Below are 55210 nucleotides of genomic sequence, written 5' to 3' on the forward strand. Positions count from 1 at the left end.
GGTCTACCGTCTGATGCAACTGGCCCGGGCCAAGGAGCGCCTGGCGGTCTGATCGCCGCGATCCGGGCATGTCGGCCGGCGACCCCGGTAGGGCTCGAACCTACGACCTGCCGCTTAGAAGGCGGCTGCTCTATCCAGCTGAGCTACGGAGTCTGGTGCCGACCGTTGCGAAAAGCCACGAGGACCGCCGTGGGTCAAGGCGCCGGGCCGTGTTTGGGGAATCGCGGGGCCGTCTTGTCGCGCGGGGTGGATTGCGCGCATAAGGCGCCATGCGCGTGGCACGGGGCCAGAACGCCTGCGGGGCGAAGACGGGGTGGTTCGCCCTCGCCGTCCGGCTGCTCGCGGTTTGGCTCGCCCTGGTCACCGCCCTGCCGCAGGCGGGGTTCGCCGCCGACCTCCACCACCATCTGACCGGCCCGCACGCGGGTGAGGCGCAGGCGGGACACCCGCATCCGGGTCTCCGGACCATCGCTACCGATTCGGCCGCCTCGCAGGCCGCCGACCCGGGGCTCGTGACCCATCTGCATTGCGGCTGCCACAGCTTGGCCCCCGCGAGCGCGACCGCGCCGATCCTCGCGGATCCGCGTTCCCGGCCGCGCTATCGCCTCGCGGCCGTCTCCTGGCCCTCCACCGTCCCCGACCTGCATCCCCGGCCCCCGCGCGCCTGAGCGGATCCCGGTCCCGCCCCCCGCGGGAGCCCTCCCTCATGCTCCTTCCGCCGAAAGGACCCGGACCGCCCACTGGGGCGCCGGGCCGAGCAGGTCGCCATGCGCATTCTCCTTGTCCCCGCCCTCGTCGGGGCCGGCCTCCTCATGGGCGCCGCCCTCCCGTCCCTCACCGACCGCCTCCGCGATGCCCTCGCGGCGGGCGGCCTCGTCGCCGGGCCTCCGGCACACCGGGAGGCCGCGTTGTCGGCCCCGGCCGGAGGCGGCCATGCCCCGGTCCCTTCCCCCGGCGAGGCCTACGCCGGGCACCATGACGACGGGGAGGGCCACATCGTTATGTCGGCCGAGCAGATCGCCGCGCAGGACATCGCCGTGGCGTCGGCGGAGCCCGGCATCCTCGCCCGGCACATCCTCGTCCCCGGCACGATCGCGCCCGATGCCGACCGGGTGGCGCGGGTGCCCGCGCGGGTGGTCGGCACCGTTTCCGAGATGCGCAAGCGCCTCGGCGACCGGGTGAGCAAGGGCGAGGTCGTCGCCGTCCTCGACAGCCGCGAGGTGGCCGACGCCAAGAGCGAGTACCTCACTGCCCAGATCCAGGCGGACCTGCAGGGCATCAACTTCGCCCGGCAGCAGAAGCTCATCGCCTCCCAGGCGACCTCCGAGGCGATCTTCCAGAGCGCCCGCGCGGCGCATCTGGAGAACCAGCTCCGCCTCGACCTCGCCCGGCAGAAGCTCTCGGCCCTCGGCCTCGCCGCCGCCGACGTGGCGGCCGCGCAGAAGCGCGACGAGGCGAGCCCGACCACCTCGACCCTGCGCCAGTACGAACTGCGCGCGCCCGTCGAGGGGCAGATCGTGGAGCGCAAGGTCGATGTCGGCACCGCCGTCGGCAAGGAAGGCGAGCCCGCCGACCTCTATACCGTCGCGGACCTGTCGCAGGTGTGGATCGAGCTGTCGGTTCCCACCGCGATCCTCCCCGGCGTGAAGGAGGGGGCCGCCGTCGCCGTGCTGCCGGGGCGCGACGGGACCGCCCGACGGGCGGAAGGCCGGGTGATCTTCGTGAGCCCGCTCCTCAACCCCGACACGCGCGCCGCGCGGGTGGTGGTGGCCCTGCCGAACGGGGACGGCGCATGGCGGCCGGGCACCTACGTCACGGCGGAGATCGAGATCGGGCGCGATCCCGTGGCGGTGCGGGTGCCGAAGGCCGCCCTCCAGACCGTCGAGGGCAGGACGGTCGTCTTCGTGCGCACGGAGGAGGGCTTCGAGAAGCGCGAGGTGGACCTCGGGCGCGCGGACGACGAAGCGGTGGAGATCGTGTCCGGCCTCAAGGCCGGCGAGGCGATCGTGGTCGCCAACTCCTTCCTCCTCAAGGCCGAGCTCGGAAAGAGCGACGCCGGCCACGACCATTGAGGGGGCGACCATGATCGGATCGCTCCTCGACCTCTCCATCCGCCGCCGCTGGCTGGTCCTGCTGTTGAGCGGGCTGGCCGCCCTCCTCGCGGCCTTCGCCGCGACGCGGCTGCCGATCGACGCCGTGCCGGACATCACCAACAACCAGGTGCAGATCAACACCACCGCGCCCTCCCTCTCGCCGGAGGACGTGGAGCGGCAGGTGACCTACCCGGTGGAAACGGCGCTGGCCGGCATCAAGGGCCTCAGCTACACCCGCTCGCTCTCGCGCAACGGCTTCTCCCAGGTGACGGCGGTCTTCGAGGATCGCCTGGACGTGTACTTCGCCCGCCAGCAGGTGGCCGAGCGGCTGGCGCATCTCCGGCAGGATCTCCCGCCCGGAGCCGAGCCCGCGATGGGGCCGATCTCCACCGGCCTCGGCGAGATCGCCATGTGGAGCGTGCGCTATGCGAGACCCGGCGAGCGCGTGACGAGCCCGCCGGGCCAACCCGGCTGGCAGGGGGACGGCAGCTACCTCACCCCCGAGGGCCAGCGCCTGCGCAGCGCCCTGGAGCAGACCGCCTACCTCCGCACGGTGCAGGATTGGATCGTCCGGCCGCAGATCCGCACGGTGCCGGGGGTCGCGGGCGTCGACAGCATCGGCGGGTTCGAGAAGCAGTATCACGTCCAGCCGGACCCCAACCGCCTCGCCGCCCTCGACCTCTCCTTCGCCGACGTCGCCAGGGCCCTCGAAACGAACAACGCCAACCAGGGCGCCCGCTACCTCGAGGACCGGGGCGAGGGCTACGTCGTGCGCGCCGCCGGGCGCCTCGCCGGGCCCGACGAGATCGCCGAGGTGGTCGTGGCCGCCCGCGGCGGCGTGCCGGTGCGGATCGCCGACGTGGCCGAGGTGCGGATCGGCCGCGACCTGCGGACCGGCTCCGCCAGCCAGGACGGGCGCGAGGTGGTGATCGGCACCGCCCTGATGCGGATCGGCGAGAACAGCCGCACCGTCGCCGCCGCCGTGGCGGCCCGCCTCGACGAGATCCGCCGCTCCCTGCCCCCGGGCGTCGCGGTGAGCACGGTCCTCGACCGGACCCGCCTCGTGGAGGCGACGGTGCGCACCGTGGCGACGAACCTCGCGGAGGGGGCGGCGCTGGTGGTGCTGGTGCTGTTCCTGATGCTCGGCAACCTGCGGGCGGCCCTCGTCACCGCCCTCGTCATCCCCCTCGCCATGCTCCTGACGCTCGCCGGGATGGTGGAGGCGGGGATCTCGGCCAACCTCATGAGCCTGGGCGCCCTCGATTTCGGGCTGATCGTCGATGGGGCGGTCATCATCACCGAGAACGCCCTGCGCCACGTCGCGGAGCGGCAGCGGGCGCTCGGGCGGGTGCTCGGCCTCGACGAGCGGCTCGCCACGGTGCGCGCCTCGGCGGAGGAGATGATCCGCCCCTCCCTCTACGGGCAGGCGATCATCATGCTGGTCTACGTTCCGCTCCTCACCTTCACCGGGGTGGAGGGCAAGCTGTTCACGCCGATGGCGCTGACGGTGATCCTGGCGCTGGCGGCGGCCTTCCTCCTGTCGCTGACCTTCGTGCCGGCCCTCGCCGCCATCGTCCTGACCGGCCGCGTCACCGAGGCGGACGGGCCTCCCGTCCGCTTCCTCAAGGCAGCATACCGGCCGGCGCTGCGGGCGAGCCTCGCCCACCCCGGAGCGGTCGTGGCGGGGGCGCTCCTCCTCGTGGCCGGAGCGGGACTCCTCGCCTCCCGCCTCGGCACGGAGTTCGTGCCGCAACTCGACGAGAAGAGCATCGCCCTCAGCGCCACCCGCATCCCCTCGACCTCCCTCACCCAATCGCAGGCGATGCAGCTGAAGGTGGAGGGGGTGATCGGCGCCTTCCCGGAGGTGGCCGTGGTCTTCTCCAAGACCGGCACCGCCGAGGTCGCCTCGGACCCGATGCCGCCGAGCGCCTCGGACACCTTCGTGATGCTGAAACCCCAGGCGGAGTGGCCCGACCCGAACGAGACCAAGGCCGCGCTGCAAACCCGGATCGAGGCCGCGCTCGATCGATTAGCCGGCAACATGTACGAGTTCTCCCAGCCGATCCAGCTGCGCTTCAACGAGCTGCTCGCCGGCACGCGGGGCGACATCGCCGTGAAGGTCTTCGGCGAGGACTTCGTCCCGATGCGCCGGTCGGCGGAGGCGATCGCGGCGATCCTCCGGGGCATCGCGGGCGCGCAGGATGTGAAGGTGGAGCAGACCGCGGGCCTGCCCTTCCTGGAGATCCGCATCGACCGCACGGAGGCCGCCCGCTACGGCCTCGGCACGGGGGCGATCCAGGACGTGATCGGCGTCGCCATCGGCGGGCGCGCCGCGGGGGTGGTGTTCGAGGGCGACCGGCGCTTCCCCATCGTCGTGCGCCTCACCGACACCGTGCGCGAGGACCGGGAGGCGCTGGAGAACATCCCCGTGCCCCTGCCGCCGGGGCCGAACGGCCGGGCCGCCTCGGTGCCCCTGAAGCAGGTGGCGAGCTTCGCCGTGCGGGAGGGGCCGAACCAGATCAGCCGGGAGAACGGACGCCGCCGCGTCGTCGTCACCGCCAACGTCCGGGGCCGGGACATCGGCTCCGTCGTGGCGGAGGCGCAGGCGCGCGTGGCCTCGGTCGCCCTCCCGGCCGGATCCTTCGTGACCTGGGGCGGGCAGTTCGAGAACCTCGCCTCCGCGAAGGGGCGCCTCGCGATCGTGGTGCCGGCCTGCTTCGGGTTGATCTTCCTGCTCCTGTGCGGGGCGCTCGGCCGGGTGCGGGACGCCGCGCTGGTCTTCAGCGCCGTGCCCCTGGCGCTGACGGGCGGCATCCTTGCCCTGTGGCTGCGGGACATGCCGGTCTCGCTGCCCGCGGCGGTGGGGTTCATCGCCCTCTCCGGCGTCGCGGTGCTGAACGGCCTCGTGATGCTCACCGCCATCCGGCACCTCGTGGCGGAGGGCAGGCCGGTCGGCGAGGCGATCCTCGAAGGGGCGGAGACCCGCCTGCGGCCGGTGGCGATGACGGCCCTCGTCGCCTCCCTCGGCTTCGTTCCGATGGCCCTGGCCACCGGCACGGGCGCCGAGATCCAGCGGCCCCTGGCCACGGTGGTGATCGGCGGCCTGATCAGCGCGACTCTGCTGACGCTGGTGGTGCTGCCGGTGCTGTCGGCCCGGTTCGGAGGGCGCAGGCCCGCGGCCCCGTGAGGGAGGGGCCGTGTCCCCGGTGGGGCTCGCCGGAACCGGCGGCTCCGCCCCGTCGCGATGGCCCTTGCGGGTCGTCGCCCGCTTGAGCCCCCGCCCGGTGGCTGCTAGCTATCGCGGGCCCACAGGCGACGCGGCCGGATTAGCACAGCGGTAGTGCAGCGGTTTTGTAAACCGAAGGTCGGGGGTTCGATCCCCTCATCCGGCACCAGTCCCCCCGCCAACCGACGTCAATCCGTCAGGGCGGACAGCATCCGGTCGGCGCGTGCCAACCGATCCTCGTTGAGGCGCGAGGGCTTGGCGTGGATTTTCGCCAGCATGCGCGTTCGCTCGCTGCCATCCGACATCGTCGGCGTCAGGCCGAACAGCACTTGCTCGGGAATGCCGAAGCTCCCCGCCAGACGCTGGATCGTGTCGGAGGACGGCGCGGCGGCGCCCCACTCGATCTTGCTGATCATCTCGGTCGAGAGGTCCACCCGCACGGTAAGCTCCGCCTGCGTCAGGCGCTTGGCCGTCCGGTGATGGCGTCGATTCGTTCCGAACGGTCGGGCAGGTTTGTACGCCGCGCGTGCAATGATCCTGCACTTCCGCTGCGGTAAGAAGCGAAAGTCTGCCGCGTCTCGATCAGCGCCGACAGCGCCTCGGCTTCGGCCGCGTGACGTTCCCCTCGGCGAATGCTCGCCCCAGCGCGGCCGTCACCGCGGGCAGCGCGGCGCGTGGCGCATCCTCCGCCTGTCAGCGGAGCGCATCGGCATAGTCCATCGTTCACGGTCCCTCGCGGGCCGCGGTCGAGGGTCCCGGCACGACTTCCCTGTTGCCGGAATTGCCGTTCCGGCTTGATTTCCGGGGGGAGGTCATGGCTTGTGAGGGGAAGTCACTCGCGCCTCACAGGCCTCAGCTTTTCGACAGCCTCGACCTTGCCGGGTCGGGGCTGTTGTCGTTTCAGGGTCTATCTCGCGGCGACGGTCCTGATGGTAGCCGACGACTCGCCGAGGCGAGCGCGGCCGTGATTTCCCCTGTCGGCTGGGGGCGGTGGTTTAGTCAACGTCAGGGTATGTTAGGCGTGGCGGAACCGGCCAAGATGCCCGGCGGCCACCGCACGCGCTCGGATACCACATGCTCCTCGGTCTCTGGCTCGATCAGCCAATCTGGCTGATGTTCACCCTGTTGGCTCTACCGTTCGCCGGGGTCGTCGTTACCGTCTGCATTCTGACCAACCTCCGCTGGACCCGTCCAGCAGTCTTATGGGCTGGGACGGGCATAGTGCCCGCCTACTTCACCGCCATTTCAACCCTGCTAGCCCTCCTCACTGGCTTCGTGGCCAGCGATGCCTGGGAACGGCAGCGGCAAGCCGCACGCGTAGTGCAGGCGGAGCGGGTCAATGCACGCGGCGTCTATGATCTCAGCCTTGCGTCGGCCTCAGACATGAGCGGGATCCGTGCTGCTCTGTCGAGCTATCTTGATGCACTGATCAAGGACGAGTGGCCCCGAATGTCCGAGGGTGCTTACTCGAACGGGGCCGGCCAAGCGTTGAGCCATTTATTGGAGAAAGTCGCTGACCCCACGATCAGCGCAGAGGCCGGCACCGCTACCCACGCTGCCCTGCTGGGAGCCGTCATGGCCCTGCGCGCGGCGCGCGGCGAGCGCTTGGCCTTAGCTGATGCCAAGAGCGACGAAAGCAAATGGGTGACGCTGCTTGTGCTCGCTGGCCTCACCCTCGTGGCCATCGGCCTCGTTCACATCGAGCAACCGCGGGCGCAGGCCACAACCATGATCATGTTTTCCGTGGCGATGATTACAACGCTTGGAGTGATCGCGATCCACGAGCGGCCCTTCGACGGCCCGATGGCCGTCAGCGCCGCTCCGCTTCAGCAGGCCCGCAGTGTGATGTTTCCTGGCGCTCTCTGAGCCACGCACTTCTCGTCTGTCCGATGATTAGATCGAGGCGGAGTGCGACAACTGTAGTCTGGCTCGCACCTGCACGACGTGCGGGGGCGCCTCGATGTCGAGGAACGCTGCGATCTCCCCGTGGACGGCGAGCCAGCGCCCGGCGAGGCGCCGTGCCGGGCGGAAGGGGGTCTGAATCGCTGTCGGCATCACGCAGCACCTACGAGGGCGAGGATGGCGCAACCGGCGGCCGCTACGACGTTGCCGGCGCCGCGCCAGGGCAGCGGAATGGGCTCGGCCTGGAGGCCAGGGACGTCGACCTCCTCGCACCTGCTATCGGGTAGCGAAGGCTCAGCCAGCACAGCCGTTTCCCGCGCTTGGTCGACCACCGAAACGGGCGCGGTTTGAGCCTCAGCCTCGCGCGCGCCTGCGCGAGAGTAGTCCCATTACCCTTTTGCGTGCGCCGCCTGCTCGGCATGGTTTGGCATCGCGGTGGGGTGAAGTTCGGTCCCGTTGCCACCCTTCCGGTGGTCCAGCGCGGGCATGATCTTCTCGGCGGCGTCCGGCGCGGTCTGCGCGGCGTCTTCAAGGTGGGTTCTGCGGTCGAGGCCCGCGAGCGGCGGGGGTGCGGATGGCGGAGGACTGCACGGTCGCCCCCCTCAGAGCTTGGCGGCGTGGCGGGCCACGTGGGCGGCCTGCCAAGCGGCGCGGAGGTAGACCGACATGGCCTCGGCCCAGGTGCCGCCGTAGCGGTTCTGATGGTTGCGGGCGGCGTCGGCGGCGAGCGACATGATGGCTGAGCGGTTGAACTGGCCGGCGACGAAAAGCGGCGTCCTGCGGAAGCCGGCGAAGGCCGAGATGCGGTTGCGGGCGATGACGAAGCCGGGGACGACCGGGGCGCGCTGGCCGGAGAGGGCGCGGCCCCAGTAAATCGGTCGGCGGTTGGATATCGAGCGACTGCCATAACCATCAGATTGGATATGAGAGTTACCGAGTGTTGTTTGCGGTTAAGCCTGAAATGGTCATGATAGCAAAATTATTCGGTTTCGGATCAAGTCATGCTGTCGATAGGCAACCAGCTGAAGGCCGTGAGGGCACTTGCCGGAGTGGAGCAGTTGGTCCTGACGGAAGCGTCCGATGTCAGCATCGGCACGATCCGGAATATGGAAGCGTGCGGCCCTGATGTGCTCAAAAGCAGTCTGAAAACCATCTCGATGGTTCAGCGCGCCCTCGAAGCCGCTGGCATCGAGTTCACCAACGGCGGCGAGCCAGGCGTGAAGCCGCGTCGGAGGAACCCTGCATGAGGCGTTATCGGGCTGCCAATTATGTCTGACCAGGAAGGGGATCTTGTAGATCGCATCTACGAAGCTGCAGTCCTTCCTGAGCTTTGGCCTGACGTTCTTACCACTCTTGCGAATTACGGCGGAGCGGACGCAGCTGTATTATTTGCAGAAAGTCTGGATGTATCTCAGCTTGTAACAACGGCAAATTTTTCGGACACCATGCGGGATTATATATCTCAAGGCTGGTTCAATCGTACCGACAGAACAAAGCGCTTACTAGCCAAAAAACACGCAGGATTTGTCACAGATCTGGATATTTATACCACTGACGAGTTTGCTCGTGAACCAGTGTTTCAAGAATTCTTCAATCCCCGTGGTTTTGGAACGGGAGCCGCTAGCGTCATCAAGGTTCCTACTGGAGATCGGCTCATCTTCGATGTCGAGCGCTCTCTTGAGCGGGGGCCTTTCCCAGCCGATGCCGTCAGTCGATTAGATGGTATGCGACCCCACCTCGCTCGTGCCGCCATGATGGCTGCGCGCATGCGTTTGCAAACCGTTCGAGCTGCCGCTCAAGCGCTGGAGATTGTCGGGCTCGCAGCAGTGGTCTTGGGGCGAAAAGGCCGGCCCCTGGCGATGAACCGGATGTGCGAAAGGCTGCTCGGTGATCAGGTTCTTGACGGAGCCCGCTTTGCCCTCACCGATCCGGCCGCTGATGCCCTTTTATCGAACGCGCTGATCGAACTCTCCTATCGAGCGAGCGTCGCGCCGCGATCTATCCCCCTTGCCGCTCGCGGGGATCAGGTTCCTACGGTCCTACATCTGCTACCGATCCGCCGATCGGCTATCGACCTATTCGTATCAGCAGAAGCAATCGCGGTACTTACACCTTTGACGACGTCGCATGCGCCGGACTTGTCAGTCCTTGAAGGCCTCTTCGACCTAACAGCTGCCGAGGCACGCGTTGCCCGAGGAATTGTAAGCGGCAGCACGGTGGCTGACTTATCGCTGAGTTTTGGTACCTCTTCTGCGACTGTAAGATCACAATTGAAGTCTGTAATGTCGAAGACGGGCGTATCGCGGCAGGCGGAGTTAGTTAAGCTTCTTGCCGGCTCTACTCTACCGACCCCGCCGATGACAAAAACATGAAGGTTGCCCTCCGTTTCGACGTCACCTGCGTGAAAATCAATCCCGAGAACGGGGGCGGGGCCGGGATCCGGTTCCGGGAGCGGAAGGCGTGGGCGCTGAGGGCCAGATTCCGGCCCGCAAGCTCGTCACGAATGAGCGGACGAAGCTGACGGCGACCTGTCTCAATCCGGCGGCCGGGGGCCTCCTCACGGCTGGCGTCGTCGCGCCTCTCGTCGCGGCCGTGTTCGGCCTTGGCACCGGTCCGCACCTGTCGGCGTTGACGCTCGCGCTAGTGCAGTGACGCACCCACTTCGTTCATGCGAGTCTGCACTAGCTAATTGTCTTTGCATCAATTTCTCCAGTCTCGGCTGTCGCCTCCGAGTGGATCGATGCGCTAGGCATCGCGATCTTTCACGCAGCAAGCGGTTTCCGGCACCTCGCGGCCCGCACGGTCCTGAAAGGTCTCACGCCATGACGGACATTCAGATCGTCGCCTTCATCGTCTCATTGCCGCTCGCTACTGTACCAGCCCGGCCGCCGACAGGATCTCCCGCCGGGTCGCAAGGCCGATCAGCTCCTCGTCGGTCAACTCGGAATCGCCGATCCTCCACGTCTTAAGATCGTCCCCGGAAGAGCGCACCGGCCAGCAGAGGGCGAGCAGGTCTTCGGCGGCGTCCCGCGCGGCCATGGCGCTGTCACGGTCGGTGGCGTCCATTCCCGGGAGACAGGGCGCTCGCGCCGCAGACCGTCTTGTACGTCCGCAAAATGGAAGCCGCATGCGTCTCAGATCGTGTTCTGCGCAACTATCCCTGCGTTTGACGATAAAGATCCCGATTTGATCCGGGTAAATTTGGCAATTGTACACAAAGCCGTGAGAAGATACGATATCTGGCAAATTATTATTGTCGGAAGGTTGAATATGATCTTGAGCAAGATCATCGAGGGAGTCGATCTTTTACCGCAGGTCGTACACAGTGATCCGCGCGGAAATCTTATTTCATTTGAAGAATTTGGTAATGTACCTTTTTATCCAAAGCGCGTATTTGTAATCACTGTCGATCATTCAGGGCCTGATCGCGGTGGTCACGCAAATTCCTGCGACGAATTAATCAGCGTCGTCAGTGGTGCGGTTACTGTCGAAGTCGATAATGGCTACCATCGTCGGTCAGTACGGCTAGAAAGCAACAACGAGGCACTATGGATTAGAGCAGGAATACTTATCGTACTCAAGGAGTTTGCACCTCGTACCGCGTTACTCGTCTGCGCCTCTGAGCGCTACGAGGACACCCGCCATTTTGACCGTCCGCAGACGAGCGTGGCACGAATCCTGTGCTCGGCATGATTCCGCAGGCGGCGCCGCCCCTGCGCATTGCCCGTTTTCGAAACGAGATCGACGCAGCGGTTGCCCGCGTCCTCTCCGGCTCCTCCTACATTCTGGGGGAGGCGGTTGACGCTTTCGAAACAGCCTTCGCGGCGGCAGCGGGGGCCAAGTTCTGCATCGGCGTGGCCTCTGGCACGGATGCGTTGGCGCTGGCTCTGCGGGCACTGGAAATTGGGCCAGGCGACGAGGTGTTATTGCCCTCGATGACATTCGCCGGCACCGCTCAGGCGATCCTGCATTGCGGCGCGAGCCCGATCTTCGTGGAGGTCGATCCGGTCACCCGCTGCATCGACCCCGCAGCGACAGAGTTTGCCATCGGGCCTCGCACCGCTGCTATCGTACCCGTTCACCTGTTCGGCCACCCGGCCGACATGCCAGCGCTGATGGCGCTAGCCGCGAAGCACCGTCTGGCGGTCGTGGAGGATTGCGCACAGAGCCACGGCGCGACCCTCGACGGCAAGGCGCTCGGCAGCTTCGGCCACGCCGCAGCCTATTCCTTCTATCCGACCAAGAACCTCGGCGGAGTCGGCGATGGCGGGGCGGTGGTGACCGCCGACCCAGGTCTGGCCACGCGTCTGCGCAGCCTGCGCCACTACGGCTTCGCACCAGGCGAGAGAGTGAGCGGACAGGTCGGCTTCAATTCCCGTCTTGATGAGATCCAGGCGGCGATCCTTCTCGCGCTGCTGCCGCATCTCGGCGAGGGCAATTTAGCCCGGCGGGCAAGCGCCGCCCGCTACCGGACCCTGCTCGCTGACACGGATGTCGGCCTGCCCCCGGAGGGCGAGGGCAGCGTCTATCATCAGTTCGCGGTGACCGTGTCCGATCGGGAGGGGCTCAGACACCGGCTCGAGGCGGCGGGGATCGGTACGGCGGTACATTACGCACCAGGCTTGCACCGCCATCCCGCCTTCACTGAGGGTGCCCGTACGCCCCTACCAGTGACAGATGCGCTGGCCGACAGTCTCCTCAGTCTGCCGATACAGCCTGAGGTCACTACGGGTTACGAGGAGCGCGTCGCGGCGGCAATCCGGGAGTGCCTTCGTTGCGCGGCGTGATCCTCTACGGGATCGGCTCATCCATCGTCGTCGATGTCGAAGAGAGCGTGTACCGGGCGAATCTGCCCCTGGTTGCCGGCATCGCCAACCATCCGGGGCCGGCCCACCTCCTGGGAGAGGCACGGATCCTGACACCTGCGGAGGTGTCCCCTGAGGAGCGAAGCCTGCCGTTTCTCGTGCCTCTCTTCACGCCGGGCCACCGGCAGGCGGCCGCCGAAGAGGCCGCGCGACACGGTCTCAGCCGACCGTTCACCTTGATCGATCCCAGCATCGCCGCACCGCGCCATCTGGAACTGGGGGCGGGTTCCTACATCAATGCCGGCTGCAGCCTCGGCTCGGGGAGTGTGTTCGGCGTCTTCGCCTTCATCAATCGCGGGGCGAGCCTCGGCCACCATGTCCGAGGCGGCAACTACGTGTCGGTTGGACCCGGCGCCGTGCTGGCAGGCCATGTCGGCCTCGGCACCGGTGCGTTCATCGGCGCGGGAGCGACGATCCTGCCCGAGGTGTCCATCGGCGCGAACGCCGTAGTCGGCGCAGGCTCAGTCGTCACGAAGGACGTGCCGGAAGGGTGCCTTGCCATCGGCAACCCAGCCAGGATCGTCCGTCGGGGGATCGGCGGCTATAGGGGCATCGCCGTTCGATGACGCGCCCCATCGTCCATCTCTACACCGTGTGCTGGGATGAAGCCGACATGCTCGGTTTCTTTTTCCGGCACTACGACGCCTGGGTGGACCGATACGTCATCTACGACGACGGCTCGACGGACGGTTCCCGCGAGATCCTCCGCGCCCACCCAAAGGTCGAACTGCGCGACTTCCCCCGCAGCGATGCGGACTCTTTCGTCCTGTCTCACCGCACGATCCAGAACGAAGCCTGGAAGGAAAGCCGCCACAAAGCCGATTGGATCGTCGTCACGGCGATCGATGAGCATCTGCACGTCCCCGGCCGCGTCATGGCGGATTATCTGTTCGAGCAAGCCGACCGAGGCGTCACCCTGATCCCGGCACTCGGTTTCGACCTGAACCATGCAGAGATGCCCGACGATGCCGGGCTGCTCGTGGAGCGCGTCACACGTGGGCGTCCGCGACTCGCCTTCAACAAGCTCAGCATCTTCAAACCGGAAGCCTTACGGGAGACCGGCTTCGGGCCGGGGCGCCACGCGGCAGTACCCGAGGGCGACCTCGTACTGCCCCCATCCGACTCCCTTCTTCTCTGGCACTACAAACACCTTGGCTTCGAGCGGAACGCGGTGCGGGAGGCGAACCAGGCGGGGCGGCTCGGTCGCACCGATCGCGAACAGGGTTTCGGCCAGCATTACCTTTGGGGACGCGAGCGCTTACGCACTTTCTGGGATGAGATGGAGCGCGAGAGCGCCGGCCTTATTGGGGCCGAGGCGGAGAGCCTCGCCATCCGTCCGTTTTGGTGGGAGGAGCAGCGTCTGCGCCGGGCGGATGCCGCGTCGCTGCCGACCCTTGTTCACGCAACGCCGTCAGCGGCGCCCACCGTCTCGGTCTTGGTGAAGTGCTACCAGCACGCCCCCTATGTCCGGCAGACGATCGAAAGCGTGCTGGCACAGTCGTTCCAGGATTTTGAGATCGTCGTCACGGACGACGGCTCGACGGACGGTACCGCGGACGTCATCCGCAGCTTCAACGATCCGCGCATCCGCCTCGAGTGCTGGCCGGACAATCGCGGTATCTCCACGGCGATGAACGCCGCGATCGCTCGGGCACGAGGGCGCTATCTTGCGATCCTCAACTCCGACGACTGGGCGCTGCCGGGACGCCTGCGGCGGCAGGTCGGCTTCCTCGAAACCCATCCTGAAGTTTCCCTTGTCTTCGGCGTCCCCCGAATGGTGGATGAGCAGGGGCTCCCGACGACGGGCTTCAACGATTTTACGCTGCCGCTCCGCTTCGAGAGCTTTTCCCGCCGGGAATGGCTGCGGTACTTCTTTCATCACGGCAACGTCCTCAACGCGCCGAGCGCAATGATCCGCCGTGAGGCTTATGCAGCAGCGGGTCAGTACGACCCGCGTCTTGCCAATCTTCAGGACTTCGACATGTGGATCCGGATGCTGGTGGCGGGCCACCAGATCCACGTGCTGCCGGATGCATTCACGGCTTTCCGCATCCGTGCCAACCACGCCAACGCCAGCGCCCCGACCGCGGAGGTCATGCTACGCTCAACCTTCGAACACAGCCGGGTTCTGAGGCGCTTTGCCGAGATTGACGAGGCTCTGTTCACCGAGGTCTTCGATACCGAGAGGGAGTGGGTGCTGGATGAGCAGATCGCTTTGCGTGTCGCGGACATTGCCCGGCGCCACGAAGCGATCACGCACCGAAACTTCGCCCTCGAAACACTCTACGAACACGCGCAAACATCCGAACAGTTCAACCGTCTGCGGGATTGGAGCGGACGGGTCGATGCCCTTAACACCCAGGCCGTTTGGAAGCGCGACTCCATGATCGGCGAGATGGATGCAGCATTAAGCCAACGAGATCGCATCATTGCCGAAGAGAAGGCAGTCATTGCCGCACTTCGGCACGAAGAAAGGCGGCTTCTGAGTGAGATCGAAGCCCAAGGTAAGACGCTCGCGGCAACGCAAGAAACAGTTGCCTGGATGAAGTCGCGGCTGACGTGGCGGATGACCGTACCGCTGCGCTTGATCACGAAAAGGCTGCGACGGATTCGAGATCGCTTCCATAGGTAGAGATTTCGCCATCAGCGTCGTGCCGGCAGCTCATTTTCCAATCGCCACTGGAGTTCGAGCTCTGCTTGCTCGCGGATCGTCTTGCTCAGAAGACCCAAGGCCTGCTTTCGCTTCCGCCTCTCCGTCGTGTGTCCAAGGAGGGACGTTCGGTCGGCGGCCGCTTTCGGATGGTGTCGAGAGTGGGATCCGCCTGTGCCATTGCCGCATCGATCGCCATTTCGCTCCTACCGCTCCAGCATGGCTCCTTTTCTAGCTCTGCGGTAACTCGGCCGCAGGTCAGAGAACGTCGCCCCCTCCCCCGCTCCATCCCGTTGTCGCCGGTTGGCGGGGCGCACTGGAGACCTTGTCTCCGCACGCCGCGCCGTCTGCCCCAAGTGAAGTGGGCGGCGACGCGGGAGAGTGCTCTGGCCTTCTGCGACCAGTTCGAGGCCGAGGTGTGTTTCGGCGTGCAACTGTGGCCCAGGCGTTGGCAGATCCGGCGGATCGGGACACCCGCCTCGGCAAGCGCGCGGATGGCCGCGCCCGCCTCCTCCCACCGCAGGCATCCCTCGTACTGGATGCGCTCAGCTGCAGTGAGCAACGCCGGATCGATCGTGGCGGCGCCGACGACCTCTCGAGACTGTCGCATCGATCTGCGCACGGCATCGAGGAAGCCAAGTCCGGCCTTCTCCATGAGGTGCCACCGGTCGGCGAACGGGATGGCCTCGCCATATCCGCCCCCGCGATCGCGGGCGACGATCCGGATCGAGCCGTTCATCTTCGCCCATGTCTGAGCGGTGGCCTGCTCGCGGTCGGGCAGGAGCGCTACGACGCGGCGGCGTTCGAGATCGCAGACGAGGGTGCCGATCGGTGCCGACATCGCGGTAATCGACGACGAATCCAGCAGGTACGAGGCTCGACGGCCTGAAGCAGGGGCGCAGGCTGCGGCTCCATCCTGGATGTCCGCAACCTCGACGCAGCCGGCATCAGCGAGAGTGAGTCAGAGCCAAAGTTGCACGCCGTTTGACAGGAATCGGCGACGATGTGGATCGCCTATGGGCCTGGAGCCCTCGTGCCCGCACCGGGTGTCGTCCTCTACGTCTACGACCACATCGTCCGGCCAAGCCGCATTCCCCGCGAGGAGATCGAGGCCCTGGCCGCCGCGATGGAGCGGTCCCGCCCCGACGACCCCGATGATGGGGCCTTCGTCGAGGAGCAGGCCGCGCGGTTCCGCAGCGACCCCTATGCCAGGGTCGCTGGCGCCGGGTGCGGGAGACGCTCCGGGCGCGCCGGTTTCAGCGCCCGTAGACGTCCTCGATGCGGATGATGTCGTCCTCGCCCGTGTAGGAGCCGACCTGCACCTCGATGAGCTCCAGCGGGATCTTGCCGGGGTTCGTCAGGCGGTGCACGCAGCCGATCGGCAGGTAGATCGCCTCGTTCTCGTGGACGAGGCTCACCGCGTCGTCCACCGTCACCTCGGCCGTGCCGCGCACCACCACCCAATGCTCCGCCCGGTGATAGTGCTTCTGCAGGGAGAGCCGCGCGCCGGGCTTCACCGTGATGCGCTTCACCTGGAAGCGGGCGCCGATGTCGATGCGCTGGTAGTTGCCCCAGGGGCGGTACATCAGCCGGTGGGCGTCGGCTTCCGGCTCGCCCTTGGCGCGCAGGCCCTCCACGAGGGTCTTCACCTCGCCGCCGCGCTCGCGGCTCGTGACCAGCACCGCGTCGGAGGTGGCCACCACCACCACGTCGTCGAGGCCGACCACGGTGGTCAGCAACTCGCCCTCGCTGTGGACGAGGCTGTTGCGGGTGCCGTGGAGCGCGACGCGGCCACGGGTGGCGTTGCCGTCCGCGTCCTGCGGCGAGACCTCCCACAGGGCGCCCCAGGTGCCGATGTCCGACCACGGGAAGGAGACCGGCAGCACGGCCGCGCGGGAGGTGCGCTCCATGACGGCGTAATCGACGGAGGTCTTGGGCGCCCGCGCGAAGGCCTCGGCGTCGAGGCGGAGGAAGTCGAGGTCGCGGGCGGCGGCCTCGTAGGCGGCCTGCGCCGCCTCCAGTACCTGCGGTGCGTGGGTGCGCATCTCGTCGAGCATCACGTCTGCGCGGAACATGAAGTAGCCGCTGTTCCACAGGGCGCCCTCACTGATCAGGCCGGCGGCGCGGGCGGCGTCGGGCTTCTCCAGGAAGCGCTGGACCACCCGGGCGCCCGCCTGCCCCGCCTCGCCGGGCAGGGCCTCGCCCGGCTGGATGTAACCGTAGGCGGTGGCCGGGCTCGTCGGCACGAGACCGAGGGTCATGATGTGGCCGGCCTTCGCGCCGGGGCGGCAGTTGCGGAGCGCCGTGAGGAAGGCGGCGTCGTCGCCCACGAGATGGTCGGCGGCGAGGATCAGCACCAGCGCGTCCGGCTTCTGCGCGGCGGCGTGGAGCGCCGCGACCGTGACGGCGGCGGCCGAATCCTGCCGGGACGGCTCGAGCAGGATGTCGGCGGACAACCGCGCCTGGGCGAGCTGCTCGGCCACGATGAAGCGGGCATCGTTGGCCGTGAGGATGGCGGGGCGGGCGAACAGGCCCGTGTCCGTCACGCGGGCGGCGGTGGCCTGGAAGGAGGAGCGGTGGGCTTCGGCCAGCGGAATGAACTGCTTCGGGAAGCTCTCGCGCGAGGCGGGCCACAGCCGGGTGCCCGAGCCGCCGCACAGGATGACCGGATGAATGAGATCCGTGGTTTCACCCGACATCGGCCCGCTCCTGCGCTCGAACAATGATTCCAGGGCGGCGCGCAGACCCTCGAAGTCTTACGACGATCCGCCGAGTATAGTGCCCTGTACCAAACGCGACCGCGTTTGGCGCGGGAAATCCAGTCTTAACCTAACCACCCCGGTTCGCCGGTTCGGGTGGATCGGCTCCGCCCCGGCCCGGCCCGTCGCGGCGGGCCGGTTGTAGCCGGTTGTTGCGCCGCAGCAAAGTGCGGACGGCAACCCGGCTCCGCCTGCGGCCCCCGGGCACAGCCGCGCCGGAGATCCTGCAACCGGCGTCGGGAGGGGAAGACGGCATCGGCGGCGGCACCGGTCAGCAACCGTTCAGCCGCAATGCCTAAGCTGTAAGGCCAAGATTGAAGTATTTCTACTTTGTTTCTTGTTACATTTCCGAAATATTACACGGTCAAGCAGGTTAATATCACCTGAATATACAATTCAGAGGTGATTTAATCCCCTGCCTTTATCCAGCCCCACATCAGGCGATGGGGGGTGTCTCGGCTTGGTCGCGCCTTGAGGGCGCGCCGGACATCGCCCCGCGGATCGCCCCTTCAGGCTCGAGACAGGCGATGGCTCACGACGACCGGACAGATGACGGAACGCCCGCCCGGCGGGCGGGGTCCGGCCCTGGCCGTCCACCCCGCCGACCGTCGCGGCGTCCCATCGACGCCACGGCCCGTGCCCGGATCGGCCAGGAGCTTCAGCGCCATTACGGCCATGTACTGGCCCTGCCGATCCCCGACCACTTTCGCGCCCTGCTGGATGATCTGGCAGAGGGCGCCGACCGGGAGACCTCGCGATGATGCAGCCTCTCGCCCCGACCGGCAGCCCCGTCGGCACGCCCCCGGGCGCCGATGCGGAGATGCGCGACCTCCTGCTCGGCGCCATCCCGGCGCTCAGGGCCTTCGCCTTCTCGCTGACCTACGACCTCGACCGTTCGGACGACCTCGTGCAGGACACCCTCGTGCGCGCCTGGACCAAGGCGGCGAGCTTCCGCCGGGGGACGAACCTGACGGCGTGGCTGTTCACGATCCTGCGCAACCTGTTCTACTCGGAGCAGCGCAAGCGCAAGCGTGAGGTGGAGGACGCGGAAGGCGCCCATGCGGCGCGCCTCGCCTCCCTGCCCGAGCAGGAGGTGCGGATGGAGATGGCGCAGTTCCAGGATGCCCTGAACCTCCTGCCGCACAGCCAGCGCGAGGCGCTGATCCTCGTCGGCGCCCAGAGCTTCACTTACGAGGAGGCGGCCGAGATCTGCGGCGTGGCCGTGGGCACCATCAAGAGCCGGGTGAGCCGTGCCCGGGTGCGCCTCATCGAGGCCCTCGGCATGGCGGGGACGGACGATATCGGTGCGGACGGGGCGACCCGGGCCGCCCTGGAGGAGTCCTGACCCCTCCCCGGCTCCGTCACTTCACGGCGCGGACGATCTCGCGGAACTGCGGATGCTCGGCGCTGCCGAGCCATTCGAACAGGACCATCTCGGTGGTGACGATGTCGGCGCCCTGGGCCGCGAGGCGCCGGAGCGCCGCGTCGCGGTTTTCGGTCCGCCGTGAACCGACCGCATCCTGCACCACGCGGACCCGGCGGCCGGCCGCGAGGAGGCCGAGCGCCGTCTGAAGGACGCAGATATGCGCCTCGCAGCCTGCGAGGATCACGTCCGCCTGCGCGGGCACCCGGTCGAGGAAGCCCGGCGTGCGGGTGACGTCGAACGCCATCTTCGCCATCGCCTCGCGTCCCGCCAGCTCCGGGACGGTGCCGCCGAGTCCGGCCGGGTTCTGCTCGGTGAGCAGGACCGGCACGCCGAGCTTCTCCGCACCCTCGACGAGATGCCTGGCGTTGGCGAGCACGCCGTCCACCTCCGCGATCACCGGCACGAGCCGGGCCTGGAGGTCGATCACGACGAGCAGGGAGCGGGCGGGATCGATGGCAGGGAGCATGGAGCGGGCGTCGTCCAGAAGGGGTTGCTCGCCCAAGTGGAGGGCGGGGCGATGGGGACAAGGGCCCTGCCCGCGGCGCTTGCGGCGACGAAGGGGCCGGGGCGGATGGCCGTCAGTAACGCGCGAAGAACTCCGCCAGCGTTCTCCGGTCCTGCGTGACGGTGAGGCCGAGCGCCAGGAGGATCCTTGCCTTCTGCGGCGTCAGGGTGTCCGCGCTGAGGATGCCCTCGTCCCGCAGTCTCGTGGTGAGGGGGACGAGACCGCTGCCCGCGCGGGTGGACATCACCACCGCGACACCGGAGGCGGCCGCCGCCGTGATGGCCTCCGCCTCGGCCGGCGGCAGCATCCCCGGCGCCAGGGCCGCGCAGACGATGCCCTCCGCGCCGGCGGCCTGGAAGGCCCGCACGGCGGTGCCGTCCGCATCGGCATACGCGTAGGCGATATCGACCCGCGGCAGGCCCGCGAGGGACCGGATGTCGAAGGGGGTCCCGGGCGCGTGGGCGCGCTCGGTGCGGCGGTAGTAATGCACGCGGTCGCCGTCCACATGGCCGAGGATGCCGAAATCCGGCGTGCGGAAGGTCTGCAGCCGGGTGACCGAGGTCTTGGTGACGTCCCGCGCTGCCTGGATCTCATCGTTGAGCACCACGAGAACCCCCCTGCCCCGGGATTCCGGCGCGGCGGCGGTGCGGACGGCTGCCACGAGGTTGAGGGCGGCATCGGACGAGAGGGCGCTCATCGGGCGCTGCGAGCCGACCAGCACCACCGGCACCGGGACGGTGAGGGTCAGGCTCAGGGCGTAGGCGGTCTCTTCCAGGGTTGCCGTGCCGTGGCCGATGACGATGCCAGCGCATTCGGGATGGGCGGCCACGGTCTCCTCGCAGAGGCGCACGAGATCGCGCCACTCGGCGAAGCCGATGGCCGGGCTCGGCACCGCCCGGAACGGCACCGGCAGCACTTCGGCGACCCGCGCCAACTCCGGCACGGCCGCGACGATGGCCTGGGCATCCAGGCGCCGGTCGGTGGCGGAGTAATCGAGGATGTCGAGGCTGTCCCGGCCGAGGGAGGAGATCGTCCCACCCGTGCCGATGAAAGCCACCGTCGGCTTGGCCGCCATGGTTGTCCCCTTTGCTCGTTCTGCTCGCGCGGGAGAAGGCGCCGCCCCGCCGCCTTCCTCCTGGGCGTCATCCTCAGTCTCCGGCGGGAGCGAGAGTGATCGCCCCTCCCCGCTTGCGGGGACCGTTGCGAAATTCCCCCAATCCTCAACCTCATTCCGAGGTGCCCGCCTCGGGGGGCCTCGAAGGAGGCCTCCAGCACGCTCCGCGACCCCTGGAGGCCTCCTTCGAGGCTGCTCCGCAGCACCTCAGGATGAGGGGGAGGGCGGGAGCGGGGGCGATGATCGCGTCTCGCAACGGATCCCCGCCCCCACGAACCGGTCAGACCACGAGGTTCACGATCCGGCCGGGCACCACGATCACCTTGCGCGGCGCCTTGCCCTCCAGAACCCTCTGGACTGCTTCAAGGGCCAGGGTCGCCGCCTCGACGGCCTTGGCGTCGGCATCGCGGGGCACGGTGACGTCCGCCCGCTTCTTGCCGTTGATCTGCACCGGCAGGGTGATCTCGTCCTCCACCAGCAGGGCGGCCTCCGCCTCGGGCCACTCCGCAGCGGCGACGAGGCCGGTCCGGCCAAGCGCCGTCCAGCATTCCTCCGCGAGGTGCGGCATCATCGGCGCGATGAGCTGCACGAGGATGCCCGCCGCCTCCTGGGCCGCCGTCGGCGAGACGGCGCCGCGCAGGGCGTCGTCGAGGGCGTTGGCCAGCGTGTAGATGTGGGCGACGCAGCGGTTGAAGCGCAGGCGCTCGACATCCTCCCCCACCGCCGCAAGCGCCCGGTGGGCGGCCTTGCGCAGCGCGAGATCGGCGGCCCCGTCGCCGGTGGCCGCGCCCGCCGCGTTCACGAGGCGCCAGACGCGCTGGACGAACCGGGCCGCGCCCTGCACGCCCTCCTCCGTCCAGATCACGTCGCGCTCGGGCGGGGAGTCGGAGAGCATGAACCAGCGGGCGGTGTCGGCGCCGTAGCTGGCGATGATGTCGTCGGGGTCCACGACGTTCTTCTTGGACTTCGACATCTTCTCGATCGATCCGATGGTGACCGGACCGTGGGTTTTCACGTGAAACGCCTGCCGCTCGCCGCCCTCCGTGGTGAGACGGACATCGGCCGGCGGGACCCAGGCGCCCGCCTCGTCCTTGTAGGTCTCGTGGACCACCATGCCCTGGGTGAACAGCCCGGCGAAGGGCTCCGACACGCCGGACCAGCCGGTTTCGCGCATCGCCCGGGTGAAGAACCGCGCGTAGAGCAGGTGCAGGATCGCGTGCTCGATGCCGCCGATATACTGGTCCACCGGCAGCCAGCGGTTCACGGTCTCCGGGTCTGTCGGCCGGTCTTGAAGCCACGGCGCCGTGAAGCGGGCGAAGTACCACGAGGAATCCACGAAGGTGTCCATCGTATCGGTCTCGCGCCGGGCGGCGGCCCCGCAGCGCGGACACGGCACCTGCCGCCACGCGGCATCGCGCTCCAGCGGGTTGCCTGGCTGATCGAAGGAGACCTCCTCCGGCAGCTTCACCGGGAGGTCCTCCACTGGCACCGGCACAGGGCCGCAGCTCTCGCAATGGATGATCGGGATCGGGCAGCCCCAGTAGCGCTGGCGCGAGACGCCCCAGTCGCGCAGGCGGAACTGCACCTTGCGGCTGGCGGCCCCCTCCCCTTCCAGGCGGCTCGCCACGGCCTCGAAGGCCGCGTCGGTGGTCATCCCGTCGAGGAAGCGCGAATGGATCATCCGCCCGTCACCGTCATAGGCGGTGTCGGTGATGACGAAGCTCTCCGGGTCCTGCCCCTCCGGACAGACGACGGGCGTGTTGCCCAGCCCGTACTTGTTCGCGAAATCGAGGTCGCGCTGGTCGTGGGCCGGGCAGCCGAACACCGCGCCCGTGCCGTACTCCATGAGCACGAAGTTCGCGACGTAGACCGGCAACTCCCAGGACGGGTCCAGGGGGTGGCGGACCTTGAGGCCCGTGTCGAAGCCGAGCTTCTCCGCCGTATCGATGGCGGCCTGGGCCGTGCCGATGCGCTGGCACTCCGCGATGAAGCCCTGCAACGCCTCATTGCCCCCAGCCAGCGCCGCGGCGATCGGATGGTCGGCGGCGATGGCAAGGAACCGGGCGCCGAACAGCGTGTCGGGCCGGGTGGTGTAGACCGTCACGCCGTCTCCGTAGCCGGCAACAGGCTGCGTCAGGCCGAACCGGACCTCCAGGCCCTCGGACCGGCCGATCCAGTTCTTCTGCATCAGCCGGACCTTCTCCGGCCAGCGGTCGAGCCCGTCGAGGGCCTTCAACAGGTCCTCCGCGAAATGCGTGATGCGGAAGAACCACTGGGTCAGCTCGCGCTGCTCCACCAGGGCGCCGGAGCGCCATCCGCGCCCGTCGATCACCTGCTCGTTGGCGAGCACGGTGTGGTCCACCGGGTCCCAGTTCACCTTCGCGGTGCGCCGGGCCACGAGGCCCTTCTCCAAGAAATCGAGGAACATGCGCTGCTGGTGCTTGTAGTAGGCCGGGTCGCAGGTCGCGATCTCCCGGCTCCAGTCGAGGGACAGGCCCATCGACTGCAACTGCCCGCGCATCGTCGCGATGTTCTCGTAGGTCCAGGCGCGCGGGTTGACCTTGCGCTCCATGGCGGCGTTCTCGGCGGGCAGGCCGAAGGCGTCCCAGCCCATCGGGTGCAGCACGTTGAAGCCCTTGGCGCGCTTGTAGCGGGCCACCACGTCGCCCATCGCGTAGTTGCGGACGTGACCCATGTGGATGCGCCCCGACGGGTAGGGGAACATCTCCAGCACGTAGTATTTCGGGCGCTGGTCGGCGTTGTCGGTCTCGAAGATCTTCGCCTCGGACCACGCCGCCTGCCAGCGCGGCTCGGCATCCTTGGCGTTGTAGCGTTCGAGCGGGGTGGGTGCGTCGGTCATCGGGCGGGGATCTGTCGCGGGTGCATGGTTCTCTTGCGGCGGGAGTAGCATATCCGGGAGGCGGCGGGTCAACGGGCCTTGCATGGCGCCCCTTGCATGGCGGCTGCGTCCATGCTTGCCCCCGTCGACGACGAGACCGAGGAGACCCCACGATGCCCGCTCCCCTGCCCGGACCGCCCCCCCGCGCCGACACGGGCCACATCCCGCCCGTGGGCGAGGCCGATGTCGCCGCCGGTCTCGCGGAGGTGCGCGAGGGCGTCGCCCGCGCCGCCCGCGACAGCGAGCGCGACCCGGCCGACGTCCACCTCATCGCGATCTCGAAGACGGTTCCGGCCGAGGGTATCCTCCCCGCGCTGGAGGCGGGGCAGCGCCTGTTCGGCGAGAATTACGTGCAGGAATCGGTCGCCAAATGGCCGGCCCTGAAGGAGCGGTACCCGGATGTGGAACTGCACCTCGTCGGCCCGCTGCAATCGAACAAGGCCCGCGAGGCGGTGGCCTTGTTCGACGTAATTCATTCCCTCGACCGGCTCTCGCTCGCCGCCGCCCTCGCCAAGGAGATCGCCCGCACCGGGCGGGAGCCGAAGCTGCTCATCCAGGTCAACACCGGCGACGAGGCGCAGAAGAGCGGCATCCCCGTGGACCAGCTCGATACCCTGCTCACCGAGTGCCGGGACACCCATGGGCTCGCGATCCACGGCCTCATGTGCATCCCGCCCGTCGAGGACCCGCCCTCGGCCCATTTCGCCCTGCTCGCGAAGCTCGCCCGCGAGCGTAACCTGCCGATCCTGTCGATGGGCATGAGCGCCGATTACCCGGCGGCGATCCAAGTGGGCGCCACCCATGTCCGCGTCGGCACCGCGATCTTCGGGCAGCGGCTGAAGAAGGGGTAGGCCGCACCGTCATTGCGAACGCAGTGACGCAATCCAGGGATGCGCCCCCCTTCACGGCGTCCCGCGACCCTGGATTGCTTCGCGTTGCTCGCAATGACGGGAAGGGTGTCGCCATCGCGCGCGGATCAATCGATCACCAGCCGGTACCCCACGCCGCGCACCGTCTGCAGGAAGGTCGGGTTGGCCGGATCGACCTCGAGCTTGCGGCGCAGGCGGTTGATCTGCACGTCGATCGCCCGCTCGGCGGCGGCGCCGCTGTCCCCGGCGAGCTGCTCGCGCTCCACCCCGGCGCCGGCGGCCTGGGAGAGGATGGTGAGGATCTCCCGCTCCCGCTCGGTGATGCGGATCACCTCCCCGTCCCGGCGCAGCTCCCCCCGGTCCGGCCGATACGCGAAGGGACCGAACGCCACGGGCGCGGCATCCGCCTCCCGGGCGCGCACGGGGCCGCGGTTGATGATGTTGTTGAGCCGGAGCGTCAGCTCGCGGGGGTCGAAGGGCTTGGGCAGGTAGTCGTCGGCGCCGATCTCCAGCCCCATCACCCGGTCGTTGGTGTTGGACCGGGCTGTGAGCATCAGGATCGGGACCTTCGAGGTCTCGCGGACGCTGCGGGCGTAATCGAAGCCGTTCTCGCCCGGCATCATCACGTCGAGCACCATGGCGTCGAAGACCAGGGCCTGCGCCCGCGCCCGCGCCTCGGCGGCGCTGGCGGCGGCGGTCACGCGGAAGCCCTGCTCCACGAGGTAGCGCGCCAGCAACTCGCGCAGGCGCCGGTCGTCGTCGACCACGAGGATGTGGGGCGCCTCGTCGGGCAGGTCGGCCGCCTCCGGCCGGGCGGAGGCCGACGTCATGCGCCCTCCCCGCCCGCCGGGCGCGGGGTGCGCCGGGCCATCAGGCGGCGGACGGCGGGGCGATCCTCGGGCTCGATCATCGCCATCAGGAAATCCTCCGGTGAGGCCGTCGCGTCCGGCGAGGCGAGGGCACGGGCGAGCCGCCGGGCCTGGACGCGGGTGAGGTCGGCGGCGAGCGCCGCGCCCGATTCGGTGCAGGACAGGAGCCGCTGGCGCCGGTCGCTCGTGCCCGGCCGCTGCACGACGTAACCCTGTCCGATCAGGTCCTTGAGCACCCGGTTCAGGCTCTGCTTGGTGATGCGCAGGATATCGAGCAATTCGGCGATGGTCAGGCCGGGATAGCGATCCACGAAATGGAGCACCCGGTGATGCGCCCGGCCGAAGCCGTAATCGGCCAAGATCCGGTCCGGATCGCCGACGAAGTCGCGGTAGGCGAAGAACAGCAGCTCGATCAGGTCGTCCCCGCCGGGCGCGGGTGGCCGGGCGACGCCCGTGTCCTTGGCGCGTCCGGCCCGTGTCGGAAGGGATGGCTCGTCGCGCGAGGTTATCGGTCTCACGGCGCGGCCGCTCCCCGAACGGGCGATAGGTCAGTGCCCGTGACGTGTCTCAGCGCAGCAAGGGTCCGTCAAGCCTGGCGGGTGAATGGGATGGGATCCTTGGCATGGCTTTCGAGGCAGAGGGCGCCGAGGCGCCCTCTGGTTCCCCCTAGAACAGCCCGTCGATCTGCCCGTTTGCGTCGAGGCGGATCGTGTCGGCCGCCGGGACCTTGGGCAGGCCCGGCATGGTCATGATCTCCCCGCAGATCGCCACGACGAAGCCGGCACCCGCCGAGAGCCGCACGTCGCGCACCGCCACCGTGTGGCCCTCCGGCGCGCCGATCAGCGCCGGATCGGTGGAGAAGGAGTACTGCGTCTTGGCCATGCAGATCGGCAGGTGGCCGTAGCCCTCCTTCTCGAAGGAGGCGAGCTTCTGCGCCGCCTTCGATTCGATCTGCACGTCCGCCGCACCGTAGAGCTTCGTGGCGATGGCGCGGATCTTGTCCGAGAGCTTGGTCTCCGTCTCGTAGGTGTAGCGGATCGCCTGCGCGCCGCCCTCGGAGAGCTTCACCACGGCGTGGGCGAGCTCCTCGGCCCCGGCGCCGCCATCGGCCCAGTGCTTGCAGGTGATGGCCTCCACGCCGAGCTTCTCGCTGCAGAGCGCCTTCAGCTTGGCGTGCTCGGCATCCGTGTCGGCGTAGAAGTGGTTCACCGCCACCACGACCGGCAGGCCGAAGTTGCGCACGTTCGTCACGTGCCGGGCGAGGTTGGCGAAACCCTTCTCCAGGGCCTCGACGTTCTCGGAGCCGAGATCCTTCTTGTTGACGCCGCCATGCATCTTGAGGGCGCGCACGGTGGCGACGATCACCACCGCCGAGGGGCTGATGCCCGCCTGCCGGCACTTGATGTCCAAGAATTTCTCCGCCCCGAGGTCGGCGCCGAATCCCGCCTCCGTCACCGTGAAGTCGGCGAGCCGCAGGCCCGCGCGGGTGGCGATGACCGAGTTGCAGCCGTGGGCGATGTTGGCGAAGGGGCCGCCGTGGATGAGGGCCGGGTTGCCCTCCAGCGTCTGCACGAGGTTCGGCTGCAGCGCGTCCTTCAGGAGCACCGTCATGGCGCCCGTGGCCTTCACATCCTTGAGGGTGACGAGCTTGCGGTCGCGGGTCTCGGCGATGACGATCTTGCCGAGGCGCTCCTCCAGATCCTCCAGGTTCTTCGCGAGGCAGAACACCGCCATCACCTCGGAGGCGACGGTGATGTCGAACCCGTCCTCGCGGGGGAAGCCGTTGGCGACGCCGCCGAGCGACTGGGTGATGGCGCGCAAGGCCCGGTCGTTCATGTCGACGACGCGGCGCCAGAAGATGCGGCGCACGTCGATGTTGAGCTCGTTCGCCCAGTAGACGTGGTTGTCGATCAGGGCCGCCGCGAGGCTGTGCGCGGAGGTGATGGCGTGGAAGTCGCCGGTGAAGTGCAGGTTGATCTGCTCCATCGGCACGACCTGCGCCTTGCCGCCGCCCGCCGCGCCGCCCTTCATGCCGAAGCACGGGCCGAGCGAGGGCTCGCGCAGGCAGATCATGGTCTTCTGGCCGATGCGGTTCAGGGCGTCGCCGAGGCCGACAGTCGTGGTGGTCTTGCCCTCGCCCGCGGGCGTCGGGGAGATCGCGGTGACGAGGACGAGCTTGCCCTCGGGGCGGCCTTCCAGCCCGGCGATGAAGCCGTGGTCGAGCTTGGCGATGTGCTTGCCGTAATTGTGCAGCGCCTCGTCCGGGATGCCGAGCTTCTCGGCCACCTGCGCGATCGGCTTCAGGGTCGCCGCGCGGGCGATCTCGATATCGGACGGCATGCCTTTCCCTCCCAATCAGCCGCACTCGGGCTCCCGCCGCGCGGGGCCGGCCGCTCAGAGGGCGGCTCTATGCGATCGTGGCCGGTAATGTGAGGCAAAGCGCCGGGAAATGCGCGCCGATTTTTCTCAAGCGGCCGACAAAAAGGACTTGTCGCCGGTGGGGCGGGCCTCTCCGTCTTTGCGAGCGTAAGCGAAGCAATCCAGGGATGCGCTACCCTCGGAAACGGCCCGCTGCCCTGGATTGCTTCGCTCGCAAGGACGCTGAGGGGTCTGAGCCGCATGATCTGTCCGGCCAAGGCCCTCGGGGCGAGGTCGAGCAAGTGCCGCCACGACCCCGCCGGGAGGGGGAAGGGCTAGCCTCCCGACTTCTTGGCCTTGTCCGCCGCCCCCGGAGCCTCGTGGGGCTGCGGGGCGCCCTTCGGCAGCTCCGGGTTGTCCGGGTTGTGGGGCGCCGCCACCGGCGCGGGCGGGTTCTCCGCGGTGGCCGTCGGCTTCTCGGTATCGGGCAGGCCGTTCTTGAGCTTGTCGTTGATGCGGGCGAGGTCGTCCGGCTCGGGGTTCAGGTCCTTGGCGTGCTGCCACTGGAACTTGCCCTCGAGGCGGCGGCCGTCGCGCCAGTAGGCGTCGCCGAGGTGGTCGTTGATGGTCGGATCGCCCGGCTTCAGTTCGACGGCCTTCTCCAACTCGCGCACCGCGTCGTCCCAGCGGCCGAGGCGGTAATAGGCCCAGCCCAGGCTGTCGACGATCATGCCGTCGCGCGGCGAGGCGTCCGCCGCCTGCTTCAGCATCTTGAAGGCCTCGTCGATGTTCATGTTCTGATCGACCCAGGAATAGCCCAGGTAGTTCAGAACCTGCGCCCGGGCGGCGGGCTGGCCCTCCGGCACCAGGGAGAGGGCCTTCTTCAGGTCGGCCTCGGCCTTGGGCCACTGCTTGGCGCGCTCGAAGGCGACGCCGCGGAAGTAGAAAGTGGTCCAGTAGTTGGTGAGGGGCCTGTCGCCGATCAGGTCGATGGCGCGGGTGTAGGTGGCGGCCGCCTCGGCGTATTGCTTGCGCGAGCGCTGCACGTTCCCCAGCGCAGTGATGAGGTCGATGTCGTTCGGGTGGGCCTTCATCGCGGCGTCGAGCTGGGCGACGGCCTCGTCGCTCTTGCCCATCTGCTCGAGGTTGAGCCCGATCTGGATGTCGGAATTCAGCTTCAGAGGCGAATCGGCCGGGATCTGCGCATAGGCCTCGTTGGCCCGCTCCGGCTGCTTCATCCGGTCGAGGGTGTCGGCCAGCGTCAGGCGGGCGAGGGCATGGTCCGGGGCGAGGTAGAGGGCGAGCCGGAGGTAGATCACCGCCGGGAGTTCGTCACCCTGCGTCGAGCCGGCGGAGCCGAGGCCGTAGAGCACCTCGGCGGCGCCCTCCTGGGCGTTGGCGACGAGCTTGCCCAGCGGCTTGCCCGCCTTCAGCTTCTCCAGGGCGTCGCGCACCAGCGGATGGCGGGGCGAGAGGCGATCGAACTCGGTATAGGCCTGGATCGCGAGGTCGGTGCGGCCCATGCTCGCCTCCTGGCGGGCGTAGGCATCGACGATCCGCAGGGTGTTGCGGTCGGCGTCGTAGGCGGCGCGCAGGCGTGCCTCGGCCTCGTTGTTGTCGCCGATCACGGCGGCGATGAGGCCGGCATGGTAGTCCCGGAACGTGTTGTAGTAGCGCTCGCCCTTCAGCTTGGCGACGGTCTCCAGCGCGCGCTTGCCGTCACCCGCGCCGGCATAGGACCAGGCGGTGAGCAGCGTGGCGGTCAGGTCCGTGGCGGCGCCGCGCCCGCTGCGGGAGAAGTTCTGCCGGGCTTGCGCCCACTGGCCCGCCTTGATCTGCCGCACCCCGAGGGAGAGGTTGGCGAGCCCGTTCGTCGGGTCGCGGGCCACGAGCTTCTCGGCAGTGCGGAAGGCGTCGGTCAGCGCGCCGTCGGCCAGCAGCGAGATGAAGGCCCGCTCCACCAGCTCGGCGTTGCGCGGGTCCGCCCGCACCGCCTCGCGGTAGAAGGTGGCCGCCGCCGTCGTGTCGCGGGCGGCGCCGGCGATGTAGGCGGAGAGGAAGTTGCCCTCGAGGGATTCGGCGGGCTCGTAGTCCCGGGCCGAGGACGAGGCGGAATCCTTGGGCTGCGCGGCCAGCGCCCCGGGAATCATCCCGGCGGCGAGCAGCAGGGCGAGCGCCGAAGCGTTCCGGCGGGCGCGAGATGTCGTCATGAACCGATCCGGCTCCTGGGCGCCGAACCCTTGAGGCAAGGGCCGGGCGCCTGAAAATGCTGGGCGACGGGCCCGGGCGAAAGGCGCCCGGGAGACTGAACCCATCCCGCCACCGCCGCAAGGCGAAAGGATGGCGCGGGGTTCACGGGCCCGTGCGGGCGTCCGTCAGACCAGCATGTCGATGGTGCGCTGGGCCATCTCGTCGGCGGCCCGCGCGACCCTGGCGTTCAGGGCGAAGTTCGTCTGGGCGTCGAGCACGTCGAGGACGCTCGACGACAGGTCGACGGTGGCGGCGGGCGGCAGGGCGTTGCCGCCCGCGTCGCCGGTGATGGCGGGGTTCGTCGAGGGGGTGGAGGCCCCCAGCGACGCGATCTGCTGGGCGGCCCTGTCCAGCTGGCGGGAGGCCGCCTGCATGCCGCCGGTGGCGATCGAGAAGGCTTCGAACATGGTCACCTCGCAAGGAGGCGAGGATCGGCGCGAGGCATGAAGATCGGGCGGAAACGATCGCTCGCATTTGAGCGATCGTCTCGCCGCCGCCCGCCGACGGCCTCACATGTTCGGGTAGTTCGGCCCGCCCGGCCCCTCGGGCGTCACCCAGTCGATGTTCTGGTTCGGGTCCTTGATGTCGCAGGTCTTGCAGTGGACGCAGTTCTGCGCGTTGATCTGGAAGCGCACGCCGTCCGAGGCGGCGGCATCCTCCACCCATTCGTAGACGCCGGCCGGGCAATACCGGTTGGAGGGGCCGCCGAACACGTCGTGCTCGGAGCGCTTCTGCAACTCCATGTCCCGCACCTTGAGGTGGGGCGGCTGATCCTCCTCGTGGTTGGTGTTCGAGAGGTAGACCGAGGAGAGCCGGTCGAAGGTCAGCTTGCCGTCCGGCTTCGGGTAGGTGATCGGCGTCACCTCCGAGAGGGGCTTGAGGCAGGCATGGTCCGGCTTGCCGTGGCCGAGCGTGCCGAAGGGCGAGGTGCCGAGGATGCTCGTCGCCCACATGTCGATCCCGCCGAGGCCGACGCCGACGAGCGTGCCGTACTTGGACCAGAGCGGCTTCACGTTGCGCACGGGCTTGAGGTCGTGCCCGATGGGGCTGTCGCGCCAGCCCTGGTCGTAGGCCGTCAGCTCGTCGCCCTGGCGGCCCGCCTTGAGGGCGTCCGCGATGGCGTCGGCGGCCTGCATGCCCGACAGCACCGCGTTGTGCGAGCCCTTGATGCGGGGCACGTTCACGAAGCCCGCCGAGCAGCCCACGAGGCAGCCGCCGGGGAACACCAGCTTCGGCACCGATTGCCAACCGCCCTCCATGATCGCCCGCGCGCCGTAGCCGATGCGCTTGGCGCCCTCGAAGGTCTCCGCGATCATCGGGTGGGTCTTGAAGCGCTGGAACTCCTCGAACGGCGACAGGGTCGGGTTCTCGTAGTTCAGGTGCGTGACGAAGCCGACCGAGAGCAGGTGGTCGTCGAAGTGGTAGAGCCACGAGCCGCCGCCCGCCTTGTTCGGCAGGGGCCAGCCCATCGTGTGCCGGACGAGGCCGGGCTCGAACTTGTTCGGCGCGAGCTGCCACAGCTCCTTCACGCCGAGCCCGTACTTGAAGTGGTCGCTGTGGGCGTTGAGGCCGTAGCGCGCGATGAGCCCCTTCGTCAGGTTGCCCCGGGCGCCCTCCCCGAACACCGTGTACTTGCCGCGCAGCTCCATGCCACGGGTGTAGTCGTCGCGCGGCTCGCCCGCCTTGCCGATGCCGAGGTCGCCCGTGGCGATGCCGACCACGGCGCCCGCCTCGTCGAACAGCACCTCGGCGGCCGGGAAGCCCGGATAGATCTCGACGCCGAGCGCCTCGGCCTGCGCGCCGAGATATTTGCACACGTTCGACAGCGAGCCGACGAAATTGCCGTGGTTCGACATCAGCTTGGGGAAGAACAGGTTCGGCAGGGTGATGCCGCTGTTCTTGGTGAGCATCATGAACTCGTCGCGCTCGACGGCGGTCTTGAGCGGGCGCTCGGGATCGGTGCGCCACTCCGGCAGCAGGGCATCGAGGCCGATCGGGTCGATGACCGCGCCGGACAGGATGTGGGCGCCGACCTCGGAGCCCTTCTCCACCACGACGACGCTGATCTCCTCGCCGATCTCGGCGGCGCGCTGCTTCAGGCGGATCGCGGCGGAGAGGCCCGCCGGACCGGCGCCGACCACCACCACGTCGAAATCCATGCTTTCCCGCTCGGGCAGCGCCATCCTCACCACTCCTGTTCGTCGTTGTCGGCTTTGGCTGCCGTCTGAACCGATTCCAAGTTAGAAACGCAAGCTGGCACGACCACGGGTGCACCGCGCCTGGGAAGACGGCGGCGAGCTTACATCCCTCTGAACGAACGGCAGAACGAGAACGTTGTCCACAGGTTGCCGAAACCCCATCTGGTTGTGATGCCGAGCCCCGCCGACGGACAGGCCGATCTGATCGCCTATCTCGACTTCCACACGGAGGCCGGGGTCGATGTCGCGCTCGACGAGCAGCCCCACGACCGCTTCACCGAGGCGGACGCCCCGGAGCCCGCTCCCCGCGCCAGGGCAGCGCCCGCCCGCCGGGCCCCCGTCCGGGAGGCGGCGCACTCCTCTCCCCCGCCTCCCCCGCCGGACACCCCGAGGGCACCGCCACGGGCGACCTTCGGCCGCGCCGCCGCGGCCGAGCCCGAGGCGGCGGCGGGCGATGCCCGGGAGCATGCCCGGAACGCCGCGAGCCTGGAGGAACTGGAGACGATCCTCGCCGGGTTCGAGTCCTGCCCGCTGAAGTTCACCGCCAAGAACCTCGTGTTCGGGGACGGCAATCCGCAGGCGCGGGTGATGTTCCTCGGCGAGGCCCCGGGTGCCGACGAGGACCGGATCGGCAAGCCCTTCATGGGGCGTTCGGGCCAGCTCCTCGACAAGATGATGGCGGCCATCGGCCTCGACCGGACCTCGGCCTACATCGCCAACGTCGTCCCCTGGCGCCCGCCGGGCAACCGCAACCCGACCCCCCAGGAGGTCGCCATGTGCCGCCCCTTCGTGGAGCGGCAGATCGAACTCGTGGATCCGGAGCTGATCGTCTGCCTCGGCGCGCCGGCGACGCAGACGCTCACCGGCACCAAGGACGGCATCCTGAAGACCCGCGGGCGGTTCTTCTCCTACGCCCTCCCCGGCCGGGAGGCGCGCCTCCTCGCGACCCTCCATCCGGCCTTCCTGCTGCGGCAGCCGCTCCAGAAGCGCCTCGCTTGGCGGGATTTCCGGTCCTTGCGCGTGGCGCTCGACGGGAAAGCTTGACGGTTTCCTCGGAACCGGGTCTCCCCTCCCGCCATTAGACCAAGCCGGATGCGGCCGGTGCGGCACGGATGGCAGGATCATGCGCTGGGAAGATCTACGCAGCTCCGACAATGTCGAGGATCGGCGCGGTGAGGGCGGCGGCGGTGGCGGCGGAATGGGCTTTCCCGGCGGCGGCGCCGGGGGCCTCGGTATCGGCGCGATCGTCGTCATCCTGATCATCAGCTACTTCACCGGCATCAACCCGGCGATCCTGATGGGCGGCGCCGAGCAGATCGGCCGGGGCGGCGGGCAGCGCCAGGAGCAGGTCGATCCCCAGACCCAGGCCAAGCGGCGGCAGGCCCCCACCGACGAGAACGGGCGCTTCGCCTCCAAGATCCTTGGCAACACCGAGGACGTGTGGAGCCAGATCCTGCCCCAGCAGACCGGCAAGCAGTACACGCCCACCACCCTGGTGCTCTACAGCGGCGGCACCCGCTCCGGCTGCGGCTCGGCCCAGTCGGCGATGGGGCCGTTCTACTGCCCCCTCGACAAGAAGGTTTACCTCGATACCGGCTTCTTCAAGGAGATGGCCCAGAAGTTCGGCGTGAAGGGCGACTTCGCCTACGCCTACGTCATCGCCCACGAGGTCGGCCACCACGTGCAGGACGTGCTCGGCATCCTCGGCAAGGTCCAGGCCCGCCAGCAGCAGGCTTCCAGCAAGAACGAGGCGAACGCCCTCTCGGTCCGCATCGAGCTGATGGCCGATTGCCTCGCGGGCGTCTGGGCCAAGAACTCGAACGACAAGTACGCCGAGCTGGAGCAGGGCGACATCGACGAGGCCCTCAACGCCGCCGCCCAGATCGGCGACGACGCCCTACAGCAGCGCTCGCGCGGCTACGTGGTGCCGGATTCCTTCACCCACGGCTCCTCGGCCCAGCGGCAGCGCTGGTTCATGGCCGGCTACAAGAGCGGCCAGACCAAGTCGTGCGACACGTTCCGCACGGCGAACAATTGAGGGTGACGAACCCGTCCCCGGCGGGACGATCCTTCCGGGAGTCGACAACCTCCACCACCATCCCGGGGCCGCGGAGCGGTGCCCGGGATCCGGACGTGCCGACACCGCCGACAATCGCGGCCGTCGGCGCCCCTGGATTCCGGGCTCGTCGGCGGCGCCCCGGCTCGACGGCGGGAGGCCTGAGCCTTCGCGTGTCATAGAGCGGGACGGCCGTCCCTACGCCCTCTTGCTCAGCCGCGTGGCGTTGGCCTGCACCTTCCGGCGGTAATTGCGGATCACTTTCCCGTTCGAGGCGCCGGAGGCGACGAGCATCATCGCCTCGCCCGCCGCGAAGACCTTCTCCGTGACCATGCGCTGCGCCTCCATCTGCGCCGCGGGGCCGCCCATCGACAGCATCGTCAGGCGCTGCAGGATCACGCCCTGCGCTTCCATCGCGAGCAGGGACATGTCCATGCTCATCGTCCACCAGCCGAACAGCATCGTCATCCTCGTGTTGCGCAGGCCCGTGCTGCGCGGGGCAACCCGCCCCGTGTCCCCGGTGCGACGCCGCGCTGCCATGCTCGCCGAGCTTTGCGCTGGGGCCGTCCATGCCGTACTGCGCGGGAGACCCGCCGGACAGCCGCCCGCACCATGATACGCCTCGACAAGATAACAAAGCAGAACGGCAAGCAGCTCGTCTTCATCGAGGCGAGCGCCGCCCTCCAGCGCGGCGAGAAGATCGGCCTCGTGGGGCCGAACGGCGCCGGCAAGACCACCCTGTTCCGCATGATCACCGGCGAGGAGCAGCCCGACGAGGGGCAGGTCCAGTCCGAGCGCGGGGTCACCATCGGCTATTTCAGCCAGGATGTCGGCGAGATGAAGGGCCGCAGCGTCGTCGCGGAGGTGATGGACGGGGCGGGGCCGGTGAGCGAGGTCGCGGCTGAGCTGAACGAGTTGGGCGCGGCGCTGGCCGACCCGGACCGCGCCGACGAGATGGATGCCCTGGTCGAGCGTTACGGTGAGGTCCAGGCCCGGTTCGAGGAACTCGACGGCTACGCCTTGGAGGGGAGGGCGCGGGAGACGCTCGACGGGCTCGGCTTCAGCCAGGAGATGATGGAGGGGGATGTCGGCGCCCTCTCCGGCGGCTGGAAGATGCGCGTGGCGCTCGCCCGCATCCTCCTGATGCGCCCCGACGCGATGCTCCTCGACGAGCCTTCGAACCACCTCGACATCGAGAGCCTGATCTGGCTCGAGAACTTCCTGCGCGGCTATGACGGCGCCCTGCTCATGACCTCCCACGATCGGGAGTTCATGAACCGCGTCGTCGGCAAGATCATCGAGATCGACGGCGGCAGCCTCACCACCTATTCCGGCGATTACGCCTTCTACGCGCAGCAGCGCCTCCAGAACGAGGCGCAGCGGCAGGCGCAGTACGAGCGCCAGCAGGCCATGCTCGCCAAGGAGATCCAGTTCATCGAGCGGTTCAAGGCCCGCGCCTCCCACGCGGCGCAGGTGCAGAGCCGGGTGAAGAAGCTCGACAAGATCGAGCGCGTGGAGCCGCCCCGCCGCCGCCAGTCGGTGGCCTTCGATTTCCAGCCGCCCCCGCGCTCGGGCGACGACGTGGTGATGATGAAGGGCGTGGCCAAGCGCTACGGCAGCCGGGCCATCTACGACGGGCTCGACTTCTCCATCCGCCGCAAGGAGCGGTGGTGCGTGATGGGCGTGAACGGCGCGGGCAAGTCGACGCTCCTGAAGCTCGTGACCGGCACCACGGCGCCGGATTCCGGCTCCGTGACGGTCGGCGGCAGCGTGAAGCTCGGCTACTTCGCTCAGCACGCCATGGACCTGCTCGACGGTGAGCGCACGGTGTTCGAGACCCTGGAGGATGCCTTCCCGCAGGCGGGGCAGGGGTCGCTGCGCACGCTCGCGGGCTGCTTCGGCTTCTCCGGCGACGACATCGAGAAGCGCTGCCGCGTGCTCTCCGGCGGCGAGAAGGCGCGCCTCGTCCTCGCCCTGATGCTCTACGACCCGCCGAACTTCCTCGTCCTCGACGAGCCCACCAACCACCTCGACATCGGCACCAAGGAGATGCTGGTGGAGGCGCTCGCCTCCTTCGAGGGGACGATGCTCTTCGTCTCCCACGACCGGCACTTCCTGGCGGCCCTGTCGAACCGGGTGCTGGAGATCACCCCCGAGGGCGCGCACCAGTACGGCGGCGGCTACACGGAATACGTGGCCAGCACCGGCCGGGAGGCGCCGGGCCTGCGCAGCTGAGGGAGGGGACGCGGTGGCGCAGGGCCTGACGCGGGACATCGCGGAGCGCTTCGCGGGCATCGCGCTCAGCCACGTCACCCGCGAATACCCGCACAAGCCGGGCATCGTCTTCGCCGGGCCGGACGACCTGCGCGCGCCCTCGGCGATGCACCCGGTCTTCCACGGCAGCTTCGATTGGCATTCCTGCGTCCACGGCTACTGGCTGCTCGCCCGGCTCCTGCGGCTGTATCCCGGCCTCGGCCGGGCGGGGGAGATCCGTGCCCTGTTCGACCGGCAGTTGGTGCCGGAGAAGGTGGCCGGCGAATGCGCCACCATCGACGCGCCGGCCGCGCGGGGCTTCGAGCGTCCCTATGGCTGGGCGTGGCTCCTGACGTTGGCCGCCGAACTGCGCGGTGCCGAACAGGCGCGTTGGGGCGGGGCCCTGGCACCGCTGACGGAGCGGATCGCCACGCGCTTCGCGGACTTCCTGCCGATTGCCCCCTACCCCGTGCGGGTCGGCACGCACTTCAACACCGCCTTCGCCCTGCGACTCGCCGCCGACCACGCCGAGGGCGCGTTCCTCGACCTGCTGCGGGAGAGGGCGCTCGCTTGGTACGGCACGGATGCCGACTGTCCGGCCTGGGGCGAGCCGGGCGGCGACGACTTCCTGTCGCCCACCCTGATCGAGGCGGAGGCCCTGCGTCGCCTGCTGCCGCCCGACCGGTTCCGGCCCTGGTTCGACCGCTTCCTGCCCCGGCTCACCGAGGGGCGGCCCGCGAGCCTGTTCACCCCTGCCCTCGCCACCGACCGCAGCGACGGCAAGATCGCCCATCTCGACGGGCTGAACCTCAGCCGGGCGTGGTGCTTCCGGGCGCTCTCCCGCGCCTTGCCGGCGGACGATGCCCGCCGGACGGCGATGGACGAGGCCGCCGACCGCCATCTCGCGGCGGCGATGCCGCACCTGACGGGCGACTACATGGGCGAGCACTGGCTCGCCAGCTTCGCGCTTCTGGCCCTGGAGGCCTGACGGGGCAGGGGACCTCCTGTCCCCTTCGCGCGCTTGGCCTCGACTCGATTGCGCACTAGCTTGTTCCCGAGCGAACCACGGGAGAGCGACCCATGAGACACCCTGCTCGGCTGATCGCGGCAAGCCTAATGGCCCTTGCCGCCGGTGGCGGTTCGGGTTTCGCGCAGGGCGGCCATGACGGCCACGGCGCCGTCACCCTGCCGGATGCGGCCGCCGCGACCTACCAGAAGGGACCGCCGAACCTGCCGAAGGGCACGCAGATCAGCCTCGTCTCGGGCGACCCGTCCAAGCCCGGTCCCTTCGTCCTGCGGGTGAAGTTCCCGGCCGACACGGTGATCGCGCCCCACACCCATTCCGAGGCCGAGACGCTGACGATCCTCTCGGGGTCGATCTACCATGAGCACGGCAGGACCATCGACAAGGCGGCGGGCAAGGAGCTGCGCGCGGGCGGCTTCGTCTACCTGCCCAAGGACATGCCGCACTCGCTCTGGACCACGGACCAGCCCGTGGAGTTGCAGGTCAACGGCTCCGGTCCCTTCGGCCTGAACTACATCAACCCCGCCGACGACCCGAGCAAGGCCGCGAACTAGCATCCGAGCCGACGTCGATCGGCTTGAGCCACACCCGTCGATAGCTCCCTCGACGTCTGTGCGAACGCCGTGAAGCAATCCGGGGATGCGCATCGTTCGAAAGCGTCCCGCCACCCTGGATTGCTTCGCTGTCGCTCGCAAAGACGGAGATGCGGGAGCGAACTCGGCCCTGTCCGGCTCCGGCCGGCTCGCGAGCCCCGTCATTGCGAACGTAGTGAAGCAATCCAGGGCTGCGCATCGTTCGGAAGCGTCCCGCTCTTGGATTGCTTCGCTGTCGCTCGCAAAGACGGAGATGCTTGAGCCGAACTCGGGCGGGTCCGGTTCTGGCCGGCTTGCGGGCCTCCGTCATTGCGAACGCCGTGAAGCAATCCGGGGATGCGCATCGTTCGGAAGCGTCCCGCCACCCTGGATTGCTTCGCTCGCCAGGACGGGAGGAGATCACGGATCGGTCGAGGTGCCTCCTCACTTCCCGATACAGAAGCCGGCAAACAAACGGTCCAGAATATCCTCGACACCCACATGGCCGCCGATTTCGCCGAGCGCACGGACGGCGAGCCGCAGGTCCTCGGCCACGAGTTCCGGGGGACCGCCACCGAGCAGGCGGTCCAGATGGCCGAGGCAGCGCTCCAGGGCGTCCCGGTGGCGCGCGCGGGTGATGAGGGCATCGCCCTGGCCGAGCCCGCCCTCCACGCGGGCGCGCAGGGCATCGATCAGGGCGGACAGGCCCTGGCCCGTCCGCGCCGACACGGCGAGGCCGGAGGGCGCGCCGGTCAGCAGGTCCGCCTTGGTCCATACCGGCAGGGCAGGGGTCTCGCCGGTCTCGGGCGGCGTGCCCCCCGGCGGCACGAGCGCCAGCACGAGGTCCGCCTGCGCGATGCGGGCGCGGCTGCGGCGGATGCCCTCCGCCTCCACCGCCTCGTCCGTCTCCCGCAGGCCCGCCGTATCGACCAGCACCACCGGGAGGCCATCGAGATCGAGGCGGACCTCGATGGCGTCGCGCGTCGTGCCCGGTCTGTCGGAGACGATGGCCGCGTCGCGCTGCGCGAGGGCGTTGAGCAGGGTGGATTTGCCGGCATTCGGCGCGCCCGCCAGCACCACCCAGAAGCCGTCGCGCAGGCGTTCGCCCCGGCGCCCGTCCGCCAACGCAGCCGCGATGGCCGCGCGCAGGGCTTTGACCCGGCCGGTCAGGGCGGCATCGAGGCCCTCGTCGTCGACGTCGCCCTCGTCGGAGAAGTCGAGGGCGGCCTCGGCCCCGGCGAGGCAGGCGATAGCCTCGTCCCGCCACGCTGCCACTTGGCGGCTCAGCACGCCGTCGAGCTGCCGCAGGGCCTGGCGGCGCTGGCCCTCGGTCTCGGCGTCGATGAGGTCCGCAACGCCCTCGGCTTCCGCGAGGTCCATCCGGCCGTTCAGGACCGCCCGGCGGGTGAACTCCCCGGGCCGGGCCAGCCGGCAACCGGGGATTCGCCCGAGGGCCGCCAGAACGCCGGCCCGCACGGCGCTTCCGCCATGGAGGTGCAACTCCGCCATGTCCTCGCCGCTGTAGGTCGCCGGGCCTGGAAAGAACGCGACGAGGGCCTTGTCGAGAACCGTGCCGTCCGCCGGATCGCGCAGGGTGCGCAGCGACAGCCGCCGCGCGGGGGGAGGGGCACCGCCGAGGGCCATGAGCGCCGCCCCGGCCTGCGGACCGCTGACGCGGATCACCGCCACCGCCGCCCGGCCGAACCCGGTCGCCGGGGCGAAGAGCGTCTCGGCGGCGGCCTCGCCCATGTCCCGTCTCCCCTCCGTGCCGTGAGTTCCGGCGCGCTCCCTACCATGCCCCTCGCCCCGCAACAGCCGCAAAGCCGGATCACGGAAGGGGCTTCTGCCCGTGGAGACGGATGCCATGGCGTCGTACACCCGCCGCGCGGTCTGGACCGGCCTGCTGGCCGCCACCGCCGTCCCTGTCCCTGCCCTGAGCGATGACGAGGCCGGGGCGCGCTTCAAGGCCATCGAGGCCGGCACCGGAGGCCGGCTCGGGGTGAGCGTGGCGGGGGAGGGCTTCACCCCCCTCCTGTGGCGAGCGGATGAACGGTTCGCATTCTGCAGCACGTTCAAGGTCCTGGCGGCGGCGGCCGTCCTCGCCCGAATCGATGCCGGCGCGGTGCGGCTCGATCAGGCGCTGCCGCTCCGCGAGGCGGATCTCTTGAGCTACGCGCCGGTCTGCCGGAAGGCGTTCACCGAAGGCCGCGGAAGCCTGACCGTTGCCGAAGCCTGCGAGGCGGCGATCGTCTGGAGCGACAACACCGCGGCCAATCTCCAGTTCGCCCTTCTGGGCGGACCGGAGGCTCTGACGCGATGGGTGCGCGGCATCGGCGACACGGTGACCCGGTTCGACCGGACGGAAATGGATCTCAATACGGCCATCCCGGGCGATCCCCGGGACACGACCTTCCCCACCGCGATGCGCGAGACCCTGCGTAGGGTTCTCCTCGGGACGGTGCTGACGCCGGAGTCGCGGGGGCGGCTGGAGGCATGGATGGTCGGAGGCCAAACGGGTTTCAAGCGTCTCCGGGCGGGCCTTCCCGCCGCCTGGACCGTCGGCGACAAGACAGGCACCGGCGGCGGCGACACCGGCACCTACAACGACGTGGCGATCATCCGCCCGCCGGACAGGGCTCCCCTCATCGCCACGGTTTTCCTCACCCGTGCGACGGCGACCCCGGAGGTCTGCGACGCCGCCCACGCCGAGATCGGGCGGTTGATCGCGGCCCGCATCCCGCGGTAGGCCGCGGCCGCGTTGCCGGAGCAGGCGGCCGTCCCTAGGATCGCGCCATGGCTCCGAAGACGACCCGCGCGACCCAGGCCCTCGACAGGCTGGGCCTGCGCTACACCCTCCACAGCTACGACTACGACGGCGATGCGCCCCGGATCGGCCTCCAGGCTGCCGAGGCGCTGGGCGTGCCGCCCTCCCGGGTGCTGAAGACGCTGATGGCCGCCGTCGATGGGCGCACCGTGTGCCTGCTCCTGGCCTCGGATCGGGAGGCCGCGATGAAGCGGGTGGCGGCGGCCTTCGGCGGCAAGTCCGCAGCGATGCTGAAGCCCGCCGACGCCGAGCGCCTGACGGGCTATCATGTCGGCGGCATCAGTCCGCTCGGCCAGAAACGGGCCTTCGCCACCGCGATCGATGCGGGATCGCTTACGGTGCCGGAGGCCGAGATCCACATCAACGGGGGAGGGCGCGGCCTCCAGATTCGCCTCACGGAGCACGATCTCGTCGTGGCGCTCGGCCCGCAGGTCGTGGCGCTGAGCTGAGCTTGCGGCCCGCACTTAAGCCTTCGTTTACCCTGTCGCCGGCACCGTGCCGGGTCTTTAGGTGACGGGTGGAGCGGGCGGTGCGGTCGAGCGTGCGGATGGCGCTGCCCCTGATGCTGCTCGCCGGTGCGGCGGTCGCGGCGGACCTGTTCGAGCCCGGCCCCTCCGCCTTTTCCTACGGTGCCCCCCCTCCCGGCGCGTTCCCGCCCGAGGCGCCCCCCGCGCCCCGCTACTTCCCGCGGGGAGACGGCAGCGACTCCGAGCCGGGCGTGGTGTCCCTGCCGCGGCGGATCGTGGCGCGCTGCCAGCCGCGTCGCGCACCGGTGCCGACCAACGCGCCGGACGATCCGAGCTATGTCGGCTCCCCCTACGGTTTGGGCAAGCCGAGCTATTACGGCTTCACGCCGCCGACCGGCATCGACGATCCCTACGGCCGGTCCCTCCTGCCCTACTGCCGCTGAGCGAAACGCCGCTTGGAGCCGCCCCGCCGAGGGCCTAGATCGTGCGCCGAACCTCCACGGGCCACGGCGGCGACGATGACAGCGAACCCCCTCCCTCTCTCGGATCTCGCGACCCTCCGCGCGACCGTCGCCGCGTGGCGGGCGGAGGGCGAGCAGGTGGCCCTGGTGCCGACCATGGGCGCTCTGCATGAGGGGCACCTGAGGCTGGTGGCGGAGGCCCGCCGGCGCGCCCGGCGCGTGGTCGTCAGCATCTTCGTCAACCCGACGCAGTTCGGCCCGACGGAGGACTTCTCCCGCTACCCACGGGACGTGACGGCCGACCTCGCGGCGCTGGCGGGCGCGGGGGCGGACGCCGCCTGGACGCCGGACGTGGCCACGATGTATCCGCCGGGCTTCGCCACACGCATTGAGGTTTCGGGGCTGACGGAGGGGCTCTGCGGGCCGTTGCGGCCGGGGCACTTCTCCGGCGTCGCCACCGTGGTGACCAAGCTCCTGAACCAAGTGCAGCCTCACATTGCGCTGTTCGGCGAGAAAGACTTCCAGCAGCTGCGGGTCATTCAGCGGACGGTGGCCGACCTCGATCTCCCCGTCGTCATCGAGGGCGTTCCGACCATCCGCGAGGCGGACGGCTTGGCCCTGTCCTCCCGCAACCGCTACCTCTCCGCCGACGAGCGACGCGTGGCACCCGCGCTCCACGAAGCGCTGAGCGGCATCGCGAAGGCGGCGCGCACCGGGGCGCCGGTGGCGCCGCTCGTGGCGGACGGCGCGGCGCGACTCGCGGCAGCCGGCTTCACGGTGCAGTACCTGGCGGTGTGCGATGCGGAGACCCTGGCTGCCGTCGAGACGGTGACCGCCCCGGCCCGCGTCCTCGTGGCGGCCTATCTCGGCCGGACACGCCTCATCGACAACGTCGCGGTCTGATCTCAGCCCGCCCGGCGGAGGACGGAGCGGAAGGGCCGCCGTTCCGGCGTCGGATCGTCCTGCGGCGGCGGCGGCTCGTCGGGGGAGGGGTCGCTCAGGATCTCCCCCCGCACCGGCCGCGCCGGAGCGAAGGCCGTTCCCTGCGCATAGGGGATGTTCAGGTCGATGAGATCGGGCACGTCCGCCTCGTTGCCGACCTCGGTCACCACGAAGCGGATTCGCGCCCGGGCCAGGGCGGGAGCGAGGTCCTCGACGGCGATGTCGCTCAGGCGGGAGAGGGGGGTCGTGGGCCGGAGCAGCAGGGCGGCGGGCACCTTCACCTGACCGATGCTGTTGGCGGCGAGTTCCCCCGCATCGAAACGCAGGTCGTCCGGCCGGTCGAGGCAGAAGCCGATCCGGCCCCGCAGGGCGGCGAGGAGGCCGAGCTGCCCGGCATCGAGGCCGCGCCAGCTTTCCTGCGGCAGGGCGATCTCCAGCCCGGCAAGGGCCTGATCGTCTCCGGCGATCCGCGCGATGTCCTTCAGGAAGCCCGGCTCGAACAGGGACAGGGGCGACAGGGCGTAGGTGACGCGCGCATCGCTGCCCCGCCGCCCGAGATGGCGCACGATCGTGCCCGCCCGGTGCAGCATACGGCGGTCGAGTTCGGTGGTGCGGCCATGCCGTTCGAGGGCGGGGAGGAAGTGCTCCGGCTCCAGGGTCAGGTCCTCGATCCGCAGCCGCGCCAGGGCCTCGTAGGCGACGACCTTCCGCTGCGGCAGGGACACGACAGGCTGGAGGTAGACCTCCACCCGCCCCGCCTCGAAGGCGGCGAGGATCGCTCCCTCTCCTGGGCCCACCGGATGGGAGGCAGGGCGCGGCGGGATCGGACGCGGGGGAATTCGCGCGGGGGGCAGGGGCTGCGGCTCGTGCTGTGCCTGGAGGTCCGCAAAGGCCGGGGACGGCTCCACCGGCGGCGCGATGAGGGGCGCGCGGGCGACGGTGGCGGCGGCGATGGGGGGGCGCGGCGCGGGCGCCGGCAGGATCGCCGTTCGCGCCTCGGCGGCGACGACCTGCGCGCGCAGCCCGGCGATTTCGCTGTCCTGGCTGCGCACCACGCCGCTCAGGTCCCGCACGATGCCGCTCAGAAGGCCGATCTCGACGGTCAGCTCCTGGATGTCGGAGTGGAGTCCGTCGGTGGCGGGCGCGGCCGGTCCGGCCTGTTTCGCCTCCTCGAGCGCGAGGAGGCGCTGGGACAGGATCCCGACTTCCTGGGAGAGCTTGTCGCAGCGCTTACCGACCCGCGACAGGCGGAACTGTGCGATCCCTGCGACGGCGAGGGCCATCGCGCCTGTGCCCAGGGCGCTCCACATCGGCGCGATGACGGCCAGGGGCGCGAGGGTGACGACCCCGAGCAGCGAGAGGCTCCACAGCCCTGCAGTGCGGCCGGAGGCCCGCGCCATCGTCGTCTTCATCCGCCACGAGGGGCGCCCCGTGTCCGTCGAGCGGCACGCCCCGGGGCAGATCACCGAGAAGTTGTTGCCGAGGGCAGCGGGGGCGGCAAGCCCCGGAAGGTCACAGCGCTGGACTTTCTCGCGAAACTGGGGCGATCACGGTGGCACGGCTCCGGCCGCGGGCGCCGACGCGGGTGTTTTCACGTGAAACACGCGGTTGCGACATCCCCGTGGCCGCATCCAGTCGCCGTAGGGTCATTGTCAGACAGCGCACACAGCAACGGCGTTGCGAAGACCAAGCGCAAGGCCGCGAAAGGTCCGAACCGGATTTCTCACGCTCGGGTCATATACATCCCGATCAACAGGAAGGTGAAGCCAGCCAATCCGAAGGCGCCTTCCTTCCGATGGGTGGTATCGACGAAATGAGCCACCGCGCCGGACGCACAACACAGTGCCCCCAAACCGATCGCCACGGAAGACATCGCCGTTTCTCCTTGGATGGCTGTGGTTTCGGCGTGAAAGCGGGAGGGCCATCTTCCCGCCGGGTGCCGCCGCCACATTCATGACTGAATTGTTAAGCGGCAAAACAATTCTCCGCAAGCGTTCGGGCGAAATCGAACATCATCATTTAAAATACATCTTGGATCGGCGCTGGAATGTTCAGTACATCGGCGATCTGCCGTTACGGACGGCAGCGGCTGACCGCGAACTAAGCAGGCATCGCGCCGGAGCCGGGCGAATCACATCGCCAGCGTCCCGCCTTCGTTGACCGCGACGGGCCCCGCCGCGTAAGCACGGACATGCCCGAATCCCGATCCGACTGCTTCGACGTCATCGTCGTCGGCGGCGGCCATGCCGGCGTCGAGGCGGCGGCCGCCGCCGCGCGGTGTGGTGCCCGCACCGCGCTCATCACCCACGATCCGGCGACCATCGGCGCCATGTCGTGCAACCCCGCCATCGGCGGGTTGGGGAAGGGGCATCTCGTCCGGGAGGTCGATGCCCTCGATGGGTTGATGGGCCGCGTGGCGGATGCCGCCGGCATTCAGTTCCGCCTGCTCAACCGGCGCAAGGGGCCCGCCGTGCGCGGCCCGCGCACCCAGGCGGATCGCGGCCTCTACGCCGCCGCCATGCAGCGCGCCATCGCGGACACGGCAAACCTCACCGTCGTCGCGGGCGCCTGCGAGGACCTGCGGTGGGACGCAGGGGGGCGGGTCGCGGGCATCGTGCTCGCGGACGGGAGGGCGCTCACCGCCGCCGCGGTGGTGCTGACCACCGGAACCTTCCTGCGCGGTCTCATCCATATCGGCGAGACCCGCGTTCCGGCCGGGCGTGTCGGCGAGGCTCCCGCCATCGGCCTCGCCCAGAGCCTCGACCGTCTCGGCCTCCGCCTCGGCCGCCTCAAGACCGGCACGCCACCCCGGCTCGCCCGGGACAGCATCGCCTGGGGGCGGCTGGAGATGCAGGCGGCCGACGAAGATCCCGTTCCCTTCTCGACCCTCACCGAGCGGATCACCACGCCGCAGATCGCCTGCGGCATCACGCGAACGACGCAGGCCGTCCACGATCTGATCCGGGAGAATCTGCACCGGTCCCCGATGTATTCCGGCGGCATCGCCAGCCGGGGACCGCGCTATTGCCCCTCCATCGAGGACAAAGTGGTCCGCTTCGGGGACCGGGAAGGGCATCAGATCTTCCTCGAACCCGAGGGCCTCGACGATCCGGTGGTCTATCCCAACGGCATCTCCACGGCCCTGCCGGAGGAGGTGCAGCACCGGATCGTGCGCGCGATCCCAGGGTTGGAGGCGGCGCGCATCCTCCGGCCCGGCTATGCCATCGAGTACGATTACGTCGACCCCCGGGAACTCGATGCCGGTCTCCAGGTGAAGCGTCAGCCAGGGCTGTTCCTGGCTGGGCAGATCAATGGGACGACCGGCTACGAGGAGGCGGCGGGGCAGGGGCTCGTGGCGGGCCTCAATGCCGCGCGGCTGGCCGCCGGGCAGCCCATCGCGACCTTCGACCGGGCGGAATCCTACCTCGGCGTGATGATCGACGATCTCATCACCCACGGGGTGAGCGAGCCCTACCGGATGTTCACCTCGCGCTCGGAGTATCGCCTCAGCCTGCGCGTGGACAATGCCGACGAGCGGCTCACGGGGAAGGGTCTCGCCCTCGGTGTCGTCGGTGCCCGGCGGGCGGACCACTTCGCGCGCAGCCAGCGCGACCTGTCCGAGGTCCGCGCCCGCCTCGATGCGCTCAGCCTCACTCCGAGCCAAGCCGCTGCCCACGGCATCGCCCTGAATCGCGACGGCATCCGCCGGAGCGCGTTCCAGCTCCTGTCCTATTCCGACATCGACTGGCAGCGCCTGTCGGCCGTCTGGCCCGAACTGGCCGCGATCCCCCCGCGCCTCGCTGACCGGTTGCAGACGGACGCCACCTACGCGGTCTATCTCGACCGGCAGCAGGCTGACATCGCGGCCTTCCGCCGGGACGAGGCGGTGCGCCTGCCCGAGGGGCTCGATTACGCGGGGATCAGCGGGCTGTCGAACGAGATGCGCGCGAAGCTCGAAACCGTCCGCCCTGGCACCCTGGGACAGGCCGCGCGAATCGAGGGCGTCACGCCCGCCGCGCTGACCCTTCTGGCCGCCCATGCGAAGCGGGGCGAGCGGCCGGCGCGGGTCGCCCCGTGAGCGATCCCGATCGCGACCGCGTGCTCGCCGCTTTCGATGTTTCACGTGAAACACGCGCGGCCCTCGACCTCTACGTCGAACAGCTCCGACGCTGGCAGACGGTAAAAAACCTCGTCGGCCCCTCGACGTTGAAAGAGGTCTGGAGCCGCCATGTGGCGGACGCCCTGCAATTGCTGTCCCTGGCGCCGGAGGCGAAACGCTGGGTCGATCTGGGCTCGGGCGCCGGCATCCCCGGTCTCATCCTCGCGATCGCCGGCCGGGAGCGCGGGATCCGGGTCACGCTCGTGGAGAGCAACAGCCGCAAATGCGCGTTCCTCAACGAGGCCGCCCGCCTGACCGGTGCCCCGGCCGAGATCCGCAACGCGCGGATCGAAACCGTGATGGCAGGGCTCGGCGGGAGCGACGTGGTCTGCGCCCGCGCCCTCGCCTCCCTCGATCAGCTCCTCGCGTGGTCGGCGCCACTGTTGAATTCCGGCACCATCGGCCTGTTTCCGAAGGGCAGGGACGTCCAGGCGGAATTGACCCAAGCGGCCGCACGGTGGACATTCACCCACGATCTCGTGCCGAGTCGCACCGACTCCGAAGCCCGGATCGTCCGGGTTACGGCCCTCACCGAACCGAGTCAGCGATGAGCGACGCGATGCCCGGCGACGCCTCCGAGCGTTCCGAGACCGGAATTCCGGCACGACCCTTGAGGATCCTCGCCCTGGCGAACCAGAAGGGCGGCGTCGGCAAGACCACCACCGCGATCAATCTCGGCACGGCGCTCGCCGCCATCGGCGAGGACGTGCTGGTGATCGACCTCGATCCCCAGGGCAATGCCTCGACGGGCCTCGGCATCGACCGGGCGCGGCGCCAGATCTCGACCTACGACCTGATGGCGGGCGAAGCGAGCCTCGCGCAGACGGTGATTCCCACCGCCGTCCCCCGCCTGTCGATCGCGCCCTCCACCATGGACCTCCTGGGCCTCGAAATGGAGATGGCGACGGCGCCTGACCGCGCCCATCGCCTCCGCACAGCCCTCAAAAGCCTCGGCCAATCGGAGAGCCTGAAGCGGATCAGCTACGTGCTGATCGATTGCCCGCCTTCGCTGAACCTCTTGACCATCAACGCCCTGGCCGCCGCGGACGCGGTGCTGGTGCCGCTGCAATGTGAGTTCTTCGCCCTCGAAGGGTTGAGCCAATTGCTGCGCACGGTGGAGCAGGTTCGCGGCGCCCTGAACCCGCGCCTCTCCATCCAGGGCGTCGTGCTCACGATGTTCGACCCGCGCAACAACCTCTCGAACCAAGTGGTGGCGGATGTGCGTGGCTTCATGGGCGACAAGGTCTACGAGACCATGATCCCACGGAACGTGCGTGTGTCCGAAGCGCCCTCGCACGGCAAGCCGGCCCTGCTGTACGATCTGAAATGCGCCGGCAGCCAAGCCTATCTCCGCCTCGCCTCCGAGGTGATCCAGCGGGAAGGCCGCATGCCGGCGGCGGCGTAAGCGATCGCGGCGCGACCGCTCCAAAGTTCGAGGACAGGTGAGACGATGGCGGAGGAGGTCGCAAGGCCCCGGCTGGGGCGCGGACTCGCGGCCCTGATCGGCGATTTCGGGGATGCGTCCAAGACGCCGCCGAAGCACGAGGGTCAGCGCAAGGTCGCTGTCGAGTTCCTGCGCCCGAACCCGCGCAATCCGCGCCGCCATTTCGGCGAGGAGGAGTTGGCGGAACTCGCGGGCTCCATCAAGGCGCGGGGCCTGATCCAGCCCATCGTCGTGCGGCCGCTGCCGGACGTGCCGGGCGCCTTCGAGATCGTCGCGGGCGAGCGCCGCTGGCGGGCGGCCCAGCGCGCGGGGCTCGATGAGGTGCCCGTGGTGGTCGTGGAGATCGACGACCGCGCCTCGCTGGAATTCGCGATCCTCGAGAACGTCCAGCGGTCGGACCTCAACCCGATCGAGGAGGCCTCGGGCTACGAGCGCCTGATGCGCGACTTCTCTTACACCCAGCGGGAGCTGGCCGAGATCCTGGGCAAGAGCCGCAGCCATCTCGCCAACACCCTGCGGCTGCTCAACCTGCCGGCGGCGGTGCAGGATCGCCTCAGCGCGGGCGAGATCACCGCCGGTCATGCCCGCGCGCTCCTCGCCCTGCGTGATCCAGAGGGCGTGGCCCGCCGCATCGTGGCCGAGGGCCTGTCGGTCCGCGAGGTCGAGGCGCTGGCCGCCGCCGAGGCCGAGCCCACCGAGACCCCACGCCCCGGCCGCCCGCGTCTCTCGGCGGAGCGCCCCGCGCCCGTCCGCGCCCTGGAGCACCGGCTGCACCAAGCCCTCGGCCTTAACGTCAGCTACCGCCCCAAGGACGACGAGTCCGGCGAAATCCGGCTGCGCTACGCGACGCAGGCGGAGTTGCAGGGCCTTCTGGACAAGTTGAGAGTCCCGAAGGACTGAGTCCTTCGGTGGCATCCAGGGGGTAAATTTCGGGGGTCTTGCCGGGCGCTGCCCCGCACCCGCCGGAGGGCACGGCCCTCTGGAACCCCGTTCAGCGCCGCCGTCGGCCGGCCTCGGCGATCCGCAGCAGGGCGGCGGAGGCGAGGGCGTCCGCAAGCTGCGGCTCGGCCCGGCGGCAGGCAAGCACGGCCTGCTGCAGGATGTCGATGGCCTGCCGCAGGCGCCCGGGACCCCAGGTTCCCAACTGGCCCTCGATGCTCGCCTTCCGCTTGAAGTGCAGGCCGCGCCAGAGGGCGGCGGTGGCCGAGGGTGACTTGTCGGGATTGTCGAGGCGCAGGGCCAGCAGGGCGGTGGCGTGGCGCAGCGCCGAGCCGAGCACCACGCCCGCGTCGAGCCCCTCCAGCCGGAAGCGGCGGGAATCCCGCTCGACGGTCTCGACCCGTCCGTCGAAGGCCGCATCGATGAGCGTGTTGAGGACGCTGGCCGCCACATCGCTGACGACGGCCTCCACGTCCTCCAGGGTCACGCTGCCCTTGCCCTTGGCGTAGAGCGCGAGTTTCTCGATCTCCATGAGGCTCGCCCGGCGGTCGCCACCGAGGCTGCGCGCCAGGGTTTCGCGGGCGTCGCGCTCGATCCGCAGGCCGTGGTCTCGCAGGGTCCGGTCGATGAGGTCGCCGAGCGCCCGCTCGTCGTCGGGATAGCAGGGGATGGCCAGCGCCCGCGGGGATTTCTCGCAGAGCGCGCGCAGGAGGTTGCCCTTCGCGAGGTCCCCGGCCTCGATGACGATCCGCGTGTCCGTGACGGAAATGCCCAACACGGCCTCGACGGCGGGGGCGAGGTTGCGGCTGCCGGGCCGCACCCAGATCGCCCGCTTGCCGCCGAACAGGCCGAGCGTCCCGGCCTCGTCGCAGAGCCGTCCGGGCTCGGAGGCGACGGTATCGCCGTCGATCCGCACCAGGGCGAAGGGATCGTCGGCATCGGGAATGAAGCCCTCGGCCAGGGCCTTCGCGCGTTCGGAGACGAGGCCCGTATCGGGGCCGAAGACGAGGATCACGGGGGTCCGCGGGTCGGGCCCGCGCCGGATCAGGCCCTCGACCTCGCCGGCCTTGACGGCCGTCACCGGTTTCTCACGGCATAATCCTCACGGCTTGGCCGCCAGCACCGAGGCGATGCGGGTCTTGATTTGGTCCGCGAGGGTGTCTGCGAGGCGGATCTCGGCGTCGCGCGCCGCCCGCTGGCTCGCGAAGCGCTGGATGGAGCGGTCGTAGGTGGCGGTGGAGGTGGCCACGCCCTCGGCGATCACCCGCGTGCCGCCGAGATCCTCCAGGCTGTAGCGGATGCTGCCGACGATGGTGCCGGCCTCCGCGCGGCCGGTGGTTGAGGACACGATCGGGGTCTGCACCGTCTCCGAGCCGGAGAGCTTCAGCCGGTACTGCTTGGGCACCCGCTGGCCCGATCCATCGAGGTCGAAGACCAGTTCACTGCGCAGGTAATGCCCCATGCGCTCCTGGCCCTGGGCCATCACGATCTCATCCACCTGCACGGAGGCGAGCAACGCCTGGATCGATTCGCCCGAGGCGGTCGGCCCATAGAGGGGCCGGAAACAGGCGGACAGGCTCAGGCTCAAGGCCGCCGCGCAGGCGAGCCGCGCCGCCCGAGCCGCCACCGATCCGACCTCACGCCGCCTCACCTCACGCCGCATCACGCCGTCCCGCCCCGCTTGTCCGCCGGTTCTAGCGCGGACAGGCCGGTCCGCGCCACGATTCTCGATGCCAGCGGTTACGATTCCTCTGCGGCAAGAGTAGGGTCGCCGGGATAACGGGGATGAGTCACCACCGGTAGATCAGGCTGCCGATCACCGTGGCGGGGGCGCCGCGATAGCAGAAGCCCGCTTGGCACGTCGCATAGTCGCGATTGAAGACGTTGAATGCGTTCACCTGGGCACGGAAGCCCTTGTACTTCGGGTCCAAAGCCGCGAAGTCGTAGGCGACCAGGGCATCGAACAACGTCACGGTCGGGTTGCGTACCGTGTTCTCGTCGTCGGCGAAGCTCGTGCCGGCATAGCGGACACCGCCGCCGATCTGCAGGCCGGACAGCCAGGAGCCGGCTGGGAACTGATAGGTGCCGAAGGCCGAGATAGTGTTGCCGGGGATACCCGACAGGGCATTCCCGTCGATCGGCGCCTGCGTCACGAAGGAGGTCTGTCGCAGGAATCGGACGTCGAGATGGGTGAAGGCCAGGGTGACGTTCGTGCCCGGAGCGAAATTCGCCGTCATTTCGGCCTCGAAGCCCTTGGACTCGATGGAACCGGTGGCGACTTGGTTGGCGAAGTTGTTGGGATCCTGCCGCAGGATACTCGACTGCACGATGTCGAAGCCGGAGAAGGAGCCCGTGATGTTGGTGTTCGGGATCGCCACTTTCACGCCGGCTTCGATCTGATCGCCGGTGGCGGCCTTGAACGGCCTTCCGTTCGCGTCGGTGCCGAGTTGCGGCGAGAAGGTCGTCGCATAGCTGGCATAGGGCACGAAATCCGGCGTGAGCAGGTAGTTGAGTCCGAGCCGGTAGGAGAAGGCGCTGTCGTTTTGGGTCGAGCCCGTGACCGGCCCGGAATTGGCGAAGCTCGTGGTGCTCTGGGAGACCCAATCGTGGCGCCCGGTGAGGGTCAGCACGAAGCGCTCCCACTTCGCCTGCTCCTGGAGGTAGACGCCGATCTGATCCTGCGACTGGGTGGCGCCGGAGTCGAGGGCGGGGCGGGGAATGAAAGTGCGGTAGCGGAAGCGGGTGAAATCGCTGACGCCGGTCAGATCGAGATCCGGCACGGTGGGAAAGCCGAATCGGCGTGTCCAGTCATAGTGGATGTAGTCCACACCGCCGACCACCGTGTGGGCGACGGGCCCGGTGCGGAAGTGTCCTTCGAGCTGGTTGTCGAGGGCGACAGATTGCAGGCTCTCGCGAAAGAATCCGCCGGAGCGCTGCGCCGTGAGGCCGACGACATTGTCGATCTGCGTATACGGGAAATCGCCATCGACGCCGTAGAAACGGAAGTTCTGACGGAAGATCAGATCGGGTGTGAACTTGTGCTCGAAAGCGTAGCCGATCCGATACTGTTGCTGGGTGAAGGCGTTGAAGCCGGGATCGCCCTGGTACAGGCGTGTCACGCGGAAGTTCGGAGCATTGTAGAACGCGGCCGTGCCCGGCAGGCGCGAGTTCTGGAACTCGGTGAGGATGGTCAGCGTCGTATCGGCCGAAGGCTTCCAGGTGAAGGCCGGGGCGATGTTCACCCGATCGTCGGAAGCTCCGGGAAGGAAGGTATCGGATTGGCGGACGACGCCGGTCATCCGGTAGGCCATCGTGCCGTTCGATCCCTCCACCGGACCGCCGAAATCGAAATTCCCTTGGAAACGATTGTAGTTGCCTGCCTGGAACCAGACCTCGCCGAAGGGTGCGAAGACGGGTCGTTTCGTCGTGATGTCAACGATGCCGCCGGGGGAACCGAGGCCGTAGAGCCCGGAGGCCGGGCCACGCAGGATCGTGAGGGCCTCCGTTCCATAGGGCTCAATCCGCGGGACCGCCAAGCCGACCGCCGATTGCCGCAGGCCGTCGCGGAAGATGCCGTCGTAGGTCGCTGAAAAACCGCGGATGTAGAAGGCATCGAAGCGCGGGTCGAAGCCGAAGACGTTCGTGGAGGTGCCCGGCACATAGGCGAGCGCTTGGTTCACATCCTGAACGTTGCGATCGTTCAGTTGCTCGCGGGTGACCACCGTTACCGATTGCGGCGTCTCGATCAGCGGCGTGTTGGTCTTCGTCGCGGTGGGACTGACGCGGGCGGTGTAACCCGTCACGCCGGAGGGGCCTCCGCCGCCGCCGCTCGTTGCGGAGCTGTTCTGCGAAGTCGCCACGCCCGCGCCCGTCACCGTCCCCTGGGGGCCGGCGCGGACCGCTTCGACCGCGATCTCGTCGAGGCGGACCTGCTGGTCCTGCGCGCGGGCTTCCCCGGAGGCGAGGGAGCCGGAGAGGGCTGTCGCCGCCAACAGGGCGGAGAGGATCGGGGAGCGGTGGAGCATGGCGGATTCCGGACAAGCGCCGAAACGCGGCGCTCGCCCCCAATCGCCCGGGGCAGGGCCCCCGATCAATCCCAAAAAGTGTTATAAATCACACGGTTAAAACGGTTCAAATCTGAAACTGTTCAAATTTAAAACTCGATCGGCGGCTCCTTCAGCGCCTCGGACTCGCGCGCGCAGAGGGCACGGTCCGGCGCGGTGCCACCGCCAGCGAGGGCGGCGCGCAACTCGGCGCGGGCCTTGTCCATGTCGTTGCGGAAGGTGGAATCGCCCAGGAGCGCCGCGAAGACGGCGGCGCCGTTGGTCCGCCCCGCCATCACGTCGCTCGGGTAATGCACGCCGCAGACGATCCGGCTCTCGCCGTAGGTGCGCCCCCGGGCGAGGATGTCGGTGGTCTTCTCGGGGACGAGGGCGGCCATGATCAGGGCGTAGGCCCAGCCCTGCGTGGCATGGCCGGACGGATAGCTGAAGCTGTCGGTCAGCGTCTGGGTTCGCTGCACGCAGATCGGCGCCTCGTTGCCGACGAAGGGGCGCAGGCGCCGGTAATGCACCTTGGGGATGCGGGTCGCGCGGGCGAGATCGAGGCGGGCGCGATCGAGCAGGTTCAGGGTCGCCGGCACGCGCGCCTGATCGAGCCTCGTGCCAAGGACGCAGGCGAAGTTCTCGAGGACGGCGAGGCTGCCCTCGGACACGTCGTTGGCGGCGAGGTTCCACCGGGCGCTGCCCTTCAGGGACCGCGTGGCGTTGAAGGCCGCGTGGTCGGCGTTGTCGAGGGGCGAATGATGGGCCGGGGGCGGGGATAGGATCCGCAGCGGATCGGGGGCGTCGGCCTCGGACAGATAGGGCTTCACCTCCGGCTTGCCGGGCTTGACCGGGTCGGTGCCGAGGGAGGGGGCAGCCGGTGGCACAGCCTGCTCCGCCGCCGAAGCTGAGCGACCTGCTGCCGGCATATTAGCCAGCAAAACCAGGGCTAGGGGAAGGGCCGTCGAGAGAGAAGGGCGGCGCATCTCAAGTCCTCGCGGTGCGATAGCGTCGGGCTATTGCCTCAAAAGAGACGGACGAATCGCAGGGCGGCTCAATCCCTGCCTTTCGCGGGGCCGTAAGTCCATACGGATGCGGTGGATCGGCGGTGGAGCCGCGCTGTCCTGAAACACGGCGGGCGCGTCAGGCGGCCCGGATCGCCGCCGCGACGGCGGCGGGTTCCTCCTCGTGCGCGCTCAGGGCGCCGGGAATGGAGACGGCGGTGACGAGGCCGCTCGCGGCGAGGGCGTCCATCTCGGCGCCCGAGCGCCGGGGCGCGCCGGCCGGGCGCAGCACCAGCACCGGCGGCAGCCCCGGCCCGAACAGTCCCAAAAACTCCTCCCGGCTGCGGACGGGGTCGAGCCCGCCGGTCACGAAGGCGGCGGTGCCGAAGCGGCCGTTCCGCTGGCGGGTGATCGCGTGCTTGGCGCGCACGAGCTCGGGCGTCACCCTCTCGCGGTCGGCATAGACGTGGGCGCGCATCATCCGCCCGATGACCGGCGGGCTGATGTTCAGCCGGTAAAGGGCCTCCCCGAGCACGGGCGCCTCCACGGCGGCGCGGATGCGGGGAAACCACGGGGCCTTGCCCGGCATGGCGGTGGGCAGGGGACCCCGCCAGGTCGGCGCCACGAGGACGAGGCGGCCGAACGCCTGCGGATGGCGCCGGGCGGCGGCGACGAGATAGCCCGCCCCGTGCCCCGCCGCGATGCCGAGCGCGTAGGGGCCCGGCGCGGCGGCCAGCAGCGCGTCGAGGAAGGCGTGGAAGGTCGCGGGCATCAGGGGAACGCGCTCCCGACGCCGCGCGCCGAAGCCCGGCCAGTCGGGCACGAGGCAGCGGTGGTCGCGGGCGAGCTCCCGCGCGAGCGGCCCTGCCTCCTCCCGCGAGGAGATGGTCGAGAGGGCGGGCAGGATCAGCGCCCCGGGGCCTTGGCCCGAGACGTCGCAGGGAATGGCGAGCCGGTGCCCGGCGACCGTCAGGTCGAGGGTGAGGCCGGGCTCGCGGCCCCCGTTCTCCCGCGCGCCGCTCACGTGCGCAGGAGGTCG

The 55210-nt window shown here is 69.3% G+C and carries 52 protein-coding genes, 2 tRNA genes and 1 pseudogene (2 of these 55 only partly in view); 29 read left to right on the plus strand and 26 right to left on the minus strand.

Annotated elements, in window-relative coordinates:
• A protein-coding gene (locus MFF06_RS02090) for a hypothetical protein (protein WP_238201353.1) crosses the window boundary here: on the plus strand, positions 1-52 show its 3' portion. Its footprint begins 140 nt before the window's first position; the window shows 52 of its 192 coding nt (coding positions 141-192); the start codon falls outside the window, past its left edge; its stop codon occupies positions 50-52.
• 27 nt (positions 53-79) lie between these two features.
• Here MFF06_RS02090 and MFF06_RS02095 read toward each other — a convergent pair.
• A tRNA-Arg gene (locus tag MFF06_RS02095) sits at positions 80-153 on the minus strand.
• Between the two features lie 116 nt (positions 154-269).
• Between MFF06_RS02095 and MFF06_RS02100 the strand changes: the two genes are divergently transcribed.
• The 4 genes from MFF06_RS02100 (at position 270) to MFF06_RS02115 (ending at position 5488) form a co-directional block, all read left to right on the plus strand.
• A complete protein-coding gene (locus tag MFF06_RS02100; RefSeq protein WP_238201354.1) occupies positions 270-668 on the plus strand; it encodes a hypothetical protein in 399 nt (132 codons plus the stop codon).
• 99 nt (positions 669-767) lie between these two features.
• Entirely contained in the window at positions 768-2072 is a 1305-nt protein-coding gene (locus MFF06_RS02105; RefSeq protein ID WP_238201355.1) for an efflux RND transporter periplasmic adaptor subunit, read from the plus strand.
• A gap of 10 nt (positions 2073-2082) precedes the next feature.
• Positions 2083-5280, plus strand: coding sequence for an efflux RND transporter permease subunit (locus tag MFF06_RS02110; protein WP_238201356.1), 3198 nt, complete (start codon positions 2083-2085; stop codon positions 5278-5280).
• Positions 5281-5413: 133 nt separating this feature from the next.
• A tRNA-Thr gene (locus MFF06_RS02115) sits at positions 5414-5488 on the plus strand.
• 19 nt (positions 5489-5507) lie between these two features.
• On the opposite strand, the gene MFF06_RS02120 is transcribed toward MFF06_RS02115, so the two are convergent.
• Positions 5508-5855, minus strand: a complete 348-nt coding sequence (locus MFF06_RS02120; RefSeq protein ID WP_306421642.1) for a helix-turn-helix domain-containing protein — start codon at positions 5853-5855, stop codon at positions 5508-5510.
• 538 nt (positions 5856-6393) lie between these two features.
• On the opposite strand from MFF06_RS02120, the gene MFF06_RS02125 reads away from it, so the two are divergent.
• The gene (locus MFF06_RS02125; protein WP_238201358.1) at positions 6394-7185 is read left to right on the plus strand and encodes a bestrophin-like domain; all 792 of its coding nucleotides are present in this window, start codon (positions 6394-6396) and stop codon (positions 7183-7185) included.
• Positions 7186-7212: 27 nt separating this feature from the next.
• Here the strand turns inward: MFF06_RS02125 and MFF06_RS02130 are convergent, their stop codons facing one another.
• The gene (locus tag MFF06_RS02130; RefSeq protein ID WP_238201359.1) at positions 7213-7374 is read right to left on the minus strand and encodes a hypothetical protein; all 162 of its coding nucleotides are present in this window, start codon (positions 7372-7374) and stop codon (positions 7213-7215) included.
• Between the two features lie 449 nt (positions 7375-7823).
• The gene (locus tag MFF06_RS22625; RefSeq protein WP_283207233.1) at positions 7824-7955 is read right to left on the minus strand and encodes a hypothetical protein; all 132 of its coding nucleotides are present in this window, start codon (positions 7953-7955) and stop codon (positions 7824-7826) included.
• 267 nt (positions 7956-8222) lie between these two features.
• On the opposite strand from MFF06_RS22625, the gene MFF06_RS02135 reads away from it, so the two are divergent.
• From MFF06_RS02135 to MFF06_RS02145, 3 genes are all read left to right on the plus strand, one after another.
• The gene (locus tag MFF06_RS02135; RefSeq protein ID WP_238201360.1) at positions 8223-8468 is read left to right on the plus strand and encodes a hypothetical protein; all 246 of its coding nucleotides are present in this window, start codon (positions 8223-8225) and stop codon (positions 8466-8468) included.
• A gap of 21 nt (positions 8469-8489) precedes the next feature.
• Entirely contained in the window at positions 8490-9593 is a 1104-nt protein-coding gene (locus tag MFF06_RS02140) for a helix-turn-helix transcriptional regulator (protein ID WP_238201361.1), read from the plus strand.
• A gap of 88 nt (positions 9594-9681) precedes the next feature.
• The gene (locus MFF06_RS02145; RefSeq protein WP_238201362.1) at positions 9682-9873 is read left to right on the plus strand and encodes a hypothetical protein; all 192 of its coding nucleotides are present in this window, start codon (positions 9682-9684) and stop codon (positions 9871-9873) included.
• 216 nt (positions 9874-10089) lie between these two features.
• On the opposite strand, the gene MFF06_RS02150 is transcribed toward MFF06_RS02145, so the two are convergent.
• Positions 10090-10287: a hypothetical protein gene (locus tag MFF06_RS02150; RefSeq protein ID WP_238201363.1), complete on the minus strand. Its 198-nt coding sequence runs from the start codon at positions 10285-10287 to the stop codon at positions 10090-10092.
• Between the two features lie 210 nt (positions 10288-10497).
• Between MFF06_RS02150 and MFF06_RS02155 the strand changes: the two genes are divergently transcribed.
• Genes MFF06_RS02155 through MFF06_RS02170 form a run of 4 tightly spaced genes read left to right on the plus strand, consistent with a single transcriptional unit; the run spans position 10498 to position 14718 of the window.
• Entirely contained in the window at positions 10498-10914 is a 417-nt protein-coding gene (locus tag MFF06_RS02155) for a sugar 3,4-ketoisomerase (protein WP_238201364.1), read from the plus strand.
• On the plus strand, positions 10911-12008 hold the full coding sequence (locus tag MFF06_RS02160; RefSeq protein ID WP_238201365.1) for a DegT/DnrJ/EryC1/StrS family aminotransferase: 1098 nt from the start codon (positions 10911-10913) through the stop codon (positions 12006-12008). The genes MFF06_RS02155 and MFF06_RS02160 overlap by 4 nt, the downstream gene beginning before the upstream one ends.
• The gene (locus MFF06_RS02165; protein ID WP_238201421.1) at positions 12005-12652 is read left to right on the plus strand and encodes a DapH/DapD/GlmU-related protein; all 648 of its coding nucleotides are present in this window, start codon (positions 12005-12007) and stop codon (positions 12650-12652) included. The genes MFF06_RS02160 and MFF06_RS02165 overlap by 4 nt, the downstream gene beginning before the upstream one ends.
• Positions 12649-14718, plus strand: coding sequence for a glycosyltransferase family 2 protein (locus MFF06_RS02170; RefSeq protein WP_238201366.1), 2070 nt, complete (start codon positions 12649-12651; stop codon positions 14716-14718). Before MFF06_RS02165 ends, MFF06_RS02170 begins: the two co-directional genes overlap by 4 nt.
• A gap of 451 nt (positions 14719-15169) precedes the next feature.
• Here the strand turns inward: MFF06_RS02170 and MFF06_RS02175 are convergent.
• Together MFF06_RS02175 and MFF06_RS02180 are read right to left on the minus strand one after the other, a co-directional pair.
• A pseudogene (locus MFF06_RS02175) lies at positions 15170-15562 on the minus strand (ISL3 family transposase); the annotation flags it as partial.
• Positions 15563-15992: 430 nt separating this feature from the next.
• Complete coding sequence (locus MFF06_RS02180) at positions 15993-17435, minus strand: mannose-1-phosphate guanylyltransferase/mannose-6-phosphate isomerase (protein ID WP_238201367.1); 1443 nt, start codon at positions 17433-17435, stop codon at positions 15993-15995.
• A 587-nt stretch (positions 17436-18022) separates the two neighbouring features.
• Between MFF06_RS02180 and MFF06_RS02185 the strand changes: the two genes are divergently transcribed.
• A complete protein-coding gene (locus tag MFF06_RS02185) occupies positions 18023-18256 on the plus strand; it encodes a NepR family anti-sigma factor (protein ID WP_238201368.1) in 234 nt (77 codons plus the stop codon).
• Positions 18253-18840 (plus strand): sigma-70 family RNA polymerase sigma factor, encoded by a 588-nt coding sequence (locus tag MFF06_RS02190; protein ID WP_238201369.1) that lies wholly within the window; start codon positions 18253-18255, stop codon positions 18838-18840. The genes MFF06_RS02185 and MFF06_RS02190 overlap by 4 nt, the downstream gene beginning before the upstream one ends.
• Before the next feature lie 16 nt (positions 18841-18856).
• Here MFF06_RS02190 and MFF06_RS02195 read toward each other — a convergent pair whose 3' ends face one another.
• The 3 genes from MFF06_RS02195 to leuS all read right to left on the minus strand — a co-directional run bounded on the left by MFF06_RS02195 (position 18857) and on the right by leuS (position 23400).
• Positions 18857-19387, minus strand: coding sequence for an isochorismatase family protein (locus MFF06_RS02195; protein WP_238201370.1), 531 nt, complete (start codon positions 19385-19387; stop codon positions 18857-18859).
• A 112-nt stretch (positions 19388-19499) separates the two neighbouring features.
• Positions 19500-20501, minus strand: coding sequence for an asparaginase (locus tag MFF06_RS02200; protein WP_238201371.1), 1002 nt, complete (start codon positions 20499-20501; stop codon positions 19500-19502).
• Positions 20502-20820: 319 nt separating this feature from the next.
• Complete coding sequence (gene leuS, locus MFF06_RS02205) at positions 20821-23400, minus strand: leucine--tRNA ligase (protein WP_238201372.1); 2580 nt, start codon at positions 23398-23400, stop codon at positions 20821-20823.
• Positions 23401-23552: 152 nt separating this feature from the next.
• On the opposite strand from leuS, the gene MFF06_RS02210 reads away from it, so the two are divergent.
• Positions 23553-24290, plus strand: coding sequence for a YggS family pyridoxal phosphate-dependent enzyme (locus MFF06_RS02210; protein WP_238201373.1), 738 nt, complete (start codon positions 23553-23555; stop codon positions 24288-24290).
• A gap of 125 nt (positions 24291-24415) precedes the next feature.
• On the opposite strand, the gene MFF06_RS02215 is transcribed toward MFF06_RS02210, so the two are convergent.
• The 6 genes from MFF06_RS02215 to MFF06_RS02240 all read right to left on the minus strand — a co-directional run bounded on the left by MFF06_RS02215 (position 24416) and on the right by MFF06_RS02240 (position 31968).
• Positions 24416-25138, minus strand: coding sequence for a response regulator (locus tag MFF06_RS02215; RefSeq protein ID WP_238201374.1), 723 nt, complete (start codon positions 25136-25138; stop codon positions 24416-24418).
• Positions 25135-25593, minus strand: a complete 459-nt coding sequence (locus tag MFF06_RS02220) for a MarR family winged helix-turn-helix transcriptional regulator (RefSeq protein WP_238201422.1) — start codon at positions 25591-25593, stop codon at positions 25135-25137. The genes MFF06_RS02215 and MFF06_RS02220 overlap by 4 nt, the downstream gene beginning before the upstream one ends.
• A gap of 250 nt (positions 25594-25843) precedes the next feature.
• Positions 25844-27517: a formate--tetrahydrofolate ligase gene (locus MFF06_RS02225; protein WP_238201375.1), complete on the minus strand. Its 1674-nt coding sequence runs from the start codon at positions 27515-27517 to the stop codon at positions 25844-25846.
• A 353-nt stretch (positions 27518-27870) separates the two neighbouring features.
• The gene (locus MFF06_RS02230; protein WP_238201376.1) at positions 27871-29745 is read right to left on the minus strand and encodes a tetratricopeptide repeat protein; all 1875 of its coding nucleotides are present in this window, start codon (positions 29743-29745) and stop codon (positions 27871-27873) included.
• Positions 29746-29910: 165 nt separating this feature from the next.
• Positions 29911-30192 (minus strand): flagellar protein, encoded by a 282-nt coding sequence (locus MFF06_RS02235; RefSeq protein WP_238201377.1) that lies wholly within the window; start codon positions 30190-30192, stop codon positions 29911-29913.
• A 102-nt stretch (positions 30193-30294) separates the two neighbouring features.
• Positions 30295-31968 (minus strand): electron transfer flavoprotein-ubiquinone oxidoreductase, encoded by a 1674-nt coding sequence (locus MFF06_RS02240; protein WP_238201378.1) that lies wholly within the window; start codon positions 31966-31968, stop codon positions 30295-30297.
• Between the two features lie 186 nt (positions 31969-32154).
• On the opposite strand from MFF06_RS02240, the gene MFF06_RS02245 reads away from it, so the two are divergent.
• Positions 32155-33027, plus strand: coding sequence for a uracil-DNA glycosylase (locus tag MFF06_RS02245; protein ID WP_238201379.1), 873 nt, complete (start codon positions 32155-32157; stop codon positions 33025-33027).
• 79 nt (positions 33028-33106) lie between these two features.
• Positions 33107-34021 (plus strand): KPN_02809 family neutral zinc metallopeptidase, encoded by a 915-nt coding sequence (ypfJ, locus tag MFF06_RS02250; RefSeq protein ID WP_238201380.1) that lies wholly within the window; start codon positions 33107-33109, stop codon positions 34019-34021.
• A gap of 216 nt (positions 34022-34237) precedes the next feature.
• Here the strand turns inward: ypfJ and MFF06_RS02255 are convergent, their stop codons facing one another.
• On the minus strand, positions 34238-34501 hold the full coding sequence (locus MFF06_RS02255; protein WP_238201423.1) for a hypothetical protein: 264 nt from the start codon (positions 34499-34501) through the stop codon (positions 34238-34240).
• Between the two features lie 150 nt (positions 34502-34651).
• Here MFF06_RS02255 and MFF06_RS02260 point away from each other — a divergent pair, with 150 nt between their 5' ends.
• The 3 genes from MFF06_RS02260 to MFF06_RS02270 all read left to right on the plus strand — a co-directional run bounded on the left by MFF06_RS02260 (position 34652) and on the right by MFF06_RS02270 (position 37870).
• Positions 34652-36274 (plus strand): ABC-F family ATP-binding cassette domain-containing protein, encoded by a 1623-nt coding sequence (locus tag MFF06_RS02260; protein WP_238201381.1) that lies wholly within the window; start codon positions 34652-34654, stop codon positions 36272-36274.
• A gap of 13 nt (positions 36275-36287) precedes the next feature.
• Positions 36288-37280: a DUF2891 domain-containing protein gene (locus MFF06_RS02265; protein WP_238201382.1), complete on the plus strand. Its 993-nt coding sequence runs from the start codon at positions 36288-36290 to the stop codon at positions 37278-37280.
• A gap of 92 nt (positions 37281-37372) precedes the next feature.
• Positions 37373-37870, plus strand: coding sequence for a cupin domain-containing protein (locus tag MFF06_RS02270; RefSeq protein ID WP_238201383.1), 498 nt, complete (start codon positions 37373-37375; stop codon positions 37868-37870).
• 462 nt (positions 37871-38332) lie between these two features.
• Here the strand turns inward: MFF06_RS02270 and mnmE are convergent, their stop codons facing one another.
• Positions 38333-39637 (minus strand): tRNA uridine-5-carboxymethylaminomethyl(34) synthesis GTPase MnmE, encoded by a 1305-nt coding sequence (gene mnmE, locus MFF06_RS02275; RefSeq protein ID WP_238201384.1) that lies wholly within the window; start codon positions 39635-39637, stop codon positions 38333-38335.
• Between the two features lie 115 nt (positions 39638-39752).
• Here mnmE and bla point away from each other — a divergent pair, with 115 nt between their 5' ends.
• The 4 genes from bla (at position 39753) to panC (ending at position 42543) form a co-directional block, all read left to right on the plus strand.
• Entirely contained in the window at positions 39753-40634 is an 882-nt protein-coding gene (gene bla, locus MFF06_RS02280) for a class A beta-lactamase (RefSeq protein ID WP_238201385.1), read from the plus strand.
• Between the two features lie 47 nt (positions 40635-40681).
• Positions 40682-41161, plus strand: coding sequence for an aminoacyl-tRNA deacylase (locus tag MFF06_RS02285; RefSeq protein WP_238201386.1), 480 nt, complete (start codon positions 40682-40684; stop codon positions 41159-41161).
• A 98-nt stretch (positions 41162-41259) separates the two neighbouring features.
• Complete coding sequence (locus tag MFF06_RS02290) at positions 41260-41622, plus strand: hypothetical protein (protein ID WP_238201387.1); 363 nt, start codon at positions 41260-41262, stop codon at positions 41620-41622.
• 75 nt (positions 41623-41697) lie between these two features.
• Entirely contained in the window at positions 41698-42543 is an 846-nt protein-coding gene (gene panC, locus MFF06_RS02295; RefSeq protein WP_238201388.1) for a pantoate--beta-alanine ligase, read from the plus strand.
• A gap of 2 nt (positions 42544-42545) precedes the next feature.
• Here panC and MFF06_RS02300 read toward each other — a convergent pair whose 3' ends face one another.
• Positions 42546-43994, minus strand: a complete 1449-nt coding sequence (locus MFF06_RS02300) for an EAL domain-containing protein (protein WP_238201389.1) — start codon at positions 43992-43994, stop codon at positions 42546-42548.
• Positions 43995-44305: 311 nt separating this feature from the next.
• On the minus strand, positions 44306-44455 hold the full coding sequence (locus MFF06_RS02305) for a hypothetical protein (protein WP_238201390.1): 150 nt from the start codon (positions 44453-44455) through the stop codon (positions 44306-44308).
• Positions 44456-44773: 318 nt separating this feature from the next.
• Between MFF06_RS02305 and mnmG the strand changes: the two genes are divergently transcribed.
• Genes mnmG through MFF06_RS02325 form a run of 4 tightly spaced genes read left to right on the plus strand, consistent with a single transcriptional unit; the run spans position 44774 to position 49085 of the window.
• Positions 44774-46660, plus strand: coding sequence for a tRNA uridine-5-carboxymethylaminomethyl(34) synthesis enzyme MnmG (gene mnmG, locus MFF06_RS02310; RefSeq protein WP_238201391.1), 1887 nt, complete (start codon positions 44774-44776; stop codon positions 46658-46660).
• Complete coding sequence (gene rsmG / locus MFF06_RS02315) at positions 46657-47292, plus strand: 16S rRNA (guanine(527)-N(7))-methyltransferase RsmG (RefSeq protein WP_238201392.1); 636 nt, start codon at positions 46657-46659, stop codon at positions 47290-47292. Before mnmG ends, rsmG begins: the two co-directional genes overlap by 4 nt.
• The gene (locus MFF06_RS02320; protein ID WP_283207234.1) at positions 47289-48146 is read left to right on the plus strand and encodes a ParA family protein; all 858 of its coding nucleotides are present in this window, start codon (positions 47289-47291) and stop codon (positions 48144-48146) included. Before rsmG ends, MFF06_RS02320 begins: the two co-directional genes overlap by 4 nt.
• A gap of 45 nt (positions 48147-48191) precedes the next feature.
• Complete coding sequence (locus MFF06_RS02325; protein WP_238201393.1) at positions 48192-49085, plus strand: ParB/RepB/Spo0J family partition protein; 894 nt, start codon at positions 48192-48194, stop codon at positions 49083-49085.
• Between the two features lie 91 nt (positions 49086-49176).
• Here MFF06_RS02325 and holA read toward each other — a convergent pair whose 3' ends face one another.
• From holA to dapD, 6 genes are all read right to left on the minus strand, one after another.
• The gene (gene holA / locus MFF06_RS02330) at positions 49177-50205 is read right to left on the minus strand and encodes a DNA polymerase III subunit delta (protein ID WP_238201394.1); all 1029 of its coding nucleotides are present in this window, start codon (positions 50203-50205) and stop codon (positions 49177-49179) included.
• A 21-nt stretch (positions 50206-50226) separates the two neighbouring features.
• Positions 50227-50787, minus strand: coding sequence for an LPS assembly lipoprotein LptE (gene lptE / locus MFF06_RS02335; protein WP_238201395.1), 561 nt, complete (start codon positions 50785-50787; stop codon positions 50227-50229).
• Between the two features lie 127 nt (positions 50788-50914).
• A complete protein-coding gene (locus MFF06_RS02340) occupies positions 50915-53149 on the minus strand; it encodes a TonB-dependent siderophore receptor (RefSeq protein WP_238201396.1) in 2235 nt (744 codons plus the stop codon).
• 128 nt (positions 53150-53277) lie between these two features.
• Complete coding sequence (locus MFF06_RS02345; protein WP_370876758.1) at positions 53278-54153, minus strand: acid phosphatase; 876 nt, start codon at positions 54151-54153, stop codon at positions 53278-53280.
• Between the two features lie 157 nt (positions 54154-54310).
• Positions 54311-55195: an alpha/beta fold hydrolase gene (locus MFF06_RS02350; protein WP_238201398.1), complete on the minus strand. Its 885-nt coding sequence runs from the start codon at positions 55193-55195 to the stop codon at positions 54311-54313.
• Positions 55192-55210, minus strand: partial view of a 2,3,4,5-tetrahydropyridine-2,6-dicarboxylate N-succinyltransferase gene (gene dapD / locus MFF06_RS02355; protein WP_238201399.1) — the 3' portion only. Its footprint extends 836 nt past the window's final position; the window shows 19 of its 855 coding nt (coding positions 837-855); its start codon lies beyond the right edge, outside the window — the gene reads right to left on this strand; the stop codon is at positions 55192-55194. Before dapD ends, MFF06_RS02350 begins: the two co-directional genes overlap by 4 nt.

This window comes from Methylobacterium aerolatum, from assembly GCF_022179085.1.
Classification (GTDB): Bacteria; Pseudomonadota; Alphaproteobacteria; order Rhizobiales; family Beijerinckiaceae; genus Methylobacterium; species Methylobacterium aerolatum.

Excerpts from the sequence above, each read along its gene's own strand:
- MFF06_RS02225 (WP_238201375.1), bottom strand. The coding sequence starts at position 27,517 with ATGCCGTCCGATATCGAGATCGCCCGCGCGGCGACCCTGAAGCCGATC.
- MFF06_RS02245 (WP_238201379.1), top strand. The coding sequence starts at position 32,155 with ATGCCGAGCCCCGCCGACGGACAGGCCGATCTGATCGCCTATCTCGAC.
- panC (WP_238201388.1), top strand. The coding sequence starts at position 41,698 with ATGACAGCGAACCCCCTCCCTCTCTCGGATCTCGCGACCCTCCGCGCG.
- MFF06_RS02135 (WP_238201360.1), top strand. The coding sequence starts at position 8,223 with ATGCTGTCGATAGGCAACCAGCTGAAGGCCGTGAGGGCACTTGCCGGA.
- MFF06_RS02160 (WP_238201365.1), top strand. The coding sequence starts at position 10,911 with ATGATTCCGCAGGCGGCGCCGCCCCTGCGCATTGCCCGTTTTCGAAAC.
- MFF06_RS02105 (WP_238201355.1), top strand. The coding sequence starts at position 768 with ATGCGCATTCTCCTTGTCCCCGCCCTCGTCGGGGCCGGCCTCCTCATG.
- MFF06_RS02345 (WP_370876758.1), bottom strand. The coding sequence starts at position 54,153 with ATGCGCCGCCCTTCTCTCTCGACGGCCCTTCCCCTAGCCCTGGTTTTG.
- MFF06_RS02235 (WP_238201377.1), bottom strand. The coding sequence starts at position 30,192 with ATGTTCGAAGCCTTCTCGATCGCCACCGGCGGCATGCAGGCGGCCTCC.
- MFF06_RS02185 (WP_238201368.1), top strand. The coding sequence starts at position 18,023 with ATGGCTCACGACGACCGGACAGATGACGGAACGCCCGCCCGGCGGGCG.
- MFF06_RS02260 (WP_238201381.1), top strand. The coding sequence starts at position 34,652 with ATGATACGCCTCGACAAGATAACAAAGCAGAACGGCAAGCAGCTCGTC.
- MFF06_RS02125 (WP_238201358.1), top strand. The coding sequence starts at position 6,394 with ATGCTCCTCGGTCTCTGGCTCGATCAGCCAATCTGGCTGATGTTCACC.
- MFF06_RS02285 (WP_238201386.1), top strand. The coding sequence starts at position 40,682 with ATGGCTCCGAAGACGACCCGCGCGACCCAGGCCCTCGACAGGCTGGGC.
- MFF06_RS02210 (WP_238201373.1), top strand. The coding sequence starts at position 23,553 with ATGCCCGCTCCCCTGCCCGGACCGCCCCCCCGCGCCGACACGGGCCAC.
- MFF06_RS02255 (WP_238201423.1), bottom strand. The coding sequence starts at position 34,501 with ATGCTGTTCGGCTGGTGGACGATGAGCATGGACATGTCCCTGCTCGCG.
- MFF06_RS02190 (WP_238201369.1), top strand. The coding sequence starts at position 18,253 with ATGATGCAGCCTCTCGCCCCGACCGGCAGCCCCGTCGGCACGCCCCCG.
- MFF06_RS02170 (WP_238201366.1), top strand. The coding sequence starts at position 12,649 with ATGACGCGCCCCATCGTCCATCTCTACACCGTGTGCTGGGATGAAGCC.
- mnmE (WP_238201384.1), bottom strand. The coding sequence starts at position 39,637 with ATGGGCGAGGCCGCCGCCGAGACGCTCTTCGCCCCGGCGACCGGGTTC.
- MFF06_RS02180 (WP_238201367.1), bottom strand. The coding sequence starts at position 17,435 with ATGTCGGGTGAAACCACGGATCTCATTCATCCGGTCATCCTGTGCGGC.
- MFF06_RS02100 (WP_238201354.1), top strand. The coding sequence starts at position 270 with ATGCGCGTGGCACGGGGCCAGAACGCCTGCGGGGCGAAGACGGGGTGG.
- MFF06_RS02150 (WP_238201363.1), bottom strand. The coding sequence starts at position 10,287 with ATGGACGCCACCGACCGTGACAGCGCCATGGCCGCGCGGGACGCCGCC.
- MFF06_RS22625 (WP_283207233.1), bottom strand. The coding sequence starts at position 7,955 with ATGTCGCTCGCCGCCGACGCCGCCCGCAACCATCAGAACCGCTACGGC.
- MFF06_RS02110 (WP_238201356.1), top strand. The coding sequence starts at position 2,083 with ATGATCGGATCGCTCCTCGACCTCTCCATCCGCCGCCGCTGGCTGGTC.
- leuS (WP_238201372.1), bottom strand. The coding sequence starts at position 23,400 with ATGACCGACGCACCCACCCCGCTCGAACGCTACAACGCCAAGGATGCC.
- MFF06_RS02320 (WP_283207234.1), top strand. The coding sequence starts at position 47,289 with ATGAGCGACGCGATGCCCGGCGACGCCTCCGAGCGTTCCGAGACCGGA.
- MFF06_RS02130 (WP_238201359.1), bottom strand. The coding sequence starts at position 7,374 with ATGCCGACAGCGATTCAGACCCCCTTCCGCCCGGCACGGCGCCTCGCC.
- MFF06_RS02300 (WP_238201389.1), bottom strand. The coding sequence starts at position 43,994 with ATGAAGACGACGATGGCGCGGGCCTCCGGCCGCACTGCAGGGCTGTGG.
- MFF06_RS02195 (WP_238201370.1), bottom strand. The coding sequence starts at position 19,387 with ATGCTCCCTGCCATCGATCCCGCCCGCTCCCTGCTCGTCGTGATCGAC.
- MFF06_RS02140 (WP_238201361.1), top strand. The coding sequence starts at position 8,490 with ATGTCTGACCAGGAAGGGGATCTTGTAGATCGCATCTACGAAGCTGCA.
- bla (WP_238201385.1), top strand. The coding sequence starts at position 39,753 with ATGGCGTCGTACACCCGCCGCGCGGTCTGGACCGGCCTGCTGGCCGCC.
- MFF06_RS02270 (WP_238201383.1), top strand. The coding sequence starts at position 37,373 with ATGAGACACCCTGCTCGGCTGATCGCGGCAAGCCTAATGGCCCTTGCC.
- ypfJ (WP_238201380.1), top strand. The coding sequence starts at position 33,107 with ATGCGCTGGGAAGATCTACGCAGCTCCGACAATGTCGAGGATCGGCGC.
- mnmG (WP_238201391.1), top strand. The coding sequence starts at position 44,774 with ATGCCCGAATCCCGATCCGACTGCTTCGACGTCATCGTCGTCGGCGGC.
- MFF06_RS02325 (WP_238201393.1), top strand. The coding sequence starts at position 48,192 with ATGGCGGAGGAGGTCGCAAGGCCCCGGCTGGGGCGCGGACTCGCGGCC.
- lptE (WP_238201395.1), bottom strand. The coding sequence starts at position 50,787 with ATGCGGCGTGAGGTGAGGCGGCGTGAGGTCGGATCGGTGGCGGCTCGG.
- MFF06_RS02240 (WP_238201378.1), bottom strand. The coding sequence starts at position 31,968 with ATGGCGCTGCCCGAGCGGGAAAGCATGGATTTCGACGTGGTGGTGGTC.
- MFF06_RS02290 (WP_238201387.1), top strand. The coding sequence starts at position 41,260 with ATGGCGCTGCCCCTGATGCTGCTCGCCGGTGCGGCGGTCGCGGCGGAC.
- MFF06_RS02230 (WP_238201376.1), bottom strand. The coding sequence starts at position 29,745 with ATGACGACATCTCGCGCCCGCCGGAACGCTTCGGCGCTCGCCCTGCTG.
- MFF06_RS02340 (WP_238201396.1), bottom strand. The coding sequence starts at position 53,149 with ATGCTCCACCGCTCCCCGATCCTCTCCGCCCTGTTGGCGGCGACAGCC.
- MFF06_RS02305 (WP_238201390.1), bottom strand. The coding sequence starts at position 44,455 with ATGTCTTCCGTGGCGATCGGTTTGGGGGCACTGTGTTGTGCGTCCGGC.
- MFF06_RS02215 (WP_238201374.1), bottom strand. The coding sequence starts at position 25,138 with ATGACGTCGGCCTCCGCCCGGCCGGAGGCGGCCGACCTGCCCGACGAG.
- MFF06_RS02200 (WP_238201371.1), bottom strand. The coding sequence starts at position 20,501 with ATGGCGGCCAAGCCGACGGTGGCTTTCATCGGCACGGGTGGGACGATC.